Origin of the sequence: Chloracidobacterium sp. (genome assembly GCA_016715795.1) — a bacterium.
In the GTDB taxonomy this organism is placed as follows: Bacteria; Acidobacteriota; Blastocatellia; order Pyrinomonadales; family Pyrinomonadaceae; genus OLB17.
In genome coordinates this window covers 1723015-1779673 of sequence record JADJXP010000002.1, presented here as the reverse complement: position 1 = coordinate 1779673, position 56659 = coordinate 1723015, and the positions used below count along the sequence as shown (strand labels likewise).

Here is a 56659-nt window from a genome sequence, read left to right as displayed (position 1 = left end):
ACGATCGTCTGGATAGCAGTCGGTTTCCTGAGTGCAGTCGTAGTTTGGCTGCTCTTTTGGGTTGTCATAACGCGGGTGTCGGGCCTTAGCAGAAGACAGGCCGTCTTCGTGTCCGGCGGTTTGCCCGCCCCCGCGCCGTCCGGGTTTTATCGCGGCACGGCATATTTGCTCGGCGGCGGGCCGGTGCCGTGGCTTGGGAAATCATTTGAACCGTCAGAGAACGTCGGATACAACATTTTTACTCCAAATGGAGCAAAGCTGCTTAAGCTGATGACGCCGCTCTACAAACGGTTCCGTGCAAATGCGGACGGGAACACCGACGCCTATTACTTTAAGACGACGACCGGGCCGGGCTTCAGAGATCCCGACATAGAGACCTTCAAGCTCGATTACGACTCACCGGAGAATCCGTTTCTGATACGCATCATCCTTGACGAGATCGTCGAGACGGCACCGAACGAGTATCTCGGTAAGGTGCATATGAAGGTGTTTCCCGGCTACTATGCGACCATAGGCTATTTCGGGCTGCGTAAGTAATATGCTCAGACGTTACACATTCTGGCTGGCGGCTGCGGTGTTGTTTCAGTTGCTGACGGCACTGTTGCATTCGTTCAGCCTCTTCGTGAGGCCGGAGGGGTCGAACGACACCGAGCGGCAGATGATGACGCACCGCTTCGACATGGGCGGCGGCTTTCACCCGACGGCTGCGAATCTGATGACGGCGTTGAGTTCGTGTTTCTTGTTCGTCTGTCTGCTCGGCGGCCTAACGCTCGGTTACCTGCTGTGGAAACAGACCGAGCCGAATGTCATGAAGGGCGTCATCGGCATAAATCTGATCGTCTTCGGGGCCATCTTTGCCGTAATGGCCGTATTCACGTTCCTACCACCGATCATCCTGACGGGGCTGATCTTCGTAAATCTTCTCGCGGCATTTCTCGTCGTTCCAAAGGTCGAAGCCGTGATCTAGATCCTGCCTTTTAGCCTGTTATAGGTGTCGGTTAGAGCCTCGGGAAGCGTACGCGTCTGGCCGATCGCGGTCATGAAGTTGGCGTCGCCGACCCAGCGGGGAAGGGCGTGCATGTGAAAATGGCCCTCGACCCCCGCGCCGGCGGCCTTGCCGAGGTTCATACCGAGATTGATGCCGTCGGGTTTGTAGACCTCGGTTAGGGCGGCCTGCGCTCGTTTGGTCAGGTCCATCATTTCATCGGTTACGGCTTTTGATGCCTGATCGAGTGAGGCGATGTGTTCGTAGGGCACGATCATCAGGTGGCCGCTGGTGTAGGGATAGATATTGAGGATGACAAAATTATACTCGGCACGACTGAGGATAAACTTCTCCTCATCGCCGGCCGAGCTCTTGAGTATCTCGCAAAATACGCAGCCGCCGATTGACGTTTCGGGGCCGCGCGAAATGTAGTCAAAGCGCCATGGGCTCCACAGAACGTCCACCTATTCGCTCTTGTTTATCAGATCCTTAAGCTCCTTGCCCGGCTTAAAGTAGGCCACGCGCTTAGCGGGGATATCGACCGTCGCACCGGTTTTCGGATTGCGGCCCTTGCGCGAATTTCGCTCACGCACCCTAAAGCTGCCAAATCCTCGAAGTTCGATCTTTTCGCCCTTGTTAAGCGTGCCGGTGATGCTGTCGAAGATGATCTCGACGAGCTGTTCGGCATCCTTTTTGGTCATGTCGGCTTCGCGGGCTACCCTCTCAACCAGATCAGCTTTTGTCATGTCCTTCAGTTCTCCAAAAAAGACTAGTTCCCGTAATGCCCTTAATTAATTTGAGCCTTCGGCCGCTTTTGTTTCGGCGTCCTCGGCTGCGGTCTCGGCCTCTGCGGCGGGAGCGTCTGCTGCTTCTGCAGGTGCGGTTTCCTCCGTCTTCGCGGCCGGTTCGTCGGAGGTCTCGGCCGTTTCGGCAGCAGGCTCGGCGATGACTTCCGGTTCAGGCGATTCCTCAGCAGCCGGTTCAGCGACGGTTTCCGCCTCAGGTTCGGCCTCGGCGCTTGGGGCCTCTTCCGCAGGTGCTTCGACGGGGGGAGTTTCCTCTGCGGTTTCGGTTGCTGTTACCGATTCAGGCTCAGCCTCGGCGGCCGGTGCCTCCTCGACCGGTGTTTCTACCTCGGGAGCAGCTTCGGCTTCAGCCGCCGCTTCTTCCGCGGCAGCTTCGATCACAGGCTCTGCGGCTGCTTCTTTCTTAGCCTTCCCCTTTTTCTTGGGAGCTTCTTCCGCGGGTGCTTCTGCGGCCGCGTCTGTGCCAAACTTCAGGTTGGCCAGCTCACCGAGCGAGGCCATGCCGCCCTTTGCTTCGGTCGAGTAAATGCGAGTGTCAACGATTGGCTCATCGTCTTTGCCGACCGCACGACGCGACAGGCCGATCTTCTGATCGCCCGGTTCAATGCGGAGGATCTTGAAGTCAAGCTCCTGGCCAAGCTCGGCAACAGACTCGGGCCGTTCGACACGCTCATCCGAGAGCTCCGAGATATGACACAGCCCTTCGAGGCCTTCGCCGATCTCGACGAAAACACCGAAGTTCGTAAACCGCGAGACCTTGCCTTTTACAACGTCACCAGGGCGATGCGTCGCCTGGAACGTCTCCCATGCGCTCGGCGTGAGGTCCTTCATCGAGAGCGACAGCCGCTGGCCGCGCTTGTCGATATTGGTGACGATCGCTTCGATCTCCTGGTCCTTGGTGAGAATGTCTTTAGGGTGCTTGATCTTCTTGGCCCAAGTGATATCCGAGACGTGAACGAGCCCGTCGATGCCCTCTTCGAGTTCGACAAACGCCCCAAAGTCGGTCAGGTTCCTGACGCGGCCCTGAACGCGTGCGCCGACCGGATATCTGAGATCGACCGTCTCCCACGGGTTCTCCTGGAACTGCTTCATTCCAAGGCTGATACGCCGCTCGACCGTGTCGACGCCGAGCACCTGGACCTCGACCTGCTGGCCCTTGTGAAACAGTCTCTTCGGGCTCTGAGCACGCCGCGACCACGATATCTCCGAGACATGGACGAGCCCTTCGACACCTGCCTCAAGCTCGACGAATACGCCGTAATCAGTAACCGACGAGACCGTGCCGTTGACCTTGGTATTGACCGGATAGACCTCCACGACCGTTGACCACGGGTCGGGCTGAAGTTGCTTATAGCCCAGCGACACCTTTTCCTTTTCACGATCCAGCTTGAGGATCTTGACCTGCAAATGCTCGCCCGGACTGAACTTGTCGCTCGGGTGCTGGATGCGGCCCCAAGACATGTCCGTGACATGCAGCAACCCGTCGATACCGCCGATATCTACGAAAGCGCCGTATTCGGTCAAGTTCTTGATGGTCCCGTCCACGATAAAGCCAACATCGATATTTGCCATCGTTTCCGCCTTCTGGGCGTTGACCACCTCGTCGGTGATGATCTTTCGCGAGAGGACTATGTTGTTGCGTCGCTTGCTGAACTTGATAATCCTCGCCTCGATGTCCTCGCCGATGTAGCTATCGAGCCCGCGGGTCGGCCGCGAGTCTATCTGCGAACCGGGCAGGAACGCTTCGATGCCGTTGAGGTCAATGCGGAGGCCGCCCTTTGTCTTGTCAACGATGCGGCCGGTAACGGGACGTTCCTCGCGAAACGCGGCTTCAAGATCATCCCAGACCTTCCGGCCGAGAGCATCGGTCCGCGACAGAAGGGGTGCCCCTTCGCCGGAATGCATGCTGCGAATGACAACCTCAACCTGTTCGCCAACCGTGGCCGTAACCTGCCCGTCAGGGTCGGTGAACTCTTCGATCGGGACAAAGCCCTCCGATTTATGGCCAAAATCGACCAACACGCCGCGTTCGTTGATGCCGACGACAGTGCCATTCACCAATTCGCCGGTGTCAAAACCGACCTGGTCCGCCTCGAATTGTTCGAGGATCGCTCCGAAGTCGATCTCATTTGGAGCCTGCGATTCTTCGCCGGCAGGCTGCGTCGGGACGGGAGCCGGTGGCTCAGGTGCTGCAACTGCTTCCATCACGGGAGCTTCAGCCGGTGCGGCCGGCGTTTCCGTCGATGCCGTCGCCGGGGTCTCATCTGCCATTTCCGGTGCCGCGCTGGCGGCCTCAACGGCCGGCTGGGCTTCAGGTGCGGGAATTGCCTCTATTTGTTCACTCGCTGTTTTCTCGATCGAATTCGATTCCTCAGCGTCCAGGTTAACCTCGTTTGTCATTTACAGTACGTCTAAACTTCCTTATCTAAGTTACTTATTCTTCAATAATTTACCATTGCTATAATACAGCCCGTCATCGATCTGTCATTGTCGTTTTGCTATCCCAAAAGCGGACATCAAAGGCGGACAACGCTGATCGATTCGTTTCCCGGCTAGTCGCACGCGGTGGCAAAACTCAAATTTACGCGCAGTCAGCCTAAGCTGTCAAGGTGAAATCGGTGAAAATCCTTTATAAATCAACGTTTGAGATGCCCCACGCAACGAAAAAGCGCCTCGAAAGGCGCCTTTCGGATATGAGCTTTGCGGGTGGCTCAGTTTCGCTCGATGACGTCGGTGACGGCGACGACGCCGGAGTTTTTTTCCATCTCTTCGCGCGAAGATGTCGTGGTGTTTTGAATGCCGGCAAGACGTAGTCGGAATTCGTCCGGGTTTGTCGAGCCGCGCAACGCTTCGTCCAACGTGATGAGGCCCGATTGGTAGAGGTAAAACAGCGATTGGTCAAATGTCTGCATTCCGTATTGCGACGTGCCGGCGGCGATCGCGTCGCGGATGCTCGACGTCTTGTCCTCGTGCAGGATGTAATCCCTTATCAGCGGTGTGGACACTAATACCTCAACGGCGGGAATTCGGCTATTTCCTTTAGCGCTCTTCATCAGGCGCTGCGACACTACCGCCTTTAGCAGCCCTGCTAACTGTAACCTTATTGACTTCTGCTGATACGGTGGAAACGCGGAGATAATTCTAGTGAGCGTCTCGGGCGCGTCCAGCGTGTGCAATGTCGAGAGCACGAGGTGGCCGGTCTCGGCGGCGACAAGCGCGGTTTCGATCGTCTCAAGGTCACGCATTTCGCCGACGAGGATCACATCAGGGTCTTGGCGCAGAGACCCGCGCAGGGCCTCAGCAAACGACCGTGTATCAACATCCACTTCACGCTGGGTGATGAACGACTGTTTGTCCTTGTGAAGAAACTCGATCGGGTCCTCGATAGTGACGATGTGGCAATTGCGCGCATCGTTGATGTGATCGACGATGGCTGAGAGCGTTGTCGATTTGCCCGAGCCGGTCGTGCCGGTGACGAGGATCAGGCCGCGATTCTCGTCGGCGATCTTGCTGAGGATGGGCGGCAGGCCGAGCTCGGAGAAATTCTTGACCGTGTCCGAGATCACGCGGGCGACGATGCCGATCGAATTGCGCTGCTGAAAGATATTTACGCGAAATCGCCCAAGCCCCGGAACGCCATAACCGATGTCGACCTCGTAGGCCTCTTTGAAATGCTGCTTTTGCCGGTTCGACATCATCGAGAACGCCATCTCAAGCGTCTCGTCCTGCGACAGCTTGCTCACGCCCGAAAGCGGCTTTAGCTCGCCCGTCACGCGGATAACAGGATTCGACCCGGCCCGCAAATGCAGGTCCGACGCCCCAAAACTCATCGCCATCCGCAAAAGATCATCGATCCGTGTTGCCATAAATCAAGAAACTAAAGGTATTATTCGCTGCGACAGGATACCGCGCGGGTCGCGCCCGCACGAATTGCAGCAAAGCTGTCTAACCCCAAGTTTAACGCCTGTTAAACGGCGGGGTCAATGAGTTTTTTTTCGCCCGGGACGATGTGAAAGGAGCACCTATTCGCAGATCATCCTAAGTGTAGGGAACGCGGCTCTGAAATGACCGGTATCGAACGTGAGTAAGGGATACTTTCTAACTAATGCGTGGGCGCCGATGAGGAAATCTGTAAGTATTCTGCGCGGCGCACCGGTCTTCTGCCGTCGGCGCCGCTTGGTGTAGGTTTGGAAAGCTAGGCCGGCTACTCGCCAAATGGCTTCGTCAAGCGTCCAGTCGATACTAATGCCGGTCTCCTTGAAAAAGCCTTCGATGAAATACTCGCTCCTACGGGGATCAGCGAGAAGTTCAGCGAAGACCGGGCCACTGACGACTAAACCGCCGCGATCCAAAGCGGCATCCAGCGCGCGGCGCGCCGGAATACTGATAAGATCATTCCGGTCCCACAGGGCCACCAGAATATTCGTGTCGAGCGCCGTTGTCATTTCTCAGGCTCTTCGTGACCGCGCAACTCTCTAAAGTACTTATTGATCGCATCGCGTCCGGAACCGATAGTGGGATTCCCGATCCCACGATACTTTTCAAAGACACTTTTCGTCCGGACCGGCCGGACCACAACCTCATCACCGCTGACGTCAAACACGAGTTTGTCGCCCGCCTTTACTCCCAAAGCCTCGCGCACCCGCACGGGAACGGTGATCTGGCCTTTGCTGGTTATTTTTGCTTGCTGGCTCATCACTTGCTCCATTCCTTACCTTATCACACGCATCCTTACTTCGGTCAACGGTTTGATCGGAGTTGCCCCACAACGCCGTGATCGCGTTCCTCGCGGTCGCGGCGTTGTGAGTTGCGGCGATTCTTATAACACGTTAGCTTCTAAGAAGCTAACGTAGGAAATCCGAAAGGAACCTAAGCCCTCGCGAAAGCCGGGGCTTTTTATTTGTCTCGGAAAGCGTAGAATTATCTTTTCATGTCAAGAGCCGGGAAGATATTGGGTGTTGAGCCTTCGTTTGCTATCGCGGGCGGAGAGGTTGCTGTTGCGTGCGAGGGGTTTCGGGCCGAGCATGGGTCGGGGCACAAGGTGTTTGTCGGCGGGGCAGAGTGCAAGATAAGCGGGGCGTCGAGTTCGCGGGTGTTGGTGAGGGTGCCGAACGACGCTGGGGAAGGGCTGTCACGGATACATTTTGAGCTCAATGGACAGCGGAGCGAGCTGTTTCCGATCACGGTCGGAAAGCTGCTGACGGACGGGATGCATATTGTGGCGAATCCGGCGGTCGATCCGTCGGATGACGCGTTGGTGCTGACGAGGTCCGGATCGCGGGGACAGCATCTCGATGCGACGCTGTTTCGATTGGAGCCGGACGGCTATCTTGACGAGATGCCCGAGTCGATTCTCAATCCGACCGGAATTGCGTTTGACCGCGAAGGCCAGCTGTTTGTCACGAATCGCGCGCAGGGGGAGGTTTACGTCGTGGGCCGCGATGGGAGCAGTTCGGTGTTTGCGACGGGGCTTGGGATCGCGACGGGAATTGCCTTTGACGCCGATGACGTAATGCACGTCGGCGACCGGATGGGCACGATCTGGCGCGTGTATGACGTCGGCGAGGCTGAGGCGATTGCCACACTCGACGCCTCGGTCGCGGCATATCACCTCGCATTTGGCCCCGACGGCCGATTGTATGTCACGGCTCCGGGCCTCGCCAGCCGCGATGCGGTCTGGGCCGTCGATAGGCGAGGGGAGGTGAGCGAATTCTTCCGCGGCTTTGGCCGCCCGCAGGGCCTGGCATTTGATAAGTTGGGTAATCTCTACGTCGCTGCCTGCTACCAGGGCCGCCACGGCATCGCCCGCATCACGCCCGACGGCAAGGGCTGCGAACAATTCGTCGCCGGCGATAACGTCGTCGGGCTCTGCTTCACCCGTCAGGGCGACATGATCGTCGCCACATCCGACAGCGTGTACTCATTGCGTTGCGGGATCGAAGGAACACTCTTGTAAGCACTCATCTCAGTGCATTACCGGGCGGGTGGCGGTTTTGCGTCCAATTCGGTAGTGTCCGGAACCTTGCTTAGACATCTGCGGCGTCCTAAGATGTTATTTTTGCTTTATGTTAAGAGATCTCGCTCTTTTTCTCGTTTTTCTAGCATCTCTTTTCACCGGCTGTGCGAGCGTGGCCCCAGACGCGATCTCGGGGCCAACTATCCCGCCACCGGCGGCTGCCGCGGCCGCAACGCCGTTGCCCAAGCTCGAATTGAAGCGCGACGCTGCTCTCGAGGCTGAGATCGTCCGTATTGCCTCGGCCGCAAAGGGCAAGGTTGGCGTGGCAGCGGTCGCGATCGACAGCGGTGACGCCGCGTTGGTGAATGCCGACGGGCATTATCCGATGCAGAGCGTTTACAAGCTGCCCATCGCGATGGCCGTGATGGAGCAAGCCATGCTCGGCAAGCTCAACATGGATACGAACGTGCGAGTGACAAAGGATGACATGGTGCGCGAGGGGATGAGTTCGCGGCTGAGGGACATAGCTCCCGATGGTGGCGAGTATAGCGTGCGCGACCTGGTCCGCTTCGCTCTCGTCGAATCGGACGGCACGGCGAGCGACGTTCTGATGCGTGCCGCGGGCGGGGCCGGCGAGGTTCAGGCTTACCTCACCCAGATCGGCATCTCGGACATAAAGGTCGTTAACACGGAGAAGGAACTAGGCGGTGATTGGCAGTCGCAATATGCGAACTATGCAACGCCGTCCGCGGCGGTCGAACTCCTGCGTTTCCTTGATCCTTGCCTCAATGCGGCTCTGGATGATCCGAAGACATGCCGAATTCCGGGGCCGCCCGTTGCCCGGCGTTCGTCGGCGATGCTCGACGAAAAGCTCATCTTTACCTCGATGCAAGAATCAAACCCCGGCGCCCGCCGGTTGAAGGGCATGCTGCCAAAGGGAACCATTGTCGCCCATAAGACCGGCACAGGCGGGACGCAGGACGGCATCACCGGTGCGACCAACGACATCGGAATCGTGACGCTGCCGAACGGCAAGCATTTTGCAATTGCGGTATTTGTCTCTGATTCGCCGGCGGATGAGGCAACTCGCGAAGCGGTGATAGCTCGAATCGCCAAAGCCGTGTGGGATGCCTGGGCGAAGTAAGCTGCATTCGAAAAGCTCGTAAGGGCGGCATGGCTAATTGGTCGTCAGTCCGCAGTGCCTGTGACACTCGTCACCGCCGTTTCTTGACGCTCTCGGTTACACTTGATCGGCTGAGTCTGAAATCGGAGAGGTCAACGATGAGAATGAAATTGTGGTCGATAGTGTTCGCTGTCACGATCGCGACAGGCGTGGGTGGTTTCGCGGCTTTTGACGCATTTACGAGAGCCAGTGCACAGACAACATCTCCGGACGATAAGAAGATGCCCGACGTCGTCATGCTCGGTAAGGAAGCCAAGCTTGGGCCGGTGACATTCAATCACATCAAGCACAACGGCGGCGCATATAATATCGACAAGAACTCGCCGATCGCCTGCATCTCGTGTCACCATGCGGCCCGGCCGCAGGGCGAGATCGCAAAGTATCCTCCGCTCAAGACGGCGTGGCCCGCTGACCGGACCACGACGCTGACGGCGGAGTCATTTGCCAAAGACCCGAACGGTTCGGGCGTCGTCGGCTGCTCAAGCTGTCATGCCCGTGAAGGGCAAAAGCCGAAATTGCTTGACGCCAACCCACAGATCAAACACGAGAGCAGCCCAGCGCTCATCACGCTTAACAACCAACAGGCTATGCACCGTGCGTGTGCCGGCTGTCACGTTGAGGTGAGAAAGACGTTCCCGGCGTCAAAAGGCCCGGTCACAGCACAGTGCATGATGTGCCATAAGAAGGCTGCATAGGAACAGCCCACGAAATACACGAAAGATGCAAAAAAGGAGGTCCGTTTCCACGTGCCTCCTTCTTTTTTGTTCGTGTGTTTCGAGTATTTCGCGGGGCTAGTTCTTTCCGGATTTGATATCGGCTATGCGCTTTTCGAGCGCGGCGGTATCGACCTTGGGCGTTGCGGCCTTGCCGAGCGAGACGGCTTTTTCACCGGCGGCGATGGCCTCTGAATTACGTCCCAGGGCGGCAAGGGCATTGAATTTCCGGCTATAGCCGCGGAATGTCTCGCCCGCCTTGATCTCGGCCTCGGCGGCGGACAGGGCCTGTGTGTACCATCTCGTGGCAACTGTGTTCAGCTTCTTGTCGCGAGCATAATTGGCGGCGCGAAACGGCGTATCAAAGTCATCCGCCTTTGCATCTTTGATAACTTTTGCTGCCCTCATGACGACAGTATCACTTGGATTGTTTATCTCCAGCGTAAACGGCACACGAAGCTTTTCCCATCTCAGGACGACCTTTGCGGTACTCTCTGATTCCGGCTCGATAGTGAAGCCCAAGGCTTCCTGATGTTCGGCATCCCACTCGGGCTTTGCCTTGACACGCAGTACGTCCTTGGCCTTGTCATAGTTGAAGCTGCCGCCCTGCTCTGCGACGGAGTTAAAGATAAACACCCACTCGCCCTGGCCGGGGATCGAGTGCAGGCTATAGGTGCCCGCCGCGAGATGTTGGCCATTGATGCGCACGTCATCCGTGACGGTGAACTGCGTAGCGGCGTTTGCGCCGGTGCGCCAGACGTGGCCGTAAGGCACGATCGGAGCCCCCGCGGGACGCGTCATTCCGTTGTCGAGTGTGGCTTCACCCTCGACCTTGACGGGCCATTCGCCCCATATCTTGCGGCCCTTGGCCATTGGCCGAAAATAATTGATCGTTACGTCCGTTACGCCGACGGTCTGCGAGACCGCTGCTTTTTGCGACGCCTGGGGCAGTCGAAGCTGAGCTGACGTGTCCGCGACGGCAAGGGCTGTGACGAACATGAGAGCTGAGAAAATAGAAACGAAAACTCTGGATTTCATAGGGCTCCTTTACAAAAAAATATGATCAGGGAATGGGTGCATAACAGCTACGCCTACTCATCCTCATCATGTGCACGGACGCGGCCGGCTGCGATTGCTTCGGCGACAACTTTGTCCGCGAGATTGTGCGGCAGCGGGTCGTAGTGCGAAAACTGCATGTGGTACGAGCCGCGGGCCTGAGTGACGCTGTTGAGCTTTGATTGGTAATCGAGCATCTCACTGAGCGGCACCTTGGCTTTGATGACCTGCTGCTTGCCTCTGACCTCCATGCCGCCTACGCGGCCGCGGCGCGAATTAAGGTCGCCCATGATGTCGCCTGAGACTTCCTGAGGCGTGAAGACCTCGACGTCCATGATCGGTTCGAGCAGCGTTGGTTTGGCCTTTTCCATCGCGGCGCGGAATGCCTTGCGGCCCGCAGCCTTGAATGAATGCTCATCTGAGTCCACCGTGTGATAACTGCCGTCGATGAGCGTGACCTTGAAATCGACGAGCGGATAGCCCGCGACCGAACCGCTCGCGGCGGCCTCGATGATGCCTTTTTCGATCGCCGGGCGGAAATTCTGCGGCACGGCACCGCCAAAGATCTTATCGACCCACTCAAAGCCCGCGCCGCGATCGAGTGGCTCGAATATACATTTGCAATCGCCAAACTGCCCTCGTCCGCCGGACTGCTTCTTGTGCCGTCCCTGGACCTCGACCTGCTGAGTGATCGTTTCCTTGTAAGGGACCTTTGGCGGATGCAGAGCGACCTCGACGTGGTAGCGGTGTTCGAGTTTCTTAACAACCGTCTCGATGTGGAGTTGGCCACTGCCCGAAAGGATAAACTCCTTCGTCTGCGGGTCGCGGTCAAAGTGAAGCGATGGGTCTTCTTCGAGGATCTTGTGAAGCGCGGCCGAGATCTTGTCCTCGTCTGCACGCGATTTGGGCTCGATAGCGAAAGCGATGGCGGCTTCGGGATATTCGACCTTCGGATAGACGATCGGCTTGGCCTTGTCCGCGAGCGTGTCGCCGGTTTGCGTATCTTTGAGCTTGACGCAGGCGATGATGTCGCCGGTTGCGGCCTCGTTGACCTTGTCGAGCGTTTTGCCCGAGATCACATGGAGCGCACCGAGGCGTTCCGCGCTGTCGCGTGTCGTATTCTGGACCGTCGCATCGGCTGCGACCTTGCCTGAGATCACCTTCATCACAGTGATGCGCCCCGCAAATGGATCGGCGATCGTGCGAAATACATAGGCTGAAAAAGGCTCGTCATTGCTGTATTTGCGGGTAATGCGATCACCCTGCATCTCGTTGTCTGCGAAACCGTATTCTGCCTCGTGCGTGGCCGGATTCGGAGCGAATTCGACGATGTGATCGAGTAGTATCTGCAGGCCTACGAGATTCAACGACGAGACCGCGTAAACAGGACACAGCTTGCTCGATGCGATCGCTTTCGCGAGGTTCGGGTATATCTTCTCCTCGGGAAGCGTGCCGTTCTCAAAGTACTCCTCCATCAGAGCGTCATCTGATTCGGCGACGATCTCGATCAGGCGTTCGCGGGTCGACTCGAACAGGCTCTTGCCTTCTTCCGGGATCGGTATCTCCTTTGCCTTGCCTTCGGCGTCAAACTCGTATGCCTTCTGATGGACAACGTCCACGACACCTTTGAAATTAGCTTCGCTGCCGATCGGCAAAGTGAACGGCACGATGGAGCGGGCGAACGATTCTGCCGCCGTGTCGAGCGCGTGGCCAAAATCGGCGTGCTCCTTATCGATCTTGTTGATGACCATGAAGCGCGGCAGCAGGAATTCGTTTGCATACTGCCAGGTCTTCTCGGTCTGCACCTCGATACCGTGAACACCGTCAACGACAACCAGAGCGCAGTCGGCTACTCGTAATGCCGGGCGCGCGTGCGACACAAAAGCGGCGTATCCGGGCGTGTCGATAAGGTTGATCTTTGTGTCTTTGTATTCGACGTGGGCGAAGTTGTTGTTGAGCGATACCTTGCGCTCGATAGAATCTTCCTCGTAATCGGTGATGGTCGTCCCTTCATCGACCTTTCCCCAGCGATGCTGTCCGCTGCCGGCGACGTGGAGCAAGGAACTTACCAGCTGGGTTTTGCCCGCGTCGCCGTGTCCAATGACGGCAAGGTTTCGTATATTCTCAGTCGCGAATGCTTTCATATATCGGCAATACTCCTTTATCAGAACTCATAAAATAGGGTTAACCTCTAAATTTATCTTACGGCGATTGAAAGGGCAAGAATCCAACTCCCTGCGTAACATTCCGGCCCGCGCAGAGAACGCTGAGAGAAGACGCGGAATTAGCTGAGTTTGTGCTATTGTTGCTTTCGAGAACGGTCAACCCGTGCTCGTGTTTTCGGCATCAAATGCCTGCTTCTCTCATTGATCGAAACTTAGCTGTCGTGGGGAATCTTTAATGCTCATTCGCAAGCGTGGTATCAAGACTATCGGGACGGCCGTTTTGGCGGTATCCCTGTGGATAATCCCCGATCCTTCGGCCGCGCAGGACTTGGTCAATTTCGGCAGCATCACGGGCGGGGCGAGCGTTTTTGTATTCCGCGCCGCGGCTCGGGCAGTAAAGAAATTCGTCTCGTCCGTCAAGCCGACGAGGACCAAAGCGCAGCGGATCGATACCGTGAAGAAGGTCCGAAAGCAATTTGAGACGATCGCGAAGGTCAAGCCGAACCGCAATCGGGCGACCGTCGTCGACCCGCTGAAGCTTCCCAAGAATATCAGGACGATGCCCGCCTCTGAGGGCTCGAAGCTGTTTGCCGGTGTCGGCGAGTATTACAACGAAAATGGAGATTATGACAAGGCGATCGGCTTCTTCCTGGACGCCGTCAATCTCGATGACAAGAACACGGCCGCAAAGGCCGGCTTGAGCGATACCTACGCGATGAAGGGCAACGACCTGCTCGTCAAGGACCAGGCGGCCTTGGCAAAGGGCTTTTTCCTTGAGGCCCTGAAGTACGATGTTACGAATTCGGCGGCGTATTTCGGCCTCGCCGAGGTCTACTCCGCACTTGACCAGTATCCTGAGGCGATCGCCAACTATGAGAAGTCGCTCGAGGGCGACAAGGACCTGACGGAGATCCTCGTTCCGCTCGGCATTCTCTATTACCAGAACGGTGAGATCGATAAGGCTGACCAGATGTTGACCAAGGCACTGGCTGCATCGGGCGAGTCGGCCGAGACGCAGTTCTTCCTTGGCCTTGTCCGTTCGTCACAGGGGCGAAACGACGAGGCGGCAGTGGCCTTCAATCGAGCAAAGACCATTGATCCAAAGATGGAAGAGGCATTCTTCCAGTCAGGCGAGGTCCTGTCGCGGCTTGGCCGCCCGGTAGAGGCAGTCGATGATTATAAGCGGGCGGTCGAGATGCGGCCGGCCTACTTCGAGGCATGGCTCGGCCTAGGCGAGGCGTACTACGAGCTAAAGAACTATCCTGAGGCCGTCAACGCGTACAAGATGGCGATAAAGCTAAGGAATGATAACTGGGAAGCCTATCTCGGCCTTGGCGAATCGTACCGGCAGACCTCAGAGTTTAACCTGGCAAAGGCCAACTACGACAACGCGGGCACATTTCTAAAGCGGCAAAAGGACTTTAACAAAGAGACGGCCGCCGATATTTACAGCAAGATCGGCTACGTGGTGGGCCGCCAGTGTGAGATCAATATCAAGAATTTCGTCGCCTGCAACTGGGGCTCGGCCGTAAGAGCGCTTGAGGAGGCCGTGCGGCTTGCCGACAATCCGCTCGACAAAGCGAACCTCGGTTGGGCCTACTACAACTATGCCAGAATGGACATTGACGCCCGCATGCCCGACGCCGCAAGGCCAAAGCTCGAACTCGCAAAGGCCAATCTGCAGGCCGCGCTTGCGACGGCAAACGAGACAACTGCCGACGGCGTGCGGCAGAATCTCGGAGCCGTCCTCATTGACCTTGGCGACTTTACGGGAGCAGTCGAGGCACTGAAACCGGTCGTCGAGCATCGGCCCGACTGGACATTTTCGGCATATGCGCTGGGGACCGCGTATTTCAAGCTGAACGATTTTAACAACGCCGCGAAGGTATTTAAGGCGGGTGTTGAGAAGGATCCTGACAACGCGTCGATGCTGTCGAGTCTCGGGTTCTCAGAGGTAAAACGAAAGAATGGCAAAGAGGTGAAACGCATAATCGGGAAGCTCAGAGACCTTAACCGCATTCCGGAGGCACTGCAGCTTGAGAAAGAGGCCAAGATCGCAAAAGTGATATAGCCAAACCGGAACGACTTGCTTTTTTGAGCGATCCGCTTGTTAAATTGAGCGGGTCGCTTTTTCGAATGAGACTCGAGATCCAAACCAATGTTCAGCTTGCTCCGCTGACGACACTCGGCATCGGCGGGCCGGCTCGATTTTTTGTGAGGGCCGAGAGCGAAGAGGCGCTTGTCGAGGCCCTGCGTTACGCGGATGAACATGCGTTGGCGGTCTTCATTCTCGGCGGCGGGAGCAACGTGCTGATCGCCGATGCCGGATTCAATGGCCTCGTCATTCAGGTCGCGATAACCGGTTCAAAGCGTAGCGTTCAGGGTTCAGAGTCGGGCGTATCGCAGATAACCGTCGGCGCGGGCGAGGATTGGGATGGATTCGTCGCGTGGTGCGTCGATCAGAAACTTGCCGGCGTAGAATGTCTGAGCGGCATTCCCGGCACAGTCGGCGGCACGCCCGTGCAAAATGTCGGCGCATATGGCCAGGAAGTCTCGGAAACTATCGTGTCCGTCCGGTGTCTGGACCGCACGACGGGCGAATTTGTCAGCCTCTCCAATGCTGAATGTGGGTTTTCATATCGCCGCAGTATTTTTAACACTGTCCAACGGGACAGATATGTCGTGACGGCGGTGACCTTCGATCTCGTCAAGGGCGGTGATGCCAAGGTCGCATATCCTGACCTTGAAAGAGCCTTGCCTTCCTCGATATATTCGCGCTGGGCATGCGACAGCAGCAAGGATGGCGACCCGTCCTGGCTTTACCGTTCACCTTGGTACGTGCGCTATATCGTCCTCAATCTGCGCGGACGAAAATCGATGGTGATCGACAAGGACGACCCTAATACGCGAAGCGCCGGTTCCTTTTTTAAGAATTCGATAGTCAGAGCAGAGGTCTTCGACAAGATCAAAGCTGAACATCCCGACGTGCCGAGTTTTCCGGCCGATGACGATATGATCAAAATTCCGGCGGCGTGGCTTATCGAAAATGCCGGATTCGAGAAAGGGTTCGCTCTTGGCAATGCCGGCATTTCATCAAACCACACTCTTGCACTGATCAACCGCGGTGGTGCGACGGCCGCTGAGATCATCACCCTAAAGGAGGCTGTGCAGGCGGGTGTGCGTGCAAAATTCGACATTGACCTCGTGCCCGAACCGCTGCTAATCGGCTTCGATTAGCTCCCGCCGCAGCTTGTCGGTATAATCGAGCGTTTGAACACATGCCACGGCGCGACGATATCCATAAGATACTCATCATAGGTTCCGGGCCAATTGTCATCGGACAGGCTTGCGAATTTGATTATTCGGGAACTCAGGCATGCCGCGCTTTGAAAAGTGAAGGCTACGAGGTCGTGCTGGTCAACTCCAACCCGGCGACGATCATGACCGACCCCGAGATCGCCGACAAGACCTATATCGAGCCGCTCACCGTCGAAACTGTTTCTGCCATTATCGAAAAAGAACGCCCCGACGCCGTCCTGCCCACCGTCGGCGGCCAGACAGGGCTGAACCTGTCGGTCGAGCTTTACGAACAGGGCATTCTCGACAAGTTCGGCGTCAAGATGATCGGCGCCAATATCGACGCCATCAAGGTCGGTGAGGACCGCGAGTTGTTCAAGAAGGCGATGGACGAGATCGGCGTGCCTTCGTGCAAAGGCGGTTTTGCACATACGTGGGAAGAGGCCCGCGAGATCGTCGAAATCACGGGCTATCCCGCGATCGTGCGGCCAGCCTTCACACTCGGCGGCACAGGCGGCGGAACGGCCTACAATCCCGAGGAATTCGAGGAAATAGCGAGAAACGGCCTGGCGGCGTCGCCTGTTTCGCAAATTCTCGTTGAGGAATCTATCCTCGGGTGGAAGGAATATGAGCTCGAGGTGATGCGCGACCTCAACGACAACGTCGTCATCATCTGCTCGATCGAGAACTTCGACCCGATGGGCGTTCACACCGGCGACTCGATCACCGTCGCGCCGGCGCAGACCCTGACCGACGTCGAATATCAGCGGCTCCGCGATATGTCGAAAGCCTGCATCCGCAAGGTCGGCGTCGAGACCGGGGGCTCGAACATCCAATTCGCCGTCAATCCCGAGAACGGCGACGTCCGCATCATCGAGATGAACCCGCGTGTGTCGCGCTCGTCGGCCCTCGCGTCAAAAGCCACGGGCTTTCCGATCGCGAAGATCGCCGCCAAGCTCGCCGTCGGCTACACGCTCGACGAGATACCCAACGACATCACCAAAAAAACACCCGCGTCATTCGAGCCGACCATCGACTACGTCGTCACAAAGATACCGAAATGGGCGTTTGAGAAATTTCCCGGTGCCGAGGATGTATTGGGCACGCAGATGCGTTCGGTCGGCGAGGTGATGGCGATCGGACGGACGTTCAAGGAATCACTCTTCAAGGGCCTGCGTTCGCTTGAGGCTGTTAAACCGTTGCGTTTACAGGATGTTCCCGATGCGGAATTGCAGCGAAAGCTCGCCCGGCCAAACTCGCAGCGTTTCTCTTACATTACGTATGCCTTGCAGAACGGCTATTCGGTCGACGAGATACACAGGCTGACAAAGATCGACCCGTGGTTCCTCGATCAACTGGCGCAGGTGATGGAGTTCCAGGCGAGCCTCGACGCTAAGCCGCTCGCCGAATACTCGACGGATGAGGTTCGAACCGCGAAGGAGTTTGGCCTCTCGGATCGACGATTGTTCTATTTAACGGGCTCGTCGGAGGCAGAGGTTCGCGAGCTACGAAAGGAACTGGATATCAAACCTGTCTACAAGCGAGTCGATACGTGCGGAGCAGAGTTCGAGTCATTCACGCCTTACATGTATTCGACCTATGAAGAAGAATGCGAGGCCGCGCCGACGAATCGGCGCAAGATAATGATCCTCGGCTCGGGGCCGAACCGCATCGGGCAGGGAATCGAGTTTGATTACTGCTGCTGCCACGCGAGCTTTGCCCTCCGGGATGCGGATTTTGAGACGATCATGGTCAATTGCAACCCTGAGACGGTCTCGACCGATTACGATACGTCCGACAGGCTCTATTTCGAGCCGCTGACATTCGAGGATGTAATGAATATCGTCGATGTCGAAAGGCCTGAAGGTGTGATCGTCCAATTCGGCGGTCAAACGCCGCTGAATCTCGCCGATCGGCTTGGCGAAGCCGGCGTTCCGATCATCGGCACCTCGCCGGATTCCATCGACCTCGCGGAGGACCGAAAACGCTTCGGAGCGCTGCTGGCCGAGCTGAATATTCCGTGCCCCGATAATTCGAGCGTTACATCAGCAGATGAAGCTAAAAGTGTTGCCAACACAATAGGTTATCCGGTCGTTGTGCGGCCAAGCTTTGTGCTCGGGGGCCGAGCCATGGCGATCGTATATGACGAGCAGTCGCTGGACGAATATATGCGCTCGGCGGTGGATGCCTCGCCCGAGAAACCGATCCTGATAGACAAATTCCTTGAGAGGGCTGCCGAGCTTGACGTGGACGCATTGGCCGATTGCGGCGGAGCGCGGACACTCCTGTCCGCAACGGACGACGCTTCGTCGGACGTCAAAAATGATGGTGCGAGTCTCGCCGGAGGAACCGGCGATGCGGACAAGAGTGTCCGAGCTCCGTCCGTTGTTATCGCAGGCATTCAGGAGCATATCGAGGAGGCCGGCATACATTCGGGCGACTCATCGAGCGTACTGCCGGCACAAAAGATCGCGGCAGAACATTTGGAAACGATCAGGCACTACACGACGCTCCTGGCCCGTGCGTTAAGGGTCCGCGGGTTGATGAACATACAGTTCGCCATCAAGGACGACCGCGTTTATGTGCTTGAGGTAAATCCGCGGGCGTCGCGGACCGTGCCGTTCGTGGCGAAAGCGACCGGCGTGCCAATCGCAAAGATCGCGTCGCTCGTTATGGCCGGAAAGCGGAAGCTCGCGGACTTTGAGCTGCCCGACGTGCTGCCTGTGCCGCTTGTTTTTGTAAAATCGCCCGTTTTCCCGTTCAAGAAATTCGCGGGCGTCGATCCCGTTCTCGGCCCTGAAATGCACTCGACCGGCGAGGTCATGGGCGTCGGTGCGACCTTTGGCGAGGCGTACGGCAAGGCCATGGAGGGCGCGGGTTTAAAGCTTCCGATGTCGGGCAAGGCCTTTATATCGGTTAACAACGCCGACAAAGGCCAGGCCGTTCTGCTCGCAAGGCGGCTCGACAAGCTGGGCTACTCGCTCGTCGCGACCTACGGCACGGCAAATCGCCTCCGCGAGGTCGGCTTGGAATGCGAATCGGTATTCAAAGTCAACGAAGGCCGCCCGAACATCGCCGACTTGATCCGGCAAGGCGAGATCGCTCTGATCATCAACACGCCCCTCGGAAAGGCCGCTGTGTACGACGAACAGGCGATACGCAAGGCCGCCCTGCAGTTCAACGTTCCGTGCGTAACGACCATTACAGGGGCCGAAGCCCTGATCGAGGCAATAGCAACCCGAATGAATCAGGCGGTCGTCACCGTTCGAGGCCTTCAGGACATTCATACCGGCCGTTCGCACACCATTTCGCGGTGAATTCCGTGTCCGCTTTGGCAAATTCCCAAGCCATTCGTTTACAATAGCGTAACTAAATTCATATGACTGAATCGCACGACCGCGAGATTATTGGCGGGCATCTGTTGGTGATCGGCGGGGCAGAGGACAAGTATAACGAGCGGAGGATCCTGAAAAAGTTCCTCGAGCTTGCCGGTGGTGACGATGCTGAGGTGCTGATCGTGCCTGTGGCGTCGGATTTTCCAGAATTTGCGGCGGATGTTTACACGCAGGCATTCAGGAACCTTGGCGTGGCCAACCCACGTGTATTGCGGGCGACATCGCGCCAGGACGTAGTGAATGCCGACGTTGAACGCCTCACGGACGGCCTGAAGGGCGTTTTTATTACCGGCGGCGACCAAATGAGGCTCGTTTCGGTGTTGGGCGGGACAAAACTGGCGGCAAAACTTCGAAAAATGGTTCGCGACACAGACGTCGTCCTTGCCGGAACGAGCGCCGGAGCGGCTGCGATGAGCACATCGATGATCGTTCGAGGCGAGCCATCGTCGCATCCGCACAAGAACGCCGTTAAGCTGTCGCCGGGCCTCGGATTTTTGAAGAACATCATCATAGATCAGCACTTTACCGAGCGCGGCCGCATCAGCCGCCTGATCACGGCTGTTTCGTATAATCCTTACAATCTCGGCATTGGTGTAGATGAGAATACGGCGATCATTCTGGACGGTAAGGGAGTACTTGAGGTATTTGGCCAGGGTTCGGCGACGATCGTTGACGGCTCAGAGATCACCTTTAATGAGATAGCGGAAGTAGCTGATAACGAAAGCTTTAGCGTGTGCGGCGTGCAGTTTCATGTATTACGTGACGGGCTGGTTTACAACTACCTCGAACGCCACCCGATCCAGCCGCCAAATGAATTCTTACTGCCCGACCTCGGATAGAGGACTAACCGCAGAGAAGCGGAGACGCCGAGATGGAAATAGATTCAGAACTGCTTAGGTCCGATACGCAATATGACAGGATGAACCGCTTGACCGAGCGGATAATTGGCTGCGCAATCGAGGTGCACCGAGGGATAGGTCCGGGGCTTCTGGAGTCCGCTTATGAAAGATGCCTCTGCTACGAGCTTGCTCAGAACGGCCTTAGATTCCGCCGGCAGGTGTCGCTCCCGGTTGTCTATAAGGGAGTAGAACTCGATTGTGGGTATGTTTTGGATATCATAGTTGAGGATACGATAATACTTGAACTCAAAGCGGTCGATCGGCTGATCTCAATCCATGAAGCGCAGCTACTGTCGTACTTGAGGATGCTTAATATGCGGGTTGGCCTATTGCTCAACTTCCACTCGGCGGTGTTGAAGGACGGAATAAAGCGCATTGTGAATAAGCTCTGATTTCCCACTTTCTCGGCGTCTCTGTATCTCTGCGGTTAGTGTCTTATGAATATTCTCGAAATTCGTACCCTTCGTGGTCCTAACTACTGGTCCGGCTACTGGAAAAGGCTCATTATTATGCGGCTCGATATCGGGGCGTATGAGAAAAAGCCGACCCATAAGATCAAGGGTTTTTATGACCGGATGGTTGACGTGATGCCGTCGCTCAATTCGCATGGATGCAGTTATGGCGAAGAGGGTGGTTTTCTGCGGCGCGTCAAAGAAGGCACGTGGGCCGGGCATGTGATCGAGCATTTTGCGCTGGAATTACAGACGCTTGCGGGAATGGACACGGGCTACGGCCGGACGCGTGAGACAACTGAAAAAGGTATTTATAACGTCGTTTTCAGCTATGTCGAGGAGGAAGTTGGCCGGTTTGCCGGTCGCGCGGCCGTGCGGCTATGGCTTGATCTGGCCGAAAAGCGGCCTGTCGAAGCGATAAAGGCCGGGCTCGCAAAGGACATCCAGGAAATGCGCGAGATCCGCGAGGATGTGCGGTTTGGCCCATCGACAGGATCACTCGTCGAGGAAGCTGAGAATCGCGGTATTCCGTTCATTCGCTTGAACGAACAATCGCTCGTCCAACTCGGCTACGGTGTGAATCAGAAGCGAATTCAGGCGACGACGACGGTCAATACCAATATGATCTCGGTCGATATCGCGGGCGATAAGTCCGCGACCAAGAAGCTGCTCGGCGACATGGGCGTTCCGGTGCCCAAAGGGTATCGGATACGCGATATCGAAGATCTCGAATCGACTTTAGACCGTGTCGGCTATCCTGCTGTAATTAAACCACTTGACGGTAATCATGGGAAGGGTGCGACTGTCGGTATCAAGAGCCTCGCCGAGGCTAATGTCGCTTGGGAAAAGGCAAAGGAATACTCGCGTTGGGTGATCATCGAACAGCAGTTGATGGGCTCGGATTTTCGCGCGTTGGTGGTAAATAATCGCTTGATAGCCGTTGCCGAACGCGTTCCGGCCCATGTCAAGGGCGACGGCAAGAGCACGATCCAGCAGCTTATCGACCAGACGAACGAAGACCCGCGTCGCGGCTATGGCCATGAAAATGTCCTGACGCAGATCGACGTTGACGGCCAAACGATGCGGTGCATCACAAAGGCCGGCTACACGCTCGACAGCAAGCTCAAGAAGGGCGAAATATTACATCTCAAGACCACTGCCAACATCTCGACGGGTGGCACTGCGATCGACTGCACTGATGAAGTGCATCCCGAAAACGTATTTTTATTCGAGCGCATTGCGAAGATCATTGGCCTCGATGTTGCGGGTGTGGATGTGATCGCCCCAAATGTGAGCGAGCCGCTGCGGGCCAGCGGCGGCGGCATTATTGAGGTCAATGCGGCTCCGGGCTTCAGGATGCACCTTGCCCCGAGCGAGGGCATAGGCCGCAACGTGGCGGAGCACGTCATTGACATGCTCTTTCCGCCGGGCACGCCGGCGCGAGTGCCGATCTTTGCGATCACGGGCACCAACGGCAAGACGACGACCACGCGGTTGATCGCACATATCCTAAAGAACAGCGGCCGCACCGTCGGCTTTACGACGACCGACGGCACCTACATCGGCAACCAGCAGATCACTACCGGTGACAATACCGGGCCCGTGTCGGCCCAACTGGTGCTAAAAGACCCGACCGTTGACGTCGCCGTGCTTGAAACGGCCCGCGGCGGCATCATTCGCAGCGGGTTGGGATTCGATCACTGCGATATCGGCATCGTGCTTAACGTCGCGGCCGATCATCTTGGATTAAAGGACGTAAATACCCTCGAGGACCTCGCGCGGGTCAAATCGGTCGTGCCGCGTGCCGTTTCGAAAAAGGGCTTTTGCGTGCTGAATGCCGAGGACAAGCTCGTTTACGAGATGAAGGAACTGTCCGACGGCGCGGTTGTTTGCTTCTCGATGAACGAGAACCATCCGAACATCAAACGCCGCGCCGAGCGTGGCCGCGTGTCGTGCGTGTACGAGAACGGCTACGTCACGATCCTCAAGGGCAAGTGGAAGGTCCGCGTCGAAAAGGTCACGAACATCCCGATCACATACGGCGGCCGTGCCGAGTTCATGATCCAGAACGTGCTCGCGGCGACGCTGGCGTGCTTTGTGCACGGCGTTTCGCTTGAGGACCTGCGAGTCGGGCTGACGACGTTCAATGCCGGAACCGCGCAGACGCCGGGACGGTTGAATTTCGTCGAGGTCGGCGACGTTACGGTGCTGATGGATTACGCTCACAATCCTGCGGGCTTACGCGGCCTGGCATCTTTCATCGACAAACTCGGCCGCAAATACCGCACGTGCGTTATCAACGGCACCGGCGACCGCCGCGACGAGGATATCGTCGAATTTGGTCAGGTCGCGGGCGAGACGTTCGATCGGATCGTCATTCGCCGAGGCCATTATTTACGCGGCCGCGACGAACAGGAAACCTACAAGCTCCTCCAAAAAGGCATCGCCAAAGCCAAGAAGAACCCGGCCGTTCGCATCATCCCCGAAAGCCGCGACGCCATCCACCACGCCATCAAAACGGGGCGCAAAGGCGAACTCGTCGTCACCCTAGCCGACCGCGTGCCGGATGATATCGGGTATGTGCAGGAGTTTCGGGACAGGGCAGAACCGCCTGCGTAAGCAGGTGGCAGAGCGCCTCAGCATAACGTAGGTTCGAGAAACGGTGGGCGAACGCCACCTGCTTACGCAGGCGGTTCCGTCCTGTATATCGCGACCTGCTCATTACCGCTCCGGTCGATCCAACCTCGATACATTCCCTCGGAATTGAATGGCAGAGTCACGTTGCCTTGGGCATCGACGGCGATGAGGCCGCCTTCGCCGTTGATCTCGGTTAGGCGGTCGATGGTTTCGCGGGCGGCGTTTTCCAACGACAAGCCTTTGTATTTCATGCGTGCCGAAACATCGTAAGCGGTGACGCCAAGCATGAAGTATTCGCCGTGGCCGGTGCAAGAAACCGCACAGGTACTGTCGGCGTAGTTGCCGAGGCCGACGAGCGGCGTGTCGCCGACGCGGCCGTATTTTTTGTTGGTCATGCCGCCGGTGGATGTGGCGGCGGCGAGGCGGCCATTCTTGTCGCAGGCGACGGCGCCGACTGTTCCTAGCGCGCGGTTGTCCGCGTCAACTGCATCTGGCGCAGTCTGGAAGGCGGGTTTACCCCCGCTCGCAGTGGCGGGGGCAAGCCGCCCTTCCTGACTGCGCTCTGCTAAGTTGACCGAGATATCCAATGGCCCCGAATGATCAAGTTTCACTCTTCCTGCTGCCAGTGCATCCTGCAATTGCAGCCAGCGGTGTTCAGTGAAGAAGTATTCGTCGGGTTCGTGTTTGAGGCCCAGTTCGTCAGCGAACTGGTTCGCGCCCTCGCCGGCGAGCAGGACGTGTTCGGTGCGTTCCATCACGAGGCGGGCGAGTTTGACAGGGTTGCGAATGTTGCGGACAAACGCGACCGAGCCGGCCTTCAGCTTGTGGCCGTCCATTATCGACGCGTCCATTTCCTGTTTGCCTTCGTGGGTGAAGACCGATCCGCGGCCGGCGTTAAAGAGCGGAAAATCCTCTAAGGACACGACCGCCGCCTCGACCGCATCGAGCGACGTGCCGCCGGATTCCAGTATCGCCCAGCCGATCTTCAATGCCGTCTCGAGACCGCCGCGATATTCACGCTCCAGGTCAGGCGTCATCTGCGAACGAAGTATCGTCCCCGCCCCGCCGTGAATTGCCAACGCCAAGCCCATATTAAGATTCTACCGCAGAGACGAAGAGACGCGGAGAAAAACAACCACAGATAACAAAGATGCGCGCAAAGCCTATTTGTTCGTCCCTCTGCGTCTTCGCGTCTCTGCGGTTCAAAGTCTTGTATTTCGCAAGCGGAGGGCGTTGAGGATGACCGACACCGAGCTGAACGTCATCGCAGCGCTGGCGATCATTGGTGAGAGCAGCAATCCCAGAACAGGGAACAGCACGCCCGCGGCGATGGGGACGCCGACGATATTATAGATAAAGGCGAAAAACAGATTCTGGCGAATGTTCTTCATCGTCGCACGGCTGAGGTTGCGTGCTTTCAAGATGCCGCCGAGGTCGGGCTTGAGGAGCGTGATGTCAGCGGACTCGATAGCGACGTCCGTTCCGCTGGCAAATGCAATTCCGACATCCGCCTGCGCCAAAGCGGGAGCGTCATTTACGCCGTCACCGGCCATCGCGACGCGTTTACCCTGTGCCTGCAATTCCTTGACCTTGGCTGCCTTGTCCTCGGGCATTACCTCGGCAAAGACCTGATCGATACCTAATTCACCGGCAACAGCGTCGGCCGTCGCCTGATTGTCGCCCGTCATCATCACGACCTCGATGCCCTGGTGGTGAAGTGCGTCGATGGCGGCTTTGGCGCTAGGTTTGATGGCATCGGAGACGGTGATCGATCCCGCCGGATCGCCATTGACGGTCAGTGTGATTGCCGCTTCATTGCCGAACCGGCCGATGAACACTTCCTTGCCATCGATTACTCCGTTGATGCCGAGTCCGGTCGTGGACTCAAAATCTTGAACCTCCAATAGGTCGATATTTCGTTTTTCCGCTTCAGCGGTTATTGCTGTGGCAAGTGGATGCTCGCTGTGGCGTTCGAGGGAAGCGGCGAGCCTGATTATCTCGTCCGGGCCTAGTTGCGGCGTTGAGCCCTTACTTACGTGCGGGCTACTGACACTGGTTACCCGCGGCTTGCCCTCGGTCAGCGTGCCGGTTTTATCGACGACTATAGCGTTCACTTTCTCAAGCGTTTCGAGAGCCTCGGCTTTTTTGATCAGGACGCCGTTCCGCGCTCCGTGGCCGGTGCCGACCATTATTGACATCGGCGTAGCGAGGCCGAGAGCACATGGGCAGGCGATGATGAGGACCGAGACGGCGGCGACCACGGCGGAGGCAAAGCTGCCGAGTAGCAGCCACACGGCGAACGCAATGACCGCAACGACGATCACAGCCGGGACGAAATAGCCCGAAACGCTGTCGGCAAGGCGTTGTATCGGAGCGCGGCTGCGTTGGGCCTCGCCGACCATCTTGACGATCTGTGCGAGCAGCGTTTCGCTGCCGACCTTTGTCGCACGCATTTTGAAAGAACGATTGCCGTTGATGGTGCCGCCGATGACCTTGTCGCCGGCATGCTTTTCGACGGGCATCGATTCGCCCGTGACCATTGATTCGTCTATCGAGGTGTCGCCCTCGATGATCTCGCCGTCGGTCGGCACCTTTTCGTTAGCTTTTACGCGCAAAGCCTGTCCGGCGCGAACGTGCCGCAGATCGATGACCTCTTCGCTGCCGCCGTCGTGGATGACGGTTGCCGTCTCAGGTGCGAGCCTCAGCAATTCCTTAATGGCCGATGAAGTTTGCGATCTTGCCCGCAATTCCAGCACCTGGCCGAGAAGCACGAGTGTCGTGATCACGGCGGCCGCCTCAAAATAGCCCGGTACGATGCCCGAATGAGCGTCACGCATCGCGACGGGGAACCATTCCGGCACAAACAGCGCCGCGAGGCTCAACACGTAAGCCGCGCCCGTGCCCATTGCGATCAGCGTGAACATATTCGGGCTGAGATTCTTCATCGAGGCGACCGCACGTTCAAAGAACGGACGCCCACCCCATAGCACGACCGGCGTCGCAAACAAGAACTGGATCCACAGCGATACATACGACGCCCTGCCATGCGGCCACGTCAGAAAAAGGGCGTTGAGATCAACAAACATCTCGCCCATAGCCAGCACGAATACCGGCAGAGTCAGGGCCGCCGAGATCCGGAATCGACGCTTCATATCGGCGTATTCCGGATCGGGCATGTCGTCGAGCGAGATCTCCTTCGGCTCAAGCGCCATACCGCATATCGGACACGAGCCGGGGCCGATCTGCACGATCTCAGGATGCATCGGGCAGGTGTATTCGACGTCGGTCGGCACCAGCGGTAAATCACCCGCTACCGCAGGTGGTTCTGACAAGAATTGCTCCGGATCTGCGGCAAACTTATCCCGGCAGCCGGGCATGCAGAAATAGTAAGTGGTGCCGTTGTATGCGTAGCTCGCGGCCGCGGTTTCAGGCATAACGAGCATCTTGCACACGGGATCGACGTGCGGCTCGGGCTGCATTTCATCGCTGCGTTTTCGCCCCAAAGTAACCATCGGCTGCTGCATACGAAAATTTTATCGCACCCCGACGTTTTTCAGGAATCACGTCAATATTACAACTTTGTTTAAACTGGTAAAACCTGCTCCGTTTTGCCGACCTTAACCGAAAAGGCAAGTGCTCACGCAGCACGCGCAAAGCTGAACGGCCCGTTTATGGCCTGGTTCGGCTGCCGAAGTGAGGTATATGAATCACAAACTCTTCCTGCTCACGGGGCTGATCTCAGTACTTGCGGTAACATCTCTCGCTCAGGGCGAGACCGCAAAGAATTCCGGCCCAAACACGACAACCCGTCTCTATAATCTCGAATCCGAACTCGCGCGCTATATCTTTGATGACGAAGATGGCGACGAACCTCGTGCCGACCGGCCGCGCGTGGTCGAAAAGGCGTCAGGCGTCAGATCGTCGATCGTCGTCAATGCAAATGCCCTCAGCCGGGCGGCATTTGAGCTTATCAACAAGAAACGGGCCGAGAATGGAGCGTCACCCCTCGACTGGAGCAACGACCTCGCCCGCGTCGCCGGGGTCCATTCACAGAACATGGCGGAGCTTAATTTCTTCAGCCATCGCGGGCTCGACAACAAGGTCGTCAGCGATCGGGCCGACGACGCAAAGCTCGGCCGCTGGCGTGCCATCGGCGAGAATATCGCCTTCAATCGCGGCTATGCCGATCCGGTCGCACGGACCGTTCAGCTCTGGCTCGATTCGCCCTCACACCGGCGAAACATGCTCGACCCAAGCTGGAAAGAATCCGCGATCGGTGTCGCGGTCGGCGAGGACGGTTCGTATTACTTTACGCAGGTGTTTTTGAAGAGATAGGTCCGGAATAGCAGATAGCTGATAACTGATAACGGATAACGTCCGGATTTCTGTGTAGGAAATCCGGACGTTGTATTTTATCCTTGCCGAATGCGGTTCTCGCTTCCGTCATTTGCCAAGATCAACTGGACGCTGCGGGTCCTGGGCAAGCGTGATGACGGTTTTCACGAACTGTTCACTGTCTTTCAGACCGTCTCGCTGTATGATCGGTTGACCTTCTCGCCGGCCCAAGATCTCAGCCTGACGTGCAACCAGCCCTGGATACCGCTGGACGGCCGAAATCTTGTGATCAAGGCTGCAAATGCTCTGAATAAAGCGGTTGGCGGTTCATTTGGGGCTGCGATCCACCTAAAAAAACATATACCATCGTCGGGCGGGCTCGGCGGCGGCTCATCAAATGCCGCGGTCACGCTGATCGGTTTGCGAAGGTTGTGGCGCCTACACATCAGTGATGAGAGGCTTATTTCGATCGCCGCTGAAGTGGGCTCTGACGCTCCTTTCTTCCTTATCGGCGGGACGGCTCTTGGAGCGGGCCGAGGCGAGCGGCTCGAATCGATGGATGATATAGTTGCCGCAAACATGTTGATCGTGACTCCGCGGGTGCGGGTTTCGACGCGGACAGCGTTTGCCGGTCTCAATGCTCCGGCCTTGACTTCGGACGCCCCAGAACGTATTCTTTCTGTTTCCCGAAACGGGGCTGATCTGATCGATCCGCTTCGGTCGGAGTTGACAAACGATTTTGAGCGAAGCGTTTTCGTCGCCTATCCGGAGATCGAAAGGGTCAAACGAGCCCTGCTTGATCTCGGTGCTGCGAATGCCGCATTGAGCGGCAGCGGAGCGAGCGTTTTCGCGGTATTTGACAAACAAGAGACACGGCAAGCTGCTGAAAAAGCCCTCGCGTCCGAAGCGACCTGGCGAAAGTTTGCCGTATCAACCATCTCGCGGCGTGAGTATCGCGAGGCGCTTGGAATATAAGCGTCAGGTTGTTTCCGTTAGTTTCTTCGACTTTTTGCATTGGGGCGTCGCCAAGTGGTAAGGCAGCGGCCTTTGGAGCCGCCATTCGTAGGTTCGAATCCTTCCGCCCCAGCCAGTTGAGAAAAGAGTTAAGCGGACGATCTGTGGAAATGGGTCGTCCGTTTTTTTGCGGAAGGTTCTAGGTTGTGGGTTTTAGGTCTTTGCAAACACCTAAAACCTAATCCCAAAAACCTGTTTGATATGAGCGTCACAGGCAAAATAAAGGTCTTTTCCGGCAATGCGCATCCCGCGCTTGCTGAGGAGATCTGTGCCGGCCTCGGCATCGAACTGGGCCAGGCCAGCACTGCGCGGTTCTCTGACGGGGAGTTCAACTTCCAGATCGGTGAGAATGTTCGTGGCCACGACGTGTTTATCGTTCAATCAACGTCCCCGCCAACGGACAGCCACTTGATGGAACTGCTCATAATGATCGATGCTTTTATCAGGGCTTCGGCTGAGCGTGTGACGGCGGTCATTCCGTATTTTGGCTATGCGAGGTCGGATAAAAAAGACCGGCCGCGTGTGCCGATCTCGGCAAAGCTGGTCTCGAATTTGATAACTAAGGCCGGTGCACATCGCGTGCTGACCATCGATCTGCATGCGTCGCAGATACAAGGGTTTTTCGACATTCCGGTGGACCATTTGTTTGCCGCTCCGGTCGTGGTTGATTATTTCAATCGCAACCCGATCGACAATCTGATCGTGGTTGCGCCGGACACGGGTGGTGCGGAGAGGGCCAGGGCCTACGCAAAGCGGTTGAATGCGGGACTCGCATTGTGCGACAAGCGTCGCGAGCGTGCCAACGAGGCCGAAGTGATGAATATCGTCGGCGACGTGAAAGGCAAGAATTGTCTGATCATCGACGATATGTGCGACACGGGCGGCACGATATGTAAAGTCGCTGAGGCTCTGCACAAAGCCGGTGCGAACGAGGTTTATGCATGCTTTACACATGGCGTCCTTTCAGGCCATGCGGTTGAGAACATCACCGGGTCGCATCTGAAGAAGGTGATCGTTACCAACACGATCCCGATAAGTGATAACGGTCAGCCGCTCGTCGAGGGCGGCAAGATCGAGGTTCTGAGCGTCGCCGGGCTGCTTGGCATCGGCGATCAGATCGATACACGACGAGACCAGTGTTTCGTCGCTGTTTATTTAAGATTATGGCTGAGAAATTTGTAGTTAAGGCTGAAAAGCGTGAGACGCGAGGCAAGAATGAGGCCCGGCGCATGCGCGCGATCGGCAAGGTTCCGGTCGTCGTTTACGGCGGCGGCTCCGAGAGCATGGCGGCGACCGCAGAACTCGCGGATCTGGCCGCTATTCTGCGTAGCCAGACCGGCGTCAACTCGGTGTTTTCGCTGGATGTTGACGGCGAGGCGCACGACGTTATCTTTCAGGATCGCCAGATCGACCCGATCATGGGCCGACTCTTGCACGCCGATCTGCGTCGGTTTGCCAAGGGCGAAAAGATCGAGATGACCGTGCCTGTGCATCTGATCGGCCACGCGGCCGGCCTGATGGAAGAGGGTGCTGTTCTCTCGCAGGCCATGCGTGAGATCAGAGTGCTCTGTGAACCTGCGAAAACGCCCGAGTTCATTGAGCTTGACGTTACGTCGCTAGACGCGGGCCACTCGCTTCATGTGTCGGACCTCGTGGTTGGCGAAGGCGTCGAGATGGTCGAGGCACCTGAGACGGTCGTCGCGTCTATCGTGATCGTTAAGGAAGTCGAGCTTGAGCCTCAGGTCGAGGAAGGGGCCGAACCCGAGGTCACCGGCGAAGCGCCTGCCGAGGCACCGGCCGAAGATGGCGGTGGGGAATAGTCCGCTATCGTGGGCAAATGGCTGATCGTTGGGCTCGGTAATCCGGGCCCGGAATACGCGAAGACGCGGCACAATTTGGGCTTCATGCTCATCGACGTGCTCGCCGAGCGGATGCAGACGACGGTCAAACGAGATGAATGCCGCTCGCTGATCGGACGCGGCCATTTTGACAACCAAACCGTCGAGCTTGCTAAGCCGCAGACCTATATGAATCTCAGCGGCGAGGCTGTCAAGTGCCTGCTGGCTAAGGACGACAGATCGATCGAAAGGCTGATCGTGATATCGGACGACCTGGCGTTGCCATTCGGCACGATCCGCTTGCGGCCAAAGGGGACGCACGGCGGGCACAATGGGCTGAGATCGACCATTGACTGCCTTGGAACGCAGGAGTTCAGCCGTTTGCGGATCGGAATTCAGCCCGATCATCCGCTGAGCGATGCAAAACGGTTCGTGCTTGAGAATTTCGCCAAGGGCGATATCGAGACGGTTGAAAAGGTTTTGGACAGAAGCGCGGACGCCGTTGAGACGGTGATTCGCGAGGGAATTGACGCCGGAATGGCGAAATACAATTGATATGAGAACTTACGAAGTAATGTACATCGTCGATCCTGACACGGCGGCCGAAAAGATCGGCAAGCTGAACGACGCTGTCGGCAAGGTGATAGCCAAAGAAGGCGGCGAGGTCGTCCGGATGGACGATATCGGCATAAAAACTCTTGCGTATCCGATCCAGAAGAAGACCGAAGGCCACTATGTGCTCTTTGAGATCAACGGTTCGGGCCAGGAGATCGCCGAACTCGAACGCCGCATGCGCGTCAACGACATGATCATGCGCTACATCACCGTCCGCGTTGACGAAGACCGAAAAAAGGCTGAAAAGGTCCGCTCAAAGCGCGAGGCACGTTCGGCGAAACGGGCGTCATTCCGCCCGACCGAGGAACCGGCTGAGGAGGCACAGGCCGAGGCTTAGGAGGAGAAGTTTATGGCAGAGAAAGAACTTGAAGTTTTGAATGACCGCGACATGAGCCTCGACGAAGAGGTCATTGGCGACAGGCCGCGCCGCTATCAGCGTCGCCGCCCGCGTCAGATCGTCCCCGATTATTTGGATTGGAAGGACGTCGACCTGCTCAGGACATTTGTCCCGGAGCGTGGCAAGATAATGCCGCGCCGCATCTCGGGCATCTCGGCAAAAGACCAGCGCCGCCTCGCCAAGGCGATCAAGCGTGCGCGCTCAATGGCAATGCTGCCGTTTGTGGCAGACTAAACGCCGTCAGCGATCAGCACTCAGCATTCAGCACTAAGGCTGATGGCTGACCGCTGATAGCTGACCACTTGAAAGACTATGGCAAACACAACGATTTTATTGCGCGAGGACCTCGAACACGTCGGCGGACGCGGCGAGATCGTCAAGGTACGGGCTGGTTACGCCCGTAACTATCTGCTGCCGCAGGGCTTGGCCACGCTTGCGACCAAAGGCAACGTTAAACAGATCGAGCAGGAACGCGCTGCTCTCCTTAAAAAGGCTGCCATTGAAAAGGCAACCGCCGAGGCACAGCTCGAACAGATGGAAGGCCTCACGCTCGAATTTGCCCGTAAGGCGGGCGAGCATGGCACCCTTTTCGGCTCGGTAACCTCGATGGACATCGCCGAGGCCCTCGCAAAGAAGGGCTACGAGATCGACCGTAAGCGCGTTTCGCTTCGTGATCCGATCAAGGAAACCGGGGAATATTCAGTCAACGTCAAGCTCCACCGCGAGGTCACGCTCGCCGTGCCTGTGATCGTCACGGCCGAGGGCGGCGAGATGCCCGAAAAGCCTGCTAAGGAAGCTAAAAAGGCCAAGAAGAAGGCTGACGAACCGGCCGCCGAGGCACCGGTCGAAGCCGCTCTCGCGGAGGTAGCTACAATGGCTGAAGAAACTGCTGCTGCCGATGAGACGGCCGCCGAACAAGCCGACGCTGCGATCGAGGAAAGCGCGGAAGCGTAATCCCTAACCGGAGGATCTGATTCAGAGGCCCGGAGCAGGTATTGCTCGCGGGCCTCTTGAATTTTGCCGTCAATATTTGATAATTATATTATAATTATGGAGCGGATCGTCTTCTCTTGGGACGCACGTAAAGCGGCTTCGAATTTGAAAAAACACGGCGTTTCTTTCGACGAAGCGAGGACAGCCTTCTACGACGAGAAGGCTCGGCTGATCGACGATCCTGACCATTCGGATGACGAAGAACGCTTCATCCTGTTGGGCATGAGTTATAAGCCTCGATTGCTGATAGTTTGTCACGCCTACCGGGCCGGTTCGGAGATCAGATTGATCTCGGCCCGAAAAGCCACGAAAACCGAAAGTAGTTATTACGGAAGTCAATCATGAGAAAGGAATACGATTTTTCAGGATCCAGAAAGAATCCTTATGCAAAGCTGCTGAAAAAGCAGATTACCATCCGTATTGAAGAGGAAACGATCGACTACTTCAAACGTTTGGCGGCTGAGTCAGGAATACCGTATCAGAACCTGATAAACATGTTTTTGCGGGACTGCGCGACCTCGAAAAAGCGGCCGGTCGTTAAATGGGCGTGACCTGTGCCGCCGGTAAACTCCAAGTTTATTTAGGCTTACAGCCTTTCGTTCAGGGCCTTTAGACAAGGCCCTTTTTTGTGTCTAAAATTACATTCGCACCATCCGAAATGGCGAGCGTTTTTCCCGAAAATCGACGTGAGCAGTATCTCGAAAAGCCGTTGCCTTCGAGCGAAGAGTCCGAGCGCGTGATCCTCGGAGCCGTCCTTCTCGATCATGACGTAATGGCCCAGGCCATTGAGCATCTCAAGCCGGAAGACTTCTATTCACCATTCAATCGACGTGTCTTCGCCGCGATGAGCGCACTGTTTGCGAAGGGGTCAAAGATCGATGCGGTCTTGGTCGGCGAGGAAATGAAGAGAGAGGGCTCGCTGGACGCGTTTGGCGGCGTTCCGGCGATCACTAACCTGACCTTTGGACTGCCGCATTTTTCAAACGTTGAGGATTACATCAAGGTCGTTCACGACAAGTCAGTGGTGCGTCAGCTTATCCGCGCTTGCAGCGCGATCACGAGCGAGGCGCTGGCTGAGGAGGAAGACGCCGAAATCGTGCTCGACCGCGCCGAACAGCAGATATTCAACCTGGCGGAGGCACGGACCCACGAATCGTTCAGCCAGATCGAGCCGATATTGCAAGGAGTCCTGGCCCGTATCAGGGAACGAAGAGAGGGCGGGGCGGCCGACGGCCTGACCGGATTGTCCACGGGTTTCAGGAAATTTGACGAGATGACGTCCGGGCTCCAGCGGACCGATCTGATCATCGTTGCCGCCCGTCCGGCGATGGGCAAGACGGCGCTTTGCCTGACCATCGCACAGAATGCGGCTCTGCGTTCGAATGCCGTTGTTGCTATATTCTCGCTCGAGATGTCAAAAGAGCAGCTTGTCACCCGCATGCTGGCGAGCGAATCGCACATTAACGCCGTCCGATTTCGAACCGGCGGTCGTTTGTTCGCCAATGAAAGTGACCGCCTCGACGAGGCCGTAGCGAATTTGTCGGCTTCACGCATCTTTATTGATGATTCTCCCGCGATCTCGGCTCTTGAGATCAGGGCGAAAGCGCGGCGGCTAAAGGCCCAGGAGAAGGCGCTTGATCTGATCGTTATCGATTACCTGCAGCTAATGGGAACCAGTTCGCGGCGTTCTGAGAACCGCCAGCAGGAGGTCTCACTGATATCGCGCGAGCTTAAGGCCCTCGCAAAAGAGATGGATGTGCCGGTACTCGCACTTTCGCAGTTGTCGCGTGCCCCGGAGTCTCGCAATCCGCCAAGGCCCGTGATGTCTGACCTGCGTGAATCGGGTTCCATCGAGCAGGACGCGGATGTGGTCGCATTCATTTTTCGTCAGGATTACTACGACAAAGAGTCTACGGAGCATGAGGGAATGGCCGAACTGATCGTCGCCAAGCAGCGTAATGGCCCGATCGGTGACGTACGGCTGGTATTTTTGAAGGAGTTCACAAGGTTCGAGGATTACTTTAACGGCTAGACATGGCCGCTGGTGTCCTTGTCGGAATTGGTATGTCGTCAGATCTGAGATATCCGATCGGCGAATTTGAGCGCTCGAATTTTAGTGACCGGGCAGAGAATCTTCGCTCGATCGCCGAACTGCCGTCGAAGCTATCCGCTGCCGTCGCCGGCCTGACCGACGAACAGCTCGACACGCCCTATCGCGACGGCGGCTGGACCATCCGCCAGACCGTCCATCACCTAGCCGACAGCCACATGAACTCGCTGATCCGCTTCAAGCTCGCCCTGACCGAGGACGACGTGCCCACCATCAAGCCCTACTACGAGGACCGCTGGGCAGATCTGGGCGATACGAAACTGCCGGTAGATGTCTCGCTGCAGTTGATCGATTCCATACACACCCGCTGGTCGGCTCTGCTCGATTCGATGTCCGAGGCCGATTTCCAAAAACAATTCATCCACCCCGAAACCGGCGAATGGACCCTCGACGCCGCCCTTGCCCTTTATGCATGGCATTCCAAACACCACACCGCACACATTACATCGCTCCGCTCCCGCTTGGGCTGGTAGGCTAGGCAACCGGAAGGCGACGAACTCGTACTTGACCTGCACTTACCGAGATCATCACTCCGGCTACTAGATCGTCGTTACAACGATCCGGTTTTCGAGGGCGGCCTGGTGAATGATCTCGCCGTCTGCGGCATCCGCCAGACCGATCTCTCCAACGTGAAGGGCGTCAAGTCCGGCATCTCGAAGGACACTCGCAGTCGAACGAGGTACTCCTTGATCGAGCAGGAGCTTCATTTGCTCAAAGCTAGTTCGAAAACGCGGTCATCCAGATTGGCCGCTGCGTACGCGAGGGCTTCGCGGATGTCTTCTTCCTCAAGCTCGGGAAATTCCCGCTTCAGATCATTGCGGTCCGGATAGGTACCCACGGCCTCGACGACACGCCGAACGGTCAACCGGAGGTTGCGTATGCATGGCTGGCCGTTCATTCGATTTGAATCGACTGTGATCCGTTGGAAAGTCATGAGCTTAATCTGTCCGAAAGCTCCAAAAAAAGCAAGACATTATCCCGCAGCAGCGACGACCTTCTCGGCGGCGTCGTTCATTGTGGTTGCGGGGATGATACCGATGTTGGAGTCGCGCAGGACGCGGCGGCCTTCTTCGACGTTAGTGCCCTCTAATCTCGCGACTATCGGGATCGAGACGCCGAGGTTTTTGGCGGCAGCGACCACACCGTTGGCGACCATGTCGCAGCGGACGATGCCGCCGAAGATGTTGATCAGGACGGCCTTAACATTCTGGTCGGCGAGTAGGATCTTAAAGGCTTGTTCGACGCGCTCCTGACTGGCTCCCCCGCCGACATCGAGGAAGTTCGCGGGTTCGCCGCCGGCGAGCTTGATGATATCCATCGTCGCCATCGCGAGGCCCGCACCGTTTACCATGCAGCCGATATTGCCGTCGAGCTTGATGTAATTGAGGTCATACTTCGACGCCTCGATCTCGAGCGGTTCTTCTTCGTTGAGGTCGCGAAGGTCGGCGTATTCCTTGTGGCGGAACATCGCGTTGTCGTCAAAATTGACCTTGGCGTCGAGCGCGATCAGGCGGTTGTCTTTCGTAAGGAGAAACGGATTGATCTCGACCAGCGACGCATCCATCTTCTCGTAAGCGTCGTAGAGCGAGAGCATGAACTTCGCCGCCTGATTGATCAGGTCATTAGGAATGCCGAGGCCGAACGCGAGCTTTCGTGCCTGAAATCCACGCAGGCCGACTGATGGATCTATCGTCTCCTTCAGGATCAGTTCGGGCGTCTCTTCGGCAACCTTTTCGATGTCCATGCCGCCTGCAGATGACGCCATAAAGACGTTGCGGCCCGACACTCGATCGAGCGTAATTCCCAGATAGAACTCGCGGTCTATCGGCAAGCCTTCCTCGATCAGCAGCGTCTTTACCTCGCGGCCCTCGGGGCCAGTCTGGTGCGTGACGAGCATCATGCCCAGCATCTCGGACGCGATCTGTTTTGCTTCCTCAGGCGATCTTGCCAGCTTAACGCCGCCGCCCTTGCCGCGGCCGCCCGCGTGGATCTGTGCCTTAACAACGACGACATCGGTGCCAAGTTCTTTTGCCGCCGCCTCAGCCTCTTCAGGCGTCCGCGCGACGATGCCTCGGGGAACAGGTACGCCGTAATCTTTCAACAACGCCTTTCCTTGATATTCGTGGATCTTCATCTTTACGTTACTTCTTTATCTCAGTTTTTATGTTGATACCGACCAGCTTCCAGTTGCCGTCTTCCATCACATACTTGAGTTCGAAGTTCGCCCGCGCCGGCGATGTCGGATAGTAGCCTTTCAGGATGAGAGCATCGAGGTCGAGGACCTTACCGATGGTAGGTTCCGGCGAGAACGTGGCATCGAGCGATGCGATCGCCCGCTTGAAGTTATAGTCTGCTTTATTATCGACAAAGACCTTAAAGGCATCCTTCATTTCGTCCGGCGATGTCTGTTCCTGCCAAACTTTAGCGACCTTTTTATTAAAGTCGGTAAAATCTTCGGCCTGGACGGCATCGCTAAAATCCATAAAGCTCGTTTTTACAAGTGTTTGCAGTTTGTCCTTGCTCGGTATCTCGGGTTTTGCATCCGATTTCGAGTCAGACTTTGTGTCGCTCTTGGTGTCTGATGAGCCGCCGCCTTTGGTATAGACCACGCCGCCAAGTGTCATCTTATTGCCGGACGGCTCCTTGTCGATCTTGAGCGTCGGCCCGATGCCGACGAGTTTGATAGTTAGCTCCTTCTTCGCATCATCGATTTCGACCGAGCCATTCGTCACAGTTGTGCCGCCTGATTTGTAATCGCCTGATCCGTCCGCACGGATCGTGATCGTCGATCCATCATTGCCGGTCCATGCCCCGACATACTCACTCGGTGGTGGCGTGCCGCTGCCGCCGCAGGCAAAACCGAGGACGAAAAGGACGCCGACTGAGAGTATCAGCGCAGTAAAATTTCGAGCATTCATGGTCGCGAGGATAAGAGTTTTCATCATTTTTCTCCTTCGGGCCGATACGCTTTACTGCGAGCGTTCGACGAGTTTTAGTAATGTGCGAATTGCAACTGCTGTTGGCCCTTTTGCCTGATGAGGTTTAACGCCGTCAGCCCATGCCGTGCCTGCGATGTCGAGGTGTGCCCATTTCGCCTTATCGACAAACTCCTGGATAAAGACCGCACCCATGATCGTGCCGGCCTTGCCTTTCGGGCCGATGTTCTTGATATCGGCGATGTCCGATTTGATGTCCTTGCTGTATTCGGGCCCGACCGGCAACTGCCAATAGCCCTCGCCCGCGTCTTTGCCGCAGGCGATGATCTCATCGACGAACTTCTGATCGTTGCCCATAATGCCCGTATTATGGGCACCGAGGGCGATGATCACCGCACCGGTCAAGGTCGCCATATCGACGATACGTGTTGCGCCCTGCTTCTCAGCGTAGGCGACTGCGTCGGCAAGGATGAGACGGCCCTCCGCGTCGGTATTGAGTATCTCTATCGACTTGCCATTCATCGCGTAAACGACGTCCGCCGGCCGCGAAGCTCCGCCATCAGGCATATTCTCGACCGCCGCCACGACGCCGATCACCGGCACGGACGGCTTAAGCAACGCAATTGCCCGCATCGTGCCGATCACCGTTGCGCCGCCGGACATGTCGTATTTCATCGCATCCATGCCTTCGCCCGGCTTGAGCGAGATGCCGCCGGTGTCGAACGTGATGCCCTTGCCGACGAGGGCGAGCAATTCGCCCTTTTTTGCCGTGCTCTTGGCGGGTGTGTAGCGCAACACGATAAGTTTCGCCGGCTGGGTCGACCCGAGCGAAACACTCATCAGCGAGCCCATGCCCTGTTTTGTCATCCACGCTTCGTCGTAGATCTCACACTTAAGGCCGACGCTCTTGGCCATTGCCTGTGCACGCTTTGCCATCTCGGTCGGCTGAAGGATGTTCGGCGGCTCATTGGCGAGATCGCGGGTCAGGTTCATTGACTCGCCGATAGCCTGTCCGCGAGCGATGCCGTTCTTGAGATCGCCGGATTTCGCTCCGTCGATGCAGACGATCAATCCCGAGACGGTCTTGCTGCGTTTGTCTTTGGTCTTGTATTTATCGAGCTCGAACTGGCTAGTGATAAAGCCTTGAACAGCATTCTGGGCCACCTCGGCGGCGGCCGCGTCGCTGCGCGGCAGCAGGGCAAAGCTCTTAACACTTCGCTTTCGTAGATAACGCGTTGCCGTGCCCGCAAGAGCCGCGACCGAATGAGCCTTGTAATCCTTCTTGTCGCCACAGCCGATGAGCAGCAACCGCGTCGCCGTGACCTTGCCTTTTGGAGCAAACCGCAGCAGAGCCGTCTGGCCAGCGTCGCCCTTAAACTCCTCGTTCTTCATCACGCCGGCAAGCAAGCCGCCCGTTAGCTTGTCGAGCTCTTTGAGCAAGCCTCCCGATGCTTTCTCACCCTTAAAAACGGCTACCGCCAGGGCCTCTGCAGCCGCCTCGGTAAAGTTACCCGTAATCCCAGCGAATTTCATTCACACCTCGTTAAATACTAGATTTTACTGAAATAAACACTCTATCTTACCGTTAACGCAGGGCACGTTTCAACTCGGCCTCGGTCTCTTTTTTGATGGTTTTCCGCATCTCGGCCTCGCGCTTGTCGTAGAGCTTCTTGCCCTTGGCGACACCGATCTCGAATTTGATCCGGCCGCTTTTCCAATAGATCCGCGTGACAACGAGCGTCATGCCTTTCTGCATGGTCTCCTTTAAGAGTTTGTCGATCTCGCGGCGATGGAGCAGCAGCTTGCGCTCGCGAAGCGCGTCGTGGTTGTTGATATTGCCGTGCGAGTAATGCGAGATGTGAGCGCCCACCAGCCAGACCTCGCCGTTTTTGATCTGAACGAACGACTCCTTGAGCTGTATTCGCCCCGCCATGATGCTCTTGACCTCCGTCCCGACAAGCGCGATCCCGGCCTCGTATTTATCGAGGACGTGAAACTCATGAAACGCCTGGCGGTTGGTCAGTATCTCTTTCTCAGCGGACATAAAATGCAACGATAATGCAGAAGCCCGCGCGTGAGCAAGGGCTTGATACTCACCGGTGGGGCCTTGGGTTGGCGTTATTCGTGCATTCGTGGCTAATTCTTATGAACACATCATTAGCCACGAATGCACGAATTAAGACACTCTAACGGAACTGAGCGTGTTAAGCCCTTGCTAACGCGCGGGCTTCTGCATTAAATTATTAATGACGCTGGGAGATCGTCTAATGGTAGGACTGCAGTCTCTGGATCTGCCTATCGGGGTTCGAATCCCTGTCTCCCAGCCAATTTCTTAGTCTTAAGTCTGGGGTCTTAAGTCTTGAGTCGGAGGGCACCGCAGGTCCTGCTCCAGACTCTGGACTTAAGACACCAGACTTTCGCATTTATGGATTGGCACGAAAGCAAGATCCGCGTTCGATATGCCGAGACCGATGCCATGGGCATCGTGCATCACGCGAACTATCTGACCTGGTTCGAGGTCGGCCGGAGCGACTTTTGCCGGTCACGCGGTTTCTCGTATAAGCAGATGGAGGATGAGGACAACGCCCTGATGATCGTTGCCGAGACCTACATTCGTTATAAAGCACCGGCATTCTATGAGGACGTGCTGACCATCCGGACGAAGATCGGTGATATCCGCAGCCGCAGCATCGCCTTTGTGTATCAGGTCTATCGCGACAGCGACGATACGCTGATCGCCGAGGCCGAAACGCTCCACGTATTTACCGACTGGGAGCGAAAAGTTCGCACGTTGCCCGACATCTATCGAAATCTCCTAAGCGACGACCCGCACGCGTCTTTCCCGCCGAATCAGGCACCGCATTAGCTGAAAGTTCAGAGCTCAAGGTTCCAAAGTTCAAAGGGAGGAGCAGAGCAACTTTGAACTTTGAACCTCGAACCTTAAACTAAGTTCATATGCCCGGAGCCGGACGTGCCGAGATCTATTTTATTGCCGCGATGATGATCCTGATCGTCATCTTGTGCGTGGCGGCGGTTTATTTTTTCTTCAAGACCTATCGCAAAGAAATGCGGGAAAAGGCGGCCAGCGAGGCGGAAAAGATGGCCGCACGCGGGGAAGAATAGTCGTAGCGTCTTAGTTTGGAGTTATTCGTGCCCTCGTGGCTTATTCTTCCGAGAGCGAGAATAGCCACGAATGCACGAATGCAGACACGGCCATGGACGGTTGTTTCTTGACAAGATGTTGCATATGTGCTACAATTGTTTCCGTGAATTGGGGTCAAAAGCAACGGGGCCACGAATTTTTTTCAAAAATGGGTGGGACACGGACATTTTTCACTCGTAACCACCGTGTTTTCAATCGGTTAAGGTGTCCCACCGGTGTGCGGGACAGCAGCGGGACAGCGAGGCGGCCAGATTTTTTTTCAAAACCGGTGAGACACGACCTGTTTGTTGCCGTAACTCATTTGTAATGAATATTTAGACTGTCCCGCCGAGGTGCGGGACAGCGGCGGGACAGCCGGCCCGGGAATTAGAGGCAAATCATTGCATCCAAACATCTTACAGCCAAACCAGGCCGCTCTGATCGTCGTCGACGTTCAAGAGGCATTCCGCCACGTCATTCCCGATTTTGAGACGCTCGCGATCAAGGTCTCGACGGCCGTTAGCGGCTTTTTGGCGCTCGAACTGCCGGTATTGGTGACCGAGCAGTATCCCAAAGGCCTCGGCAATACGGCCGAGGAGATACGCCTCGTCCTACCGGACGACGTCGAGATATTCGAGAAAGCAGCCTTTAGCTCGTGCGGTGCAGACGCTTTTGTCGCCAGATTGGAGGAACTCGGCATAAAACAGGTCGTTTTATGCGGTCTAGAAACGCATGTTTGCGTCAATCAAACGGCACACGACCTGCTCGATCGCGGCTTTCAGGTGCACCTGCTGACCGACGCCGTGTGCTCTCGATTCGAGGAGAACAAAGCCGCCGGCCTCGAAAAGATGCGCTCGAGCGGAGTGATCGCATCATCCGTCGAAATGGCCTTGTTTGAACTTATGCGCGACGCTAAACACGACAAATTCAAGGAGATACAGGCGCTGATCAAGTAGTTATCAGTTGTCAGTTATCAGTTATCAGTTAATCCGAATGGATCTTCTAAGTTCACTAAACCCACAACAGGCCGAGGCCGTGCAGGCGACGGACGGGTCGCTGCTTATTCTCGCGGGTGCGGGCTCGGGCAAGACGCGCGTGATCACGGTGCGAATTGCGTATCTTATTGCGGAAAAAGGTGTTCCACCGCACAACATTCTGGCGGTGACGTTCACCAATAAGGCCGCTGGCGAGATGCGCGAGCGGGTCGAGAACCTGTTGCGGGGCGAAAAACTGCCGTCAGCCCCGCTGATCTCGACCTTCCACAGTTTGTGCGTCCGTATCCTGAGGGCCGATATCGAAAAGCTTGAAGAAGGCTACAAACGCTCGTTCACGATCTACGACACGGACGATTCGACCAAGGTCATCAAGGGGATCATCAAGGACCTCGGCCTCGACGACAAGCAAACGCCGCCGCGTAATGTCCGCAATGCGATCTCCGCTGCCAAAAATCGCGGCGAGGACCACGAGATGTTTGCGTCGAAGATCGAATACGGCGATGAGAAAAAGGCGACGATCGCGAAGATCTTCCGCATGTACGACGAGCGGCTGTTGACGGCGAACGCGCTTGATTTTGACGACCTGCTCATCAAGACCGTCAAACTCCTCCGCTCATCGCCCGAGACTCGCGAGAAGTACAACGACCGCTACAAATACATCCTTGTTGATGAGTACCAGGACACGAACGCGCTGCAGTTCGCCCTCATCAGCTACCTGACCGAGAAGCAGCAGAACATTTGTGTCGTCGGCGACGACGCGCAGAGCATTTACGGGTTTCGGCAGGCCGATATTCGCAACATCCTCGAATTTGAGAACCATTATCCGACCGCGAAGGTCATATTGCTTGAGCAGAATTACCGCTCGACCCAGACGATACTGGACGCTGCGGACGCGATCATCGCGAATAACGTCAACCAAAAGAAAAAGAAGCTATGGACCGCCAATGCAGGCGGCGAACGGATTTTGTATTACCAGGCCTACGACGGCGACACCGAGGCGAGATTTGTGGCGTCAAAGATCGAAGAACACCAACGCCGGAGCCTCTCGGATCGGATCGCCGTGCTGTATCGCACAAACGCCCAATCGCGGCAATTTGAAGAGGCCCTCAGACGCCTGCGGATCGAATACAACATCGTCGGCGGCTTTTCGTTCTACGAGCGGGCCGAGGTCAAGGACGTGATCGCGTACCTCAAGCTGGCGATAAACCCGTTCGACGATATCGCCCTGCTCCGCGTCATCAATACGCCGGCCCGCGGCATAGGTAAGACGAGCATCGATGCATTGCAGGCGGCAGCGAAGGCCAATGGAGCTTCGCTGTGGATGGCGATTCACGGCATTACGGACAAAGAGTTTCCGCTCGACGTGCAGATGACGCCGAGGGCGAAAGAGGCGTTTCGCGGATTCAGGGACGTGATCGAGGGCCTGATAAAGAAGGCGGCCGATGAAGCAGGGAACTACTCAGTTTCGGACGTCGTCACCGCCGCGATCGAGGACACCGGCTACGCCAACACGCTGCGGACTGAGAACACAGACGAGGCAGCCGCACGGCTGGAGAACCTCGAAGAGCTCGTCAACGCCGCCGTCGATTACGACAAGCAGCAGGAGAACGGCCTGCGCGATTTTATCGATCACGCGGCATTGACGTCGGACACCGACCGATACGATTCGAGCGCGGGCGTGACGCTGATGACGGCACATATGGCGAAGGGGCTTGAATTTCCCGTGGTCTTCCTCGTCGGTCTCGAGGACGGCATCTTTCCGCATTCGCGCTCCTTGAGCGAGGAAAAGGACCTCGAAGAGGAACGCCGTCTCGCCTATGTTGCCATTACGCGGGCCGAGAAGATGCTCTATGTCACCCACGCGATGCATCGACGGACCTACGGGACGGAATTCACGTCTGAGCCGTCGCAGTTTCTGAATGAGCTCCCGCTCGAACTGATCGACGACCTCTCGCCGGGCTCATCGTGGCTCTCATACGCTCGCAGCGCGAGCACGCTTCAGGCAAAAGCCGCTGTAAACGCCCTTCGCGGCGAAGCCGCACCGCCAAAACCGCGTAATGTCTATTCCGGCAAAACGTATGACAGCGCGGATGCGGTGAATGAGTTTTTCAAGAATAGAGGAACAAACAGGGCAGAACCTCCTGCGTCAGCAGGAGGCGTTCAACCCTCGTACGCAACGGCGCCAATGGAAACGCCGCTCGACCGCCTAAAAGCCGCCGGCTCGCAAGGCCGCCCGACGCAGAAGGTCAGCATGCCGCCAAATTCGCTCGTTCCCGGCACATACGTCCGCCACGTTAAATACGGCCGCGGCCTGATATTACGCCGCGAAGGTTCGGGCGATAATGTAAAGCTCACGGTCAGCTTTCCTGGATTCGGCCAAAAGAAGCTGATCGAGAAATTTGCCAACTTGGAGAAAGATTGAACGATGGACTGGAAGCCGGCGTAATGCTCGCTAGACGTTGCAGAAGCCCGCGCGTGAGCAAGGGCGATACACGCAACGTTGAATGTTTCGCCCTTCCTCACATGTAGGTTTCTGAAACGTGCTAAAGAACATTATGAAAAACAAGATCGCCCTAATAGCCGCCCTCACCGTCCTGGTTTTCACAGTCCTCGGCTGCGGGATGCTTGGCTCGTCCGATAAGTCAAAGGCAAACACGGCTTCGAACAAGAGCCTGTCAGACAAGGCCCTAGACACGGCGGTTGGTGAAGAAAAGATCGGCATTCCCGAGTGTGACGAGGTGATGGACCTGCTCGGATCGTATGCCGACAATCCGGATGACGGCTATGTCGTAAAGGCGGGTAAACGGCTGTTTGTCAATAAGATACGCGAGACGATCAAGAAGAGCATCGAGGACAACAAGGGCGACAAAGCTACGATCGCGAAAAACTGTCACGACGCCAAGGTCGAGCTCGAAAAAGCAAAGACCGAGCAGGACAAGACAGGGAAGTAGCGATCTCTCTCCGTTCTCTGCGTGATGTCCGACGTTTGTAAGATTCCACGCAGAGGACGCAGAGGAAATCACGCAGAGAACGCTGAGGTTTTTGTAAATTATTGCTGCTCGCTATCCAGCTTTCGGACGTATTCGCTGCTCGGATAGCGGGACTTGAGAATTTTGGTGAGCTGGTCGCGAAGCTCTTCGTTATTGCCGCAGCCATACTTGGTCCAGCCGTTGGCCCCGATGGTGATGTATAGTGCCTCAGGCACACGGCGATCGGCCGGATACGTTCGGGCCCACGTCAGCACCCTCTCGCCGAGATATTGCGGCGCGTCGCCTGTCTCGCGAAGGCGAGTTCGCTCGGCCTGAGCGAGCTTTGACTGTGCAGGCGTCAGGAAGTTTGGCTTAGGCGGCAGCGGTGCAGGAACGGACGTATTCGCGGTGTCATCGTAAACCGTGTCATAGGGTTCGCACCACCAGTCGTTTGCCGACCACTCTTCCTGCTCATTGTCGGTCTTGCCCATTCCGTCCTCGATGTAGGGGCTCATTATCGGGTTCTTGAGGACAAAATAGAGAGCGGCATAGTCGCGGGCCGCCTGCGTCTTGGCGGCGTTGATCATATCGAGTTGGGCGGCGAACTCAGGATGATATTTGACAAGCTCGGGCGTGATATTCAGCATCGTCGCCATATCGTCCAGCATAAATGCACGCATCCAGATCGCAATAATGAACCGCTCGCGCATATGCTCCGGCAGCGACGGCGACCTTGTGGCCTCGATCAGCACGGTGGTCGGAAAGTGTTTGTTAAAGACGTCGATGATGTCCGTGTCAAACATCGGCCGCGCCTGCCACAGCTTCTCTTGCGTAAAGCGTGCCTCGATCTCCGCGTCGTACTGTTCGCGCGTTTGCCCTTCGGAATTGGCCGGATCGAACCACGTCTTTTGCTCGGCGATGAACTGATCGATGGTCCCCGTGCTGCCGTCAAAATCGAACGCAAACGGCTTTCGCAGTGAATACGTCAGAAAATCTTCCATCGTCTCGGCAAGCCGTAACCGCAAGGCCAGGAATGAGTTACGCGACGATATCGGTATCTGGTCGCCGGCGTTGAGCATATCGTCGATCAGCTTTCGTGCCTCTGCCTGCTTGCCCTGATCGAGCAGGATGCGTGCCAGGTGATACGCGATCGTCGTGTAGGCGGGCGACGAACGGTTAGCGTTGGTCGCGGCCTCGATGACGCGCGGCAATCCGGCATAGGCCTTGTCGGCCTTTGCGATAGCAGTCATCAGCCAAATCTCGCTGCCGGTCGCCTTGAATTGATCCTGCGCGTAGAGATAGGCCTCCGGCCCCGTCATCTGATAGACAAAGAGCCAGTCGGTCAGTGCGTCTTGTTTGAGGAATGGCGGCAGCAGCGACGGCGACATCTTTTCGTCGCCCCAGTAGCCGCCCTGGTAATCTGACTCGCGTCCGTCGGTAAAACGGCCGGAATAGGCACTCTGCCGCGCGTATCGCACCTGCTCTTTCTGCGTATCGCTGAGCGGTTGGCCATATATCCGCTCTGCGGCGGCGATCGCCTCGTCGTCGGTCGCCTCAACCTTGACCTTAAAGCTCACATACTTGTCGCCGACGTAGAAACTCAGATCCAATTGGCCATCGTCGTTCGCCGGCGTGGCCTTGTTGCTGGCGTTGACCGGTGGAGCAACACCGTTCTTTCGGGCCTGTTCGGCGAGTCTGCGATCCTCTTCGGCACGGAGCACCTCACTCTCAAACTTGTCCATCAGCCATGTGTAATCGATCAGGTCCTGGCGAAAATTCTCGTTGCCGCCGTAGAATGCGAGCTTCTTGGCAAGCTGGCCGACGCGTTCTTTTGGATGAAGACGATAGGCGATCAGGCCCAGCATGCGTTCAGACGACTCGGAGAACTTGCCCGAGCGCGAGACGAACCGTTCTAGATGACGCTCGGCCTCGTCATACAGTTCGGCGGCCTTTGCTTTAGATTTTCCGAGACTAGCTTGGCGGACCAGGGTACGGCCGACAAGATAATCGGCGGTTTCCTGCCACGGCGATTCGGTATCCTGTGCGATCTCGGCAAAACGCTTCTTCGCATCAGCGTAATCGAGGGCGTAGAATTCCGCCGCTGCCTTCTGGTAGGCTCGGTCCTTTTCGAGCCATGCGGGCGAGCCCGGAGCGACATCGTCCGGCGTTCGCTTGCCGCTCGCACAGTTCTCAAAGACCTTGTCCTGTCCCGTTACCCATTCGCGGACATAGGCATTGTCGCGGCCGTGGGCCGTCATCCGGTCTGACAATGTCTCGGCCGCTGTCTCAAAGGCGTTTCGGGTGCAGTTCGGGAAGAAATCATAGCCGCCGTAGGAGCGCTCGACATAGATCGGCGGCGTCGTTTCCTCATTCCCTACAACGTCTTTGCGGCGCTCAACCCAAGCTTTTACCGCATCATCAATAGTGTCGTCGGTAAAGCTCTTGTTCTTGAGGTCAGCGTTCCATACCTCGATAGCCGATGTTTGCTCAGCCGCATTAAGGCCGCTGCCCGCGATCCATCGATAGGCAGCAAACAACACCGACCGGCGATACGTTGGCTTCACGATCCCAAGCCGCCCGGCCGCAAAATCCGTAAACGGATCTTCAGGCGCCTTCGTCGTATCAAACAAAGGCGAGACATAGCCCGGCCCGCACGGCATCACTGCCGACATCAGCAGGGCAAACATCATCAATAGCGAAACAGCGAGGCGGGCAAAGGTTTTCATACGACAGATTCGGATTTGAAACAAATATACCCCAAATGCAGAACGAGCAAAAGGGAATTTTTCGCACTGATTGAGGTGACGTGCTATCTTTACGTCGGTGGTGGACGATAGATCATGTGTGGAAGAGTTTCACAGCTCAGGGGGAAGAGGTTTGGCGAGATGATCGCGCATTGGCTGTATCCGGAGGCGTTTGAGGAGCGGCACAATCTCAGACCGACGGAACCGGCCTGGATCGTGGCACGGCGGGGCGACGGAATGATAAAGACGTTAGAGGCCCGCTGGTGGTGTCAGTGGGATGGGTCGCACTCATTCGAGACCAAGTTTCCGATGTTCAACGCCCGTGTCGAGACGATGTACGAACGCAAACTGTGGGCCGACCTGCTGCAGCGTGGGCACCGGTGCATCTTTCCCATTGACAGCTTTTACGAGTGGCCGGTAAAAGGCAGAGGCTTGCCGCCCGTCGAGATATTTGTCAAAGGCCGCGAGCCGTACGCGCTGGCCGGGCTGTGGAGCAGATACTTCGATGACAGCGAACCTCGCTACTCTTTCGCCGCCTTCACCTGCCCGCCAAATGATTTCATGAAGCCCATCCACGAAAAGGCAATGCCCGTCATCCTCAACACCATCAACGACCAAAAAAAGTGGCTCGAAGATGGCGACGAATCCCTCCTAAAGCCGTTCACCGGCGAAATGGAATCTGACGCCTTGTCCGACACGCTCGAGCACCTATTTCCCGCCGAGAATCGGAAGTATTAACCGTTCGATGCTCTTATGTGCAACGTCCCAAATTTGCAGTCCGGAAGGTGGCCTTGGCCCCGATGACATCAGGTGCCACTCGCGACGGGCGGGCCGAGACCGATTCCTAACCAAAGTGTCGATAACAAATTGTCGGGAAATGACAGGGCGAATCGGTTACACGCTCATGATCTCGTGCTCTTTGTTCTTCCCGAGTTCGTCGATCTTTGAGATGTAGGTGTTTGTGAGCTTTTGGATGTCGTCGAGGCCGCCGCGTTCGTCGTCTTCGGAGATGGCCTTGTCTTTGAGGAGGCGTTTGAGCGAGTCATTCGAATGGTGGCGGACGTTTCGTACCGCAACACGGTGTTCCTCGGCGATCTCGTGGACCTGTTTGGCAAGCTGTTTGCGACGCTCTTCATTGAGCGGCGGCACCGGCAGGCGGATCAGCTTGCCGTCATTCGAGGGGTTGAGGCCAAGATTGGCCGCGATGATGGCCTTTTCGACGGCACCGAGTTGGGAGATGTCCCACGGCTGGATCGTGATGAGCTGCGGCTCGGGCACGGCAATCGACGCCATCTGGCTAAGCGGTGTCGAAGTGCCATAATAATCGACGTGAACCGCATCAAGCAGCCCAATACTCGCACGGCCCGTGCGGACGTTAGCGAGCTTGCGTTTGAAATCTTCGACGACCGATTCCATCTTCGGCCCGGTCTCTTTTATGACATCTTGTACGCTCATAGGTGATGAATGGTGAACGGTGAATGGTGAACGGTGAGTTTTCTCCTATTCACCATTCACAATGCACCATTAACTAATTAGTTACCAGCGTTCCGATCGATGTGTCGCCGCAGACGGCCTTAAGGATGTTGCCTGCCTCGCGCATGTTAAAGACCATGATCGGCAGATCATTATCGCGACAAAGCGAGATAGCCGATGCGTCCATCACTTTAAGATTCTTCTCCAGAACCTCCTGGAAAGTGATCTTCTCAAACTTGGTCGCTGACACATCCTTGACCGGATCCGCGGAATAGACGCCGTCGACTTTGGTGCCCTTCAGGATCACGTCGGCCTCGATCTCCAGAGCTCTCAAGGACGCCGCCGAATCCGTTGTGAAATAAGGATTTCCGGTGCCGGCTGCAAATATAACGATGCGTTTCTTTTCAAGATGTCTGACTGCCCGCCGACGAATGAACGGCTCAGCAAGCTGCGGGATGTCGATCGCCGACATCACGCGTGTGTGGACGCCCTGCTTCTCAAGCGCGTCCTGCAGCACGACGGCGTTCATGACGGTCGCGAGCATACCGATGTAATCGGCAGCAGCCCTATCCATATTACCAGCCGACTCTGATACGCCCCGAAAGATATTGCCTCCACCGACTACGATCGCGATGTCTACGCCGAGCTCATTTACGCCCTTGAGTTCCTCTGCGACCGAGGCCGCTACTGCGGTATCGATGCCGTACTCAGACGCGCCCATCAACGCCTCGCCGGAGAGCTTGAGGAGGATTCGGTTGAAAACGGGCTTCGCCATATGTCCTATATGGACCTATAGGTCACACCAGACCTATATTGACCAACCGACAGATTAACCAACCATGGAGGCTACTTCTGCCGCAAAATCGTCGACTTTCTTCTCAATGCCCTCGCCCATCTTGAAGCGGGCAAAGCGGCGGATCGAGATGTTCTCTTTGATCGCAGCGACCTTTTCGGTAACCAACTCGCCTACCGTCTTGGCGGGGTCTTTTACGAACGGCTGATCAACGAGAACATTCTCCTCGTAGAACTTGTTCAATCGGCCTTCGATGATCTTCGCAAGAACGTCGTCGGGCTTGCCCGCGTTCTTGGGGTCGTTCTTGAGCTGTTCCATTAGGATCTCGCGTTCCTTTGCGAGGTCGCCGTCAGGGACGTCCGAGCGGTTAGTATAACGGGGATCCGTCGCGGCAATATGCATCGCAACGTCCTTGACGAGCTGCTGAAACTCATCGCCGCGGGCGACAAAATCGCTCTCGCAGTTGATCTCGACCAGCACGCCGACCTTGCCGCCCATGTGAATATACGATCCGACCGCTCCCTCAGCCGTCACACGGCCCGCCTTTTTGTCAGCGGTCGCGATCCCTTTCTTACGTAGGATCTCGATGGCGGCCGTCTCGTCGCCGTTAGCCTCGACGAGGGCATTCTTGCAATCGATCATGCCAGCGCCGGTCTTTTCCCGCAACGACTTTACTGAACTTGCACTTACTTCTGCCATATTAACTCCGATAATTACTTATAAAAAAGGCGTAACTGATTTACCGGACCCCGGAAAAAAGCTACGCCGCTGAAAATAAAAGACTGTTAGCTTGCCGTAGCTTCGTTGCTTTCTTCGGTTGTTTCCGGGGTTGGCTCGCCAGCCGTGGCCTCAACCGCCGGTTCGTCGGTAGCCTCGGTTGCTGTTTCCGATGCGTCCGTCTCAGCCGACACTATATCCTCGTCCTCTTCCTCATGTATATCTTCGGATTCCATCTCGGCGCGCTCGTCCTCGCTCAGATATTCTTTTGGAATGGCGGTTAGCGAACCGATCTCGGCCTCGTCTGCACCTGCGTCTTCACCATCGGCCCCCGCCTCGACTTCCGCAGTGCGGCCTTCTGTCCCAATCTGTCGACCCTCGATGATGGCATCTGCAATGCGGGCCGCAAAGAGTCGGATCGCACGCAGCGCGTCATCGTTGCCCGGAATGACGTGATCGATACCCTCGGGCGAGCAGTTGGTATCGACGACGGCAACGATCGGAATATCGAGCTTATTTGCTTCCTTGACGGCAATATCTTCTTTCCTTACATCAATTACAAAAAGGAGATCCGGACGCCCGTTCATTTCCTTGATTCCGGCGAGGTTCTTCATGAGCTTTTCGTGCTCTCGGTCGAGTTGAAGGCGCTCCTTCTTGGTGAGCATCTCCATGCGGCCGTCCTCGCGCATCGATTCTATGTCTTTTAGGCGATTGATCGACTTCTTGACAGTCTCGTAATTGGTGAGCAGGCCGCCGAGCCAGCGGTTGTTCACATAGAACATCCCGCAGCGTTCGGCCTCTTCCTTGATCGCATCCTGAGCCTGGCGTTTTGTGCCTACGAAAAGGACCTTTTGATTGGGACGTTCGGTTAGCGATTCCTGTACCCACGCGAGCGAATCGCGGAACATCTTCTGCGTTTTTTGTAGGTCGATAATATAAATACCGTTGCGAGCGCCAAAGATGTATTCCTTCATCTTCGGGTTCCAACGGCGGACCTGGTGACCAAAATGAACTCCTGCCTCGAGGAGTTCCTTCATCGTAACTGTAGCCAAAACTTCTTTCTCCTTGGTTTATGTACTCGGCGAAGGCGTTTGTTAACCAAGTGCCTTCGCCGATGGATTATGCTTCAGCGCGCAAGCTAAAGCTACTATCAACAACTTAACGCTTCGAGAACTGGAACCGTTTGCGGGCTCCTTTCTGTCCGTATTTCTTGCGTTCTTTCTTACGCGGGTCGCGCGTGACGAGGCCCGCCTTCTTCAGCGTCGGCCGCAGATCGCCGTTAAACTCGATCAGTGCACGCGTGATGCCGTGACGAACGGCTCCGGCCTGCCCGGCCGTGCCGCCGCCGAGGACGTTCACAAAAATGTCGAATTTCTCGGTCGTTTCCGTCAAATGAAGCGGCTGGCGAATGATCATCTGCAGGGCTTCGTTGGGGAAGTACGAGTTAAATTCACGCTTGTTGACCGTGATCGCGCCGCTGCCCGGACGCAGGTAAACGCGTGCCGTTGAGGTCTTTCTGCGGCCGGTGCCGTAATATTGAATATCAGCCATATCTGTAAGCAGTCAGCTGTCAGCCTTCAGCACTCAGCATTTGCCAGAATTTCTGACGGCTGATTGCTGATCGCTGATCGCTAGATCTCTATCGCCTCCGGTTTCTGGGCCGTGTGGCGGTGTTCCGCGTCCGCGTAAACCTTTAATTTCTTTGCCATTGCCTTGCCGAGCTTGGTCTTGGGGAGCATGCCTTTGACGGCGAGCTCGATGACCTTTTCAGGCTTTTTCTCGAACATTTCCTTGACCGTCGTCTCACGCAGGCCGCCGGGATACAGCGTGTGGCGACGATAGAGCTTCTGGTCGTTCTTAGAACCCGTAAACTTTGCGTGGCGGGCATTTATGACGATGCAGTGCTCGCCCATATCCATGAATGGCGTCCACGCGGGATTGTTCTTGCCCGACAGGATGCGGGCCACCTCGGTGGCCAACCGGCCGACCGTTTTGCCGCTCGCATCGACCACGAACCACTTGCGCCCATTCGCCAGATCCTTGCCGCTCGGAAAGTAAGTACTCATAACTCAAAACACACTAATGCGAATATCCGCAAAAATGCGAACTGACAGGATATCGAAAACAACGATGACGGTCAAGGGCTGGGGATCGACATTCCGTATCAACGCTCCGCGCGAGTTGTATCGACAGTTTGCTGTTGTATCGACACCTTTCGCTAAGTGTATCGACACTTTTCGCTATGTGTATCGACACTTTTCGTTAGTGTATCGACACTTTTTGCTAAGTGTATCGACACTTTTTATTCGCGCACGCCGTATCTTGCCATAGGTGCCATGCCCACCATCGCTGGGGAAATTGAGAACTGAGAATTGAGAATGGAGAATCCCGTCGGAACGGATGGGAACAGATCCAACGCGTCGGAAACGCGGGCATCTCTGCCCGCCAGTGCGTCCGCAGAGGATCAACACCGAGTAAGCCACTCCACCTTAAACCGTCGCACGCGAGAGCGGGCAAAGATGCCCGCGTTCCGACGCCTTGACAGGCGTGCACGGACGTGCTATATATGAAACATACGAAAACGGTTTTGGGTTTTAGGCCTTAGGTCTTAGCCGGAATCAAAGACCCAAGACCCAAGACCCAAGACCAAAGACCAAGGACCAAAAACCCACCACATTAAGGAGAAACCATGACCACATTAGACAGACGTTACGAGAAATTTCAGGGCGGGCCGGCGATGTCGCCGGCGGGGGCGCGGGAGCCGAGGGTGACGATCAACCGCAAAGGGCTGATCTACATGAACGACTGTGCCTACAACAAGCTCGGGCGGCCAAAGTTCGTGTCGCTCTATTACAGCCGCGAGGACGACTCGATCGCCGTCGAACCTGTTTTCCCGCCTGACCCTGCGAGCTTTCCGGTGACAAAAAAGCAAATGGGCTGGGCCGTGCACGGCTCCACCTTCTGCCGCCACTACCGCATCCGCGTGCCCATAACCACCCGCTTCCTCGCCCCGACGATCGAAAACGGCATACTCGTCCTCGCTCTACGCCAAACCGTCACCGTCGGCGGCATCAATCGTGGAAAACGCGTGTCGGCCTAGCATCATGTCGTTGACAATCGACATCTGATGCGTTAGCATCAGATGCATGCGAACCACGCTCGATATTGATGCTGACGTGCTGCAAGCGGCAAAAGAGCTGGCGGCAAAGGAAAAAACCACTGCGGGAAAGGTGATCTCAAACCTTTTTCGGCGCGGGCTTAGAGCTCCGGAGCCCAGGAAGGAGAGAGCAACCGCTAAGTACACCTTCAAGAATGGCGTTCCGGTGCTGCCGAGCCGAGGCGGTGAGATCATCACGATGGAGCACATTCGCTCGCTCATGGACGAAGAGGACATGTAGATATGCGCTCGCTGCTCGACGCCAACGTCCTGATCGCTCTTTTTGATCCGAAACACATTCACAACGCACGCGCCCATTCATGGTGGGCCGCCGAGCGCCGCTCGGGCTGGGCAAGCTGTCCGCTCACCGAAAACGCGCTTGTCCGGATCATGTCGAATCCTAACTACCATCCGGGCCACGCCCGGTTCTCGGCCGAGGACGTGGTAACGCAACTCACCGATTTCGTCCGCGGCACCGACCACGAATTCTGGCCCGACGACATATCGCTCCGCGACCCCACGATGTTCGAAACAACCCGCATCCTCGGCCCCCGCCAACTAACCGACCTCTACCTGCTCGCCCTAGCCGCCCACCACAAAGGCCGCCTTGTCACCTTCGACGAAACCCTCGTCCTTTCGGCTGTTCCGGTTGCGATGGACGGGAATCTCTGTGTGATCTGATCGAGCGTTTTGCCGCCTTATGAATTGCCACCAGCTTCAGCTAGGGGGCGGATTCAAATATGTCCGGGCGTTAGCCCAAAATGTCATGAGTCGCCGTATCGCGACTGTAGAATGTCCGTCGCCCTTTCAGATAGCTCCATTGAGTGTTCGGGATAACAGACAAGTTTTGCGATAAGCATGGGAAACTCGGGTTCGGCGCGAATGATCGAATCAACCTCGCGAAGAAGATAGTTTTGCCAAACCTCGACTAGAAAAAAGCGAAAGTTCGATTGGAGGAAGATCGCGAGATTCTGAAGATCAATCGCTGAAAAGTGACGGTCAAACTCGTCACCCATAGCTCGGTATATCGGCCAAAAATGCTCGGCGTCGAAGACCGGCTGTGCTGATGGGTCCGGTCGGTGATAGGTTCGATAATCGTTTGTAGGGGGCCTTAGATCATCAGTTGATTTTAGGGTTTCCGGCTCTTCGGCGGCTCGTAGGATCACGGTGTCGACACCAACCATGCTCTCGCGATGCTTGAGGCTGTAGAGGCATCGCTTTATCACATCGCCGATGAGATCGCGATAAAGCGCGTAGTCAGAAATGACTTGATGAAACGTCTCAATTCGCATCGGCGCCGACTATTTCCCTGACTTCGTTCGGTTGTCGAGTTTGCAGAGCATTTGCAGATTCTCTTCGGTCGTTTTGCCGCCGTCACGCCACGGAACGATGTGGTCGCCTTCCATTTCGGAGATGTCGTAGGTTTTCTTGCAAGTTGGGCAAACGCCTTTCTGCTTCTCGTATTGCTTTTGCTTCATCGAATCGCTGAACGTGCGGAGGCCGAGGTGTTTTTCGTCGCGAGTAAGGATGTATTCGTATATGCCGTTGTTTTTCTCGACCTCGTCGTCGGCGACGAGCCGTGCGGTTTCTTCTTCGATGGCGGCGGTGTCGTAAACATTATCCTTGAACTCGTTATACAGCGGCCCCCACGGACGGCCTTTCATCATCTTCGCTCGCTTCTTGACGAACGTCGTCTCGACCCACGCGATGACGGCCTGAAAGTATCGCCAGAGCTCGCCGGCGTTCGGGTCGTGCTGATGGACGGCCATATAGCCCTCGACGTCGCCGCCATTTATCCACTCGATTGCAGTTTCGAGAAAGTCCTGGCGAATGGGCGAGCCGCTTACGTAATCGCTCGCAATGGCGTAAGCAGGGCCGCCGGTCTTTGAGAACCATTTCTTTGCGTCGGCGGTCCACGGCCCGGCGTAAACGGCGTTTCGCAGTTCCTGATCGGTCAGCGTCAGTCCGGCGATGTTGATGGTGCGAAACCATTCGAGCTTTTCGCTTGGTTCGCCGGTGCAGAGGTAGATGGTGAGTTTGTAATCAAGTATCTGGTTTTGTTCGTCGTCCTGCAGGTTGTGAAAGTAGAGCTTTTTGAACTGAAAATCGCCGACGACGTATCGGCAAACCGAAATAGTTCGCTGCTGGCCGTCCATCACCTCGTAGTCTCCGTCATCGCGAACGGCCCAATACATAACGTTCAGCGGATAACCCTTTCGCAGAGTGTCGATCACCGCATCGCGCTGTTTTGGCTGATAAACGAACTCGCGCTGATACGCCGGGCGAATATCCAGCCTCCCGCCAAACCCGCTCACTCCCGCTTCCTCGTTGTCGATATACTCCGCGACAAGCTCCCTTACCGTTATCTCTTTTGGTTCGATCTTCATACAGTTTCAGTCCCCGACCTCCACTCGAATGAGATCGACGCGGTTCTTGGTAGAAAAGACAATATGAAAATAAGCTTGTACGAGTGTTTGGGCCATTGTTACTCGTCCCCGAAGGGGACATATTCAATAGCGTCGGGTGCAACCCGGCGAAAAAAGATCTCAGAAATGCCTTGTCCCTGACGGGGACGCACTATTGCTCCCCTTCAGGGAGCGGACATTTGCGCCCCGCGTGTCGTCGGGATTCTCCCGACGCTATTAGCTATGTGCCCTTCAGGCACTTGTCCCCGGCTTTAGCCGAACATTGGGCTAAAGCCCTCGATCTTTTTGAAATACCTGACCACTAGCTAAAGCTAGTGGCAATTCATAAGTTCTCTTTTGGTTCGGTGTTCATTTATTTCTCTGGTTTCCGATTTCGGATGAACAGACGCTTGAAGGTTTCCTTGCCATTAAGATGTGAGCCGCGACCGTAAATTCCGTCCGGATCCTGAGTAACGTCTCGA

56 protein-coding genes, 2 tRNA genes and 2 pseudogenes (2 of these 60 running past the window's edge) are annotated in these 56659 nt (G+C 56.4%); 34 read left to right on the top strand and 26 right to left on the bottom strand.

Translation table 11 applies throughout. The features are described from left to right. Positions 1–537: the 3' portion of a hypothetical protein gene (locus tag IPM59_13235; protein ID MBK9216530.1), read on the top strand. 3 nt of this gene lie to the left of the window's left edge; 537 of the gene's 540 nt are visible here — the last part of the coding sequence; its start codon lies off the left edge, out of view; it ends in the stop codon at positions 535–537. A gap of 1 nt (position 538) precedes the next feature. Next, positions 539–967, top strand: coding sequence for a hypothetical protein (locus IPM59_13230; GenBank protein MBK9216529.1), 429 nt, complete (start codon positions 539–541; stop codon positions 965–967). Here the strand turns inward: IPM59_13230 and IPM59_13225 are convergent. From IPM59_13225 to IPM59_13200, 6 genes are all read right to left on the bottom strand, one after another. After that, positions 964–1449 (bottom strand): HIT domain-containing protein, encoded by a 486-nt coding sequence (locus IPM59_13225; protein ID MBK9216528.1) that lies wholly within the window; start codon positions 1447–1449, stop codon positions 964–966. The genes IPM59_13230 and IPM59_13225 overlap by 4 nt on opposite strands. Further along, the gene (locus IPM59_13220) at positions 1450–1731 is read right to left on the bottom strand and encodes an HU family DNA-binding protein (GenBank protein MBK9216527.1); all 282 of its coding nucleotides are present in this window, start codon (positions 1729–1731) and stop codon (positions 1450–1452) included. Between the two features lie 45 nt (positions 1732–1776). Beyond that, a complete protein-coding gene (locus IPM59_13215) occupies positions 1777–3996 on the bottom strand; it encodes a 30S ribosomal protein S1 (protein MBK9216526.1) in 2220 nt (739 codons plus the stop codon). A 506-nt stretch (positions 3997–4502) separates the two neighbouring features. After that, the gene (locus IPM59_13210) at positions 4503–5657 is read right to left on the bottom strand and encodes a type IV pilus twitching motility protein PilT (GenBank protein ID MBK9216525.1); all 1155 of its coding nucleotides are present in this window, start codon (positions 5655–5657) and stop codon (positions 4503–4505) included. Between the two features lie 156 nt (positions 5658–5813). Then, on the bottom strand, positions 5814–6236 hold the full coding sequence (locus IPM59_13205; GenBank protein MBK9216524.1) for a type II toxin-antitoxin system VapC family toxin: 423 nt from the start codon (positions 6234–6236) through the stop codon (positions 5814–5816). Continuing rightward, positions 6233–6487: an AbrB/MazE/SpoVT family DNA-binding domain-containing protein gene (locus IPM59_13200; GenBank protein ID MBK9216523.1), complete on the bottom strand. Its 255-nt coding sequence runs from the start codon at positions 6485–6487 to the stop codon at positions 6233–6235. Before IPM59_13200 ends, IPM59_13205 begins: the two co-directional genes overlap by 4 nt. 234 nt (positions 6488–6721) lie before the next feature. Between IPM59_13200 and IPM59_13195 the strand changes: the two genes are divergently transcribed. From IPM59_13195 to IPM59_13185, 3 genes are all read left to right on the top strand, one after another. Further along, the gene (locus tag IPM59_13195) at positions 6722–7747 is read left to right on the top strand and encodes an SMP-30/gluconolactonase/LRE family protein (GenBank protein ID MBK9216522.1); all 1026 of its coding nucleotides are present in this window, start codon (positions 6722–6724) and stop codon (positions 7745–7747) included. Positions 7748–7856: 109 nt separating this feature from the next. Then, positions 7857–8891: a serine hydrolase gene (locus tag IPM59_13190; GenBank protein MBK9216521.1), complete on the top strand. Its 1035-nt coding sequence runs from the start codon at positions 7857–7859 to the stop codon at positions 8889–8891. Positions 8892–9028: 137 nt separating this feature from the next. Continuing rightward, the gene (locus IPM59_13185) at positions 9029–9625 is read left to right on the top strand and encodes a cytochrome c3 family protein (protein MBK9216520.1); all 597 of its coding nucleotides are present in this window, start codon (positions 9029–9031) and stop codon (positions 9623–9625) included. Positions 9626–9721: 96 nt separating this feature from the next. Here the strand turns inward: IPM59_13185 and IPM59_13180 are convergent, their stop codons facing one another. Both IPM59_13180 and IPM59_13175 read right to left on the bottom strand, forming a co-directional pair. Beyond that, positions 9722–10642 (bottom strand): DUF2911 domain-containing protein, encoded by a 921-nt coding sequence (locus IPM59_13180; protein MBK9216519.1) that lies wholly within the window; start codon positions 10640–10642, stop codon positions 9722–9724. 92 nt (positions 10643–10734) lie between these two features. Then, complete coding sequence (locus IPM59_13175; protein ID MBK9216518.1) at positions 10735–12843, bottom strand: elongation factor G; 2109 nt, start codon at positions 12841–12843, stop codon at positions 10735–10737. A gap of 256 nt (positions 12844–13099) precedes the next feature. On the opposite strand from IPM59_13175, the gene IPM59_13170 reads away from it, so the two are divergent. From IPM59_13170 to cphA, 6 genes are all read left to right on the top strand, one after another. Continuing rightward, positions 13100–14935: a tetratricopeptide repeat protein gene (locus IPM59_13170; GenBank protein ID MBK9216517.1), complete on the top strand. Its 1836-nt coding sequence runs from the start codon at positions 13100–13102 to the stop codon at positions 14933–14935. A 65-nt stretch (positions 14936–15000) separates the two neighbouring features. Beyond that, positions 15001–16101, top strand: coding sequence for a UDP-N-acetylmuramate dehydrogenase (locus tag IPM59_13165; protein ID MBK9216516.1), 1101 nt, complete (start codon positions 15001–15003; stop codon positions 16099–16101). 41 nt (positions 16102–16142) lie between these two features. Further along, a complete protein-coding gene (carB, locus tag IPM59_13160; protein ID MBK9216515.1) occupies positions 16143–19478 on the top strand; it encodes a carbamoyl-phosphate synthase large subunit in 3336 nt (1111 codons plus the stop codon). Between the two features lie 62 nt (positions 19479–19540). Then, entirely contained in the window at positions 19541–20395 is an 855-nt protein-coding gene (locus IPM59_13155; GenBank protein MBK9216514.1) for a cyanophycinase, read from the top strand. 32 nt (positions 20396–20427) lie between these two features. Next, entirely contained in the window at positions 20428–20847 is a 420-nt protein-coding gene (locus tag IPM59_13150; protein MBK9216513.1) for a GxxExxY protein, read from the top strand. 45 nt (positions 20848–20892) lie between these two features. Beyond that, a complete protein-coding gene (gene cphA / locus IPM59_13145; GenBank protein ID MBK9216512.1) occupies positions 20893–23526 on the top strand; it encodes a cyanophycin synthetase in 2634 nt (877 codons plus the stop codon). Positions 23527–23588: 62 nt separating this feature from the next. On the opposite strand, the gene IPM59_13140 is transcribed toward cphA, so the two are convergent. Both IPM59_13140 and cadA read right to left on the bottom strand, forming a co-directional pair. After that, positions 23589–24635, bottom strand: coding sequence for an isoaspartyl peptidase/L-asparaginase (locus IPM59_13140; protein ID MBK9216511.1), 1047 nt, complete (start codon positions 24633–24635; stop codon positions 23589–23591). A gap of 111 nt (positions 24636–24746) precedes the next feature. Further along, positions 24747–27068 carry a cadmium-translocating P-type ATPase gene (gene cadA, locus IPM59_13135; protein ID MBK9216510.1) on the bottom strand — a complete coding sequence of 774 codons (2322 nt, stop codon included), beginning with the start codon at positions 27066–27068 and terminating at the stop codon, positions 24747–24749. A gap of 178 nt (positions 27069–27246) precedes the next feature. Here cadA and IPM59_13130 point away from each other — a divergent pair, with 178 nt between their 5' ends. From IPM59_13130 to bstA, 13 genes and pseudogenes are all read left to right on the top strand, one after another. After that, entirely contained in the window at positions 27247–27879 is a 633-nt protein-coding gene (locus tag IPM59_13130; protein ID MBK9216509.1) for a CAP domain-containing protein, read from the top strand. Between the two features lie 90 nt (positions 27880–27969). After that, on the top strand, positions 27970–28854 hold the full coding sequence (gene ispE, locus IPM59_13125) for a 4-(cytidine 5'-diphospho)-2-C-methyl-D-erythritol kinase (protein ID MBK9216508.1): 885 nt from the start codon (positions 27970–27972) through the stop codon (positions 28852–28854). Between the two features lie 40 nt (positions 28855–28894). Further along, positions 28895–28969, top strand: a tRNA-Gln gene (locus IPM59_13120). Positions 28970–29094: 125 nt separating this feature from the next. After that, positions 29095–30052: pseudogene (locus IPM59_13115) on the top strand (ribose-phosphate pyrophosphokinase). A 4-nt stretch (positions 30053–30056) separates the two neighbouring features. After that, a complete protein-coding gene (locus tag IPM59_13110) occupies positions 30057–30713 on the top strand; it encodes a 50S ribosomal protein L25 (protein MBK9216507.1) in 657 nt (218 codons plus the stop codon). A 9-nt stretch (positions 30714–30722) separates the two neighbouring features. Next, a complete protein-coding gene (locus IPM59_13105; GenBank protein ID MBK9216506.1) occupies positions 30723–31286 on the top strand; it encodes an aminoacyl-tRNA hydrolase in 564 nt (187 codons plus the stop codon). Position 31287: 1 nt separating this feature from the next. Further along, positions 31288–31683, top strand: a complete 396-nt coding sequence (gene rpsF / locus IPM59_13100; protein MBK9216505.1) for a 30S ribosomal protein S6 — start codon at positions 31288–31290, stop codon at positions 31681–31683. Positions 31684–31734: 51 nt separating this feature from the next. After that, complete coding sequence (locus IPM59_13095) at positions 31735–31977, top strand: 30S ribosomal protein S18 (protein MBK9216504.1); 243 nt, start codon at positions 31735–31737, stop codon at positions 31975–31977. 78 nt (positions 31978–32055) lie between these two features. Continuing rightward, positions 32056–32697, top strand: coding sequence for a 50S ribosomal protein L9 (locus IPM59_13090; protein ID MBK9216503.1), 642 nt, complete (start codon positions 32056–32058; stop codon positions 32695–32697). Between the two features lie 96 nt (positions 32698–32793). Next, a complete protein-coding gene (locus tag IPM59_13085) occupies positions 32794–33081 on the top strand; it encodes a BrnT family toxin (GenBank protein MBK9216502.1) in 288 nt (95 codons plus the stop codon). Further along, on the top strand, positions 33078–33287 hold the full coding sequence (locus IPM59_13080; protein MBK9216501.1) for a BrnA antitoxin family protein: 210 nt from the start codon (positions 33078–33080) through the stop codon (positions 33285–33287). The genes IPM59_13085 and IPM59_13080 overlap by 4 nt, the downstream gene beginning before the upstream one ends. A gap of 107 nt (positions 33288–33394) precedes the next feature. Then, on the top strand, positions 33395–34768 hold the full coding sequence (dnaB, locus tag IPM59_13075; protein ID MBK9216500.1) for a replicative DNA helicase: 1374 nt from the start codon (positions 33395–33397) through the stop codon (positions 34766–34768). Positions 34769–34800: 32 nt separating this feature from the next. Then, positions 34801–35319 (top strand): bacillithiol transferase BstA, encoded by a 519-nt coding sequence (bstA, locus tag IPM59_13070; GenBank protein MBK9216499.1) that lies wholly within the window; start codon positions 34801–34803, stop codon positions 35317–35319. 66 nt (positions 35320–35385) lie between these two features. On the opposite strand, the gene IPM59_13065 is transcribed toward bstA, so the two are convergent. The 6 genes from IPM59_13065 to smpB are packed head-to-tail and all read right to left on the bottom strand — an operon-like array spanning position 35386 to position 39826. Further along, positions 35386–35553, bottom strand: a complete 168-nt coding sequence (locus IPM59_13065) for a DUF5615 family PIN-like protein (GenBank protein ID MBK9216498.1) — start codon at positions 35551–35553, stop codon at positions 35386–35388. Next, a complete protein-coding gene (locus tag IPM59_13060) occupies positions 35550–35780 on the bottom strand; it encodes a DUF433 domain-containing protein (protein ID MBK9216497.1) in 231 nt (76 codons plus the stop codon). Before IPM59_13060 ends, IPM59_13065 begins: the two co-directional genes overlap by 4 nt. Positions 35781–35819: 39 nt before the next feature. Further along, positions 35820–36980, bottom strand: coding sequence for an ADP-forming succinate--CoA ligase subunit beta (sucC, locus tag IPM59_13055; GenBank protein ID MBK9216496.1), 1161 nt, complete (start codon positions 36978–36980; stop codon positions 35820–35822). A 7-nt stretch (positions 36981–36987) separates the two neighbouring features. Continuing rightward, positions 36988–37791 (bottom strand): hypothetical protein, encoded by an 804-nt coding sequence (locus IPM59_13050; protein ID MBK9216495.1) that lies wholly within the window; start codon positions 37789–37791, stop codon positions 36988–36990. Between the two features lie 24 nt (positions 37792–37815). After that, complete coding sequence (locus IPM59_13045; protein MBK9216494.1) at positions 37816–39315, bottom strand: leucyl aminopeptidase; 1500 nt, start codon at positions 39313–39315, stop codon at positions 37816–37818. Positions 39316–39367: 52 nt separating this feature from the next. Continuing rightward, entirely contained in the window at positions 39368–39826 is a 459-nt protein-coding gene (gene smpB, locus IPM59_13040; GenBank protein MBK9216493.1) for an SsrA-binding protein SmpB, read from the bottom strand. A 209-nt stretch (positions 39827–40035) separates the two neighbouring features. On the opposite strand from smpB, the gene IPM59_13035 reads away from it, so the two are divergent. The 6 genes from IPM59_13035 to IPM59_13010 all read left to right on the top strand — a co-directional run bounded on the left by IPM59_13035 (position 40036) and on the right by IPM59_13010 (position 44870). After that, a tRNA-Gln gene (locus tag IPM59_13035) sits at positions 40036–40109 on the top strand. A 98-nt stretch (positions 40110–40207) separates the two neighbouring features. Further along, on the top strand, positions 40208–40648 hold the full coding sequence (locus tag IPM59_13030) for an acyl-CoA thioesterase (protein MBK9216492.1): 441 nt from the start codon (positions 40208–40210) through the stop codon (positions 40646–40648). Positions 40649–40737: 89 nt separating this feature from the next. Further along, positions 40738–40905, top strand: a complete 168-nt coding sequence (locus IPM59_13025; GenBank protein ID MBK9216491.1) for a hypothetical protein — start codon at positions 40738–40740, stop codon at positions 40903–40905. A gap of 420 nt (positions 40906–41325) precedes the next feature. Then, a complete protein-coding gene (locus IPM59_13020) occupies positions 41326–41880 on the top strand; it encodes an isochorismatase family protein (GenBank protein MBK9216490.1) in 555 nt (184 codons plus the stop codon). Between the two features lie 37 nt (positions 41881–41917). Then, positions 41918–44341, top strand: a complete 2424-nt coding sequence (locus IPM59_13015) for a UvrD-helicase domain-containing protein (GenBank protein MBK9216489.1) — start codon at positions 41918–41920, stop codon at positions 44339–44341. Positions 44342–44474: 133 nt separating this feature from the next. Then, positions 44475–44870: a hypothetical protein gene (locus IPM59_13010; GenBank protein ID MBK9216488.1), complete on the top strand. Its 396-nt coding sequence runs from the start codon at positions 44475–44477 to the stop codon at positions 44868–44870. A 98-nt stretch (positions 44871–44968) separates the two neighbouring features. On the opposite strand, the gene IPM59_13005 is transcribed toward IPM59_13010, so the two are convergent. Continuing rightward, positions 44969–47614 carry a hypothetical protein gene (locus IPM59_13005; protein ID MBK9216487.1) on the bottom strand — a complete coding sequence of 882 codons (2646 nt, stop codon included), beginning with the start codon at positions 47612–47614 and terminating at the stop codon, positions 44969–44971. 114 nt (positions 47615–47728) lie between these two features. On the opposite strand from IPM59_13005, the gene IPM59_13000 reads away from it, so the two are divergent. Beyond that, entirely contained in the window at positions 47729–48370 is a 642-nt protein-coding gene (locus IPM59_13000) for an SOS response-associated peptidase family protein (protein ID MBK9216486.1), read from the top strand. A gap of 156 nt (positions 48371–48526) precedes the next feature. Here the strand turns inward: IPM59_13000 and frr are convergent, their stop codons facing one another. The 6 genes from frr to rplM form a co-directional block, all read right to left on the bottom strand. Further along, complete coding sequence (gene frr, locus IPM59_12995; GenBank protein MBK9216485.1) at positions 48527–49087, bottom strand: ribosome recycling factor; 561 nt, start codon at positions 49085–49087, stop codon at positions 48527–48529. Positions 49088–49160: 73 nt separating this feature from the next. Continuing rightward, positions 49161–49880, bottom strand: coding sequence for a UMP kinase (locus IPM59_12990; protein MBK9216484.1), 720 nt, complete (start codon positions 49878–49880; stop codon positions 49161–49163). Between the two features lie 54 nt (positions 49881–49934). Further along, entirely contained in the window at positions 49935–50597 is a 663-nt protein-coding gene (tsf, locus tag IPM59_12985; protein MBK9216483.1) for a translation elongation factor Ts, read from the bottom strand. Positions 50598–50683: 86 nt separating this feature from the next. Further along, complete coding sequence (gene rpsB, locus IPM59_12980; protein ID MBK9216482.1) at positions 50684–51667, bottom strand: 30S ribosomal protein S2; 984 nt, start codon at positions 51665–51667, stop codon at positions 50684–50686. A 106-nt stretch (positions 51668–51773) separates the two neighbouring features. Next, complete coding sequence (gene rpsI / locus IPM59_12975) at positions 51774–52166, bottom strand: 30S ribosomal protein S9 (protein MBK9216481.1); 393 nt, start codon at positions 52164–52166, stop codon at positions 51774–51776. Between the two features lie 80 nt (positions 52167–52246). Next, positions 52247–52681, bottom strand: a complete 435-nt coding sequence (gene rplM / locus IPM59_12970) for a 50S ribosomal protein L13 (protein ID MBK9216480.1) — start codon at positions 52679–52681, stop codon at positions 52247–52249. Positions 52682–53304: 623 nt separating this feature from the next. On the opposite strand from rplM, the gene IPM59_12965 reads away from it, so the two are divergent. The 3 genes from IPM59_12965 to IPM59_12955 are packed head-to-tail and all read left to right on the top strand — an operon-like array spanning position 53305 to position 54453. Continuing rightward, on the top strand, positions 53305–53715 hold the full coding sequence (locus IPM59_12965) for a hypothetical protein (protein ID MBK9216479.1): 411 nt from the start codon (positions 53305–53307) through the stop codon (positions 53713–53715). 46 nt (positions 53716–53761) lie between these two features. Further along, the gene (locus tag IPM59_12960; GenBank protein ID MBK9216478.1) at positions 53762–54013 is read left to right on the top strand and encodes a CopG family transcriptional regulator; all 252 of its coding nucleotides are present in this window, start codon (positions 53762–53764) and stop codon (positions 54011–54013) included. 2 nt (positions 54014–54015) lie between these two features. Further along, on the top strand, positions 54016–54453 hold the full coding sequence (locus tag IPM59_12955; protein ID MBK9216477.1) for a PIN domain-containing protein: 438 nt from the start codon (positions 54016–54018) through the stop codon (positions 54451–54453). 83 nt (positions 54454–54536) lie between these two features. On the opposite strand, the gene IPM59_12950 is transcribed toward IPM59_12955, so the two are convergent. From IPM59_12950 to IPM59_12940, 3 genes and pseudogenes are all read right to left on the bottom strand, one after another. Next, complete coding sequence (locus IPM59_12950) at positions 54537–55064, bottom strand: hypothetical protein (GenBank protein ID MBK9216476.1); 528 nt, start codon at positions 55062–55064, stop codon at positions 54537–54539. Between the two features lie 9 nt (positions 55065–55073). After that, on the bottom strand, positions 55074–56159 hold the full coding sequence (locus IPM59_12945; GenBank protein ID MBK9216475.1) for a DUF262 domain-containing protein: 1086 nt from the start codon (positions 56157–56159) through the stop codon (positions 55074–55076). Positions 56160–56550: 391 nt separating this feature from the next. Next, positions 56551–56659: pseudogene (locus IPM59_12940) on the bottom strand (adenine-specific methyltransferase EcoRI family protein); it runs 877 nt beyond the window's last position.

What these genes read in the sequence shown, in the direction of transcription:
- IPM59_13165 (MBK9216516.1), top strand. Translation starts at nt 15,001, where the DNA reads ATGAGACTCGAGATCCAAACCAATGTTCAGCTTGCTCCGCTGACGACA.
- bstA (MBK9216499.1), top strand. Translation starts at nt 34,801, where the DNA reads ATGTCGTCAGATCTGAGATATCCGATCGGCGAATTTGAGCGCTCGAAT.
- IPM59_13195 (MBK9216522.1), top strand. Translation starts at nt 6,722, where the DNA reads ATGTCAAGAGCCGGGAAGATATTGGGTGTTGAGCCTTCGTTTGCTATC.
- tsf (MBK9216483.1), bottom strand. Translation starts at nt 50,597, where the DNA reads ATGGCAGAAGTAAGTGCAAGTTCAGTAAAGTCGTTGCGGGAAAAGACC.
- rplM (MBK9216480.1), bottom strand. Translation starts at nt 52,681, where the DNA reads ATGAGTACTTACTTTCCGAGCGGCAAGGATCTGGCGAATGGGCGCAAG.
- ispE (MBK9216508.1), top strand. Translation starts at nt 27,970, where the DNA reads ATGCGGTTCTCGCTTCCGTCATTTGCCAAGATCAACTGGACGCTGCGG.
- IPM59_13060 (MBK9216497.1), bottom strand. Translation starts at nt 35,780, where the DNA reads ATGACTTTCCAACGGATCACAGTCGATTCAAATCGAATGAACGGCCAG.
- cphA (MBK9216512.1), top strand. Translation starts at nt 20,893, where the DNA reads ATGAATATTCTCGAAATTCGTACCCTTCGTGGTCCTAACTACTGGTCC.
- IPM59_13230 (MBK9216529.1), top strand. Translation starts at nt 539, where the DNA reads ATGCTCAGACGTTACACATTCTGGCTGGCGGCTGCGGTGTTGTTTCAG.
- smpB (MBK9216493.1), bottom strand. Translation starts at nt 39,826, where the DNA reads ATGTCCGCTGAGAAAGAGATACTGACCAACCGCCAGGCGTTTCATGAG.
- IPM59_12990 (MBK9216484.1), bottom strand. Translation starts at nt 49,880, where the DNA reads ATGGCGAAGCCCGTTTTCAACCGAATCCTCCTCAAGCTCTCCGGCGAG.
- IPM59_12950 (MBK9216476.1), bottom strand. Translation starts at nt 55,064, where the DNA reads ATGCGAATTGAGACGTTTCATCAAGTCATTTCTGACTACGCGCTTTAT.
- IPM59_13095 (MBK9216504.1), top strand. Translation starts at nt 31,735, where the DNA reads ATGAGCCTCGACGAAGAGGTCATTGGCGACAGGCCGCGCCGCTATCAG.
- IPM59_13130 (MBK9216509.1), top strand. Translation starts at nt 27,247, where the DNA reads ATGAATCACAAACTCTTCCTGCTCACGGGGCTGATCTCAGTACTTGCG.
- sucC (MBK9216496.1), bottom strand. Translation starts at nt 36,980, where the DNA reads ATGAAGATCCACGAATATCAAGGAAAGGCGTTGTTGAAAGATTACGGC.
- IPM59_13010 (MBK9216488.1), top strand. Translation starts at nt 44,475, where the DNA reads ATGAAAAACAAGATCGCCCTAATAGCCGCCCTCACCGTCCTGGTTTTC.
- IPM59_13185 (MBK9216520.1), top strand. Translation starts at nt 9,029, where the DNA reads ATGAGAATGAAATTGTGGTCGATAGTGTTCGCTGTCACGATCGCGACA.
- IPM59_13030 (MBK9216492.1), top strand. Translation starts at nt 40,208, where the DNA reads ATGGATTGGCACGAAAGCAAGATCCGCGTTCGATATGCCGAGACCGAT.
- IPM59_12955 (MBK9216477.1), top strand. Translation starts at nt 54,016, where the DNA reads ATGCGCTCGCTGCTCGACGCCAACGTCCTGATCGCTCTTTTTGATCCG.
- IPM59_13065 (MBK9216498.1), bottom strand. Translation starts at nt 35,553, where the DNA reads ATGAAGCTCCTGCTCGATCAAGGAGTACCTCGTTCGACTGCGAGTGTC.
- cadA (MBK9216510.1), bottom strand. Translation starts at nt 27,068, where the DNA reads ATGCAGCAGCCGATGGTTACTTTGGGGCGAAAACGCAGCGATGAAATG.
- IPM59_13050 (MBK9216495.1), bottom strand. Translation starts at nt 37,791, where the DNA reads ATGATGAAAACTCTTATCCTCGCGACCATGAATGCTCGAAATTTTACT.
- IPM59_13140 (MBK9216511.1), bottom strand. Translation starts at nt 24,635, where the DNA reads ATGGGCTTGGCGTTGGCAATTCACGGCGGGGCGGGGACGATACTTCGT.
- rpsF (MBK9216505.1), top strand. Translation starts at nt 31,288, where the DNA reads ATGAGAACTTACGAAGTAATGTACATCGTCGATCCTGACACGGCGGCC.
- frr (MBK9216485.1), bottom strand. Translation starts at nt 49,087, where the DNA reads ATGAGCGTACAAGATGTCATAAAAGAGACCGGGCCGAAGATGGAATCG.
- carB (MBK9216515.1), top strand. Translation starts at nt 16,143, where the DNA reads ATGCCACGGCGCGACGATATCCATAAGATACTCATCATAGGTTCCGGG.
- IPM59_13190 (MBK9216521.1), top strand. Translation starts at nt 7,857, where the DNA reads ATGTTAAGAGATCTCGCTCTTTTTCTCGTTTTTCTAGCATCTCTTTTC.
- IPM59_13170 (MBK9216517.1), top strand. Translation starts at nt 13,100, where the DNA reads ATGCTCATTCGCAAGCGTGGTATCAAGACTATCGGGACGGCCGTTTTG.
- IPM59_13045 (MBK9216494.1), bottom strand. Translation starts at nt 39,315, where the DNA reads ATGAAATTCGCTGGGATTACGGGTAACTTTACCGAGGCGGCTGCAGAG.
- IPM59_13080 (MBK9216501.1), top strand. Translation starts at nt 33,078, where the DNA reads ATGAGAAAGGAATACGATTTTTCAGGATCCAGAAAGAATCCTTATGCA.
- rpsI (MBK9216481.1), bottom strand. Translation starts at nt 52,166, where the DNA reads ATGGCTGATATTCAATATTACGGCACCGGCCGCAGAAAGACCTCAACG.
- IPM59_13210 (MBK9216525.1), bottom strand. Translation starts at nt 5,657, where the DNA reads ATGGCAACACGGATCGATGATCTTTTGCGGATGGCGATGAGTTTTGGG.
- IPM59_13220 (MBK9216527.1), bottom strand. Translation starts at nt 1,731, where the DNA reads ATGACAAAAGCTGATCTGGTTGAGAGGGTAGCCCGCGAAGCCGACATG.
- IPM59_13175 (MBK9216518.1), bottom strand. Translation starts at nt 12,843, where the DNA reads ATGAAAGCATTCGCGACTGAGAATATACGAAACCTTGCCGTCATTGGA.
- IPM59_13000 (MBK9216486.1), top strand. Translation starts at nt 47,729, where the DNA reads ATGTGTGGAAGAGTTTCACAGCTCAGGGGGAAGAGGTTTGGCGAGATG.
- IPM59_13015 (MBK9216489.1), top strand. Translation starts at nt 41,918, where the DNA reads ATGGATCTTCTAAGTTCACTAAACCCACAACAGGCCGAGGCCGTGCAG.
- dnaB (MBK9216500.1), top strand. Translation starts at nt 33,395, where the DNA reads ATGGCGAGCGTTTTTCCCGAAAATCGACGTGAGCAGTATCTCGAAAAG.
- IPM59_13205 (MBK9216524.1), bottom strand. Translation starts at nt 6,236, where the DNA reads ATGACAACGGCGCTCGACACGAATATTCTGGTGGCCCTGTGGGACCGG.
- IPM59_13215 (MBK9216526.1), bottom strand. Translation starts at nt 3,996, where the DNA reads ATGGAAGCAGTTGCAGCACCTGAGCCACCGGCTCCCGTCCCGACGCAG.
- IPM59_13025 (MBK9216491.1), top strand. Translation starts at nt 40,738, where the DNA reads ATGCCCGGAGCCGGACGTGCCGAGATCTATTTTATTGCCGCGATGATG.
- IPM59_13200 (MBK9216523.1), bottom strand. Translation starts at nt 6,487, where the DNA reads ATGAGCCAGCAAGCAAAAATAACCAGCAAAGGCCAGATCACCGTTCCC.
- IPM59_12965 (MBK9216479.1), top strand. Translation starts at nt 53,305, where the DNA reads ATGACCACATTAGACAGACGTTACGAGAAATTTCAGGGCGGGCCGGCG.
- IPM59_13150 (MBK9216513.1), top strand. Translation starts at nt 20,428, where the DNA reads ATGGAAATAGATTCAGAACTGCTTAGGTCCGATACGCAATATGACAGG.
- IPM59_13085 (MBK9216502.1), top strand. Translation starts at nt 32,794, where the DNA reads ATGGAGCGGATCGTCTTCTCTTGGGACGCACGTAAAGCGGCTTCGAAT.
- IPM59_13180 (MBK9216519.1), bottom strand. Translation starts at nt 10,642, where the DNA reads ATGTTCGTCACAGCCCTTGCCGTCGCGGACACGTCAGCTCAGCTTCGA.
- IPM59_13005 (MBK9216487.1), bottom strand. Translation starts at nt 47,614, where the DNA reads ATGAAAACCTTTGCCCGCCTCGCTGTTTCGCTATTGATGATGTTTGCC.
- IPM59_12960 (MBK9216478.1), top strand. Translation starts at nt 53,762, where the DNA reads ATGCGAACCACGCTCGATATTGATGCTGACGTGCTGCAAGCGGCAAAA.
- IPM59_13155 (MBK9216514.1), top strand. Translation starts at nt 19,541, where the DNA reads ATGACTGAATCGCACGACCGCGAGATTATTGGCGGGCATCTGTTGGTG.
- IPM59_13110 (MBK9216507.1), top strand. Translation starts at nt 30,057, where the DNA reads ATGGCTGAGAAATTTGTAGTTAAGGCTGAAAAGCGTGAGACGCGAGGC.
- IPM59_12945 (MBK9216475.1), bottom strand. Translation starts at nt 56,159, where the DNA reads ATGAAGATCGAACCAAAAGAGATAACGGTAAGGGAGCTTGTCGCGGAG.
- IPM59_13090 (MBK9216503.1), top strand. Translation starts at nt 32,056, where the DNA reads ATGGCAAACACAACGATTTTATTGCGCGAGGACCTCGAACACGTCGGC.